General features: G+C 69.6%; 55 protein-coding genes (2 of these 55 cut by a window edge). 20 read left to right on the forward strand and 35 right to left on the reverse strand.

All coding sequences use genetic code 11. The features are described from left to right. On the forward strand, window positions 1–353 hold the end of the coding sequence (locus tag I6N91_RS04080) for a 1,4-dihydroxy-2-naphthoate polyprenyltransferase (RefSeq protein ID WP_198810910.1). It extends 532 nt beyond the left edge of the window; 353 of the gene's 885 nt are visible here — the last part of the coding sequence; the start codon falls outside the window, past its left edge; its stop codon occupies window positions 351–353. An 18-nt stretch (window positions 354–371) separates the two neighbouring features. Here I6N91_RS04080 and I6N91_RS04085 read toward each other — a convergent pair whose 3' ends face one another. After that, a complete protein-coding gene (locus tag I6N91_RS04085; protein WP_198810912.1) occupies window positions 372–671 on the reverse strand; it encodes a DUF4229 domain-containing protein in 300 nt (99 codons plus the stop codon). 30 nt (window positions 672–701) lie between these two features. On the opposite strand from I6N91_RS04085, the gene I6N91_RS04090 reads away from it, so the two are divergent. Next, window positions 702–1,235 carry a PLD nuclease N-terminal domain-containing protein gene (locus I6N91_RS04090; protein ID WP_198810914.1) on the forward strand — a complete coding sequence of 178 codons (534 nt, stop codon included), beginning with the start codon at window positions 702–704 and terminating at the stop codon, window positions 1,233–1,235. A gap of 138 nt (window positions 1,236–1,373) precedes the next feature. On the opposite strand, the gene ccsB is transcribed toward I6N91_RS04090, so the two are convergent. The 5 genes from ccsB to I6N91_RS04115 are packed head-to-tail and all read right to left on the reverse strand — an operon-like array spanning window position 1,374 to window position 6,298. After that, complete coding sequence (ccsB, locus tag I6N91_RS04095) at window positions 1,374–2,402, reverse strand: c-type cytochrome biogenesis protein CcsB (RefSeq protein ID WP_198810916.1); 1,029 nt, start codon at window positions 2,400–2,402, stop codon at window positions 1,374–1,376. After that, window positions 2,399–4,114, reverse strand: coding sequence for a cytochrome c biogenesis protein ResB (locus tag I6N91_RS04100; RefSeq protein ID WP_198810918.1), 1,716 nt, complete (start codon window positions 4,112–4,114; stop codon window positions 2,399–2,401). The genes ccsB and I6N91_RS04100 overlap by 4 nt, the downstream gene beginning before the upstream one ends. 48 nt (window positions 4,115–4,162) lie before the next feature. Beyond that, window positions 4,163–4,960: a cytochrome c biogenesis protein CcdA gene (locus I6N91_RS04105; protein WP_233091461.1), complete on the reverse strand. Its 798-nt coding sequence runs from the start codon at window positions 4,958–4,960 to the stop codon at window positions 4,163–4,165. A gap of 6 nt (window positions 4,961–4,966) precedes the next feature. After that, complete coding sequence (locus I6N91_RS04110; protein ID WP_374058913.1) at window positions 4,967–5,578, reverse strand: TlpA family protein disulfide reductase; 612 nt, start codon at window positions 5,576–5,578, stop codon at window positions 4,967–4,969. A gap of 48 nt (window positions 5,579–5,626) precedes the next feature. Beyond that, complete coding sequence (locus tag I6N91_RS04115; RefSeq protein ID WP_198810920.1) at window positions 5,627–6,298, reverse strand: histidine phosphatase family protein; 672 nt, start codon at window positions 6,296–6,298, stop codon at window positions 5,627–5,629. A 177-nt stretch (window positions 6,299–6,475) separates the two neighbouring features. Between I6N91_RS04115 and I6N91_RS04120 the strand changes: the two genes are divergently transcribed. Both I6N91_RS04120 and I6N91_RS04125 read left to right on the forward strand, forming a co-directional pair. Beyond that, window positions 6,476–7,027 carry a YceI family protein gene (locus I6N91_RS04120; RefSeq protein WP_198810922.1) on the forward strand — a complete coding sequence of 184 codons (552 nt, stop codon included), beginning with the start codon at window positions 6,476–6,478 and terminating at the stop codon, window positions 7,025–7,027. A 250-nt stretch (window positions 7,028–7,277) separates the two neighbouring features. Next, a complete protein-coding gene (locus tag I6N91_RS04125; protein ID WP_198810923.1) occupies window positions 7,278–8,024 on the forward strand; it encodes a hypothetical protein in 747 nt (248 codons plus the stop codon). A gap of 10 nt (window positions 8,025–8,034) precedes the next feature. On the opposite strand, the gene I6N91_RS04130 is transcribed toward I6N91_RS04125, so the two are convergent. The 3 genes from I6N91_RS04130 to I6N91_RS04140 all read right to left on the reverse strand — a co-directional run bounded on the left by I6N91_RS04130 (window position 8,035) and on the right by I6N91_RS04140 (window position 10,157). Continuing rightward, the gene (locus tag I6N91_RS04130) at window positions 8,035–8,715 is read right to left on the reverse strand and encodes a redox-sensing transcriptional repressor Rex (protein WP_307843229.1); all 681 of its coding nucleotides are present in this window, start codon (window positions 8,713–8,715) and stop codon (window positions 8,035–8,037) included. A gap of 185 nt (window positions 8,716–8,900) precedes the next feature. Next, complete coding sequence (locus I6N91_RS04135; protein ID WP_198810925.1) at window positions 8,901–9,680, reverse strand: maleylpyruvate isomerase family mycothiol-dependent enzyme; 780 nt, start codon at window positions 9,678–9,680, stop codon at window positions 8,901–8,903. 216 nt (window positions 9,681–9,896) lie between these two features. Continuing rightward, window positions 9,897–10,157 (reverse strand): glutaredoxin family protein, encoded by a 261-nt coding sequence (locus I6N91_RS04140; protein WP_198810927.1) that lies wholly within the window; start codon window positions 10,155–10,157, stop codon window positions 9,897–9,899. A 61-nt stretch (window positions 10,158–10,218) separates the two neighbouring features. Between I6N91_RS04140 and I6N91_RS04145 the strand changes: the two genes are divergently transcribed. Beyond that, entirely contained in the window at window positions 10,219–11,031 is an 813-nt protein-coding gene (locus tag I6N91_RS04145) for an HAD-IB family hydrolase (protein ID WP_198810929.1), read from the forward strand. 154 nt (window positions 11,032–11,185) lie between these two features. Here the strand turns inward: I6N91_RS04145 and I6N91_RS04150 are convergent, their stop codons facing one another. The 4 genes from I6N91_RS04150 to I6N91_RS04165 all read right to left on the reverse strand — a co-directional run bounded on the left by I6N91_RS04150 (window position 11,186) and on the right by I6N91_RS04165 (window position 13,723). Beyond that, window positions 11,186–11,284 carry a 30S ribosomal protein bS22 gene (locus I6N91_RS04150; RefSeq protein WP_003792170.1) on the reverse strand — a complete coding sequence of 33 codons (99 nt, stop codon included), beginning with the start codon at window positions 11,282–11,284 and terminating at the stop codon, window positions 11,186–11,188. Window positions 11,285–11,478: 194 nt separating this feature from the next. After that, entirely contained in the window at window positions 11,479–11,688 is a 210-nt protein-coding gene (locus I6N91_RS04155; protein ID WP_120167764.1) for a helix-turn-helix domain-containing protein, read from the reverse strand. Window positions 11,689–11,926: 238 nt separating this feature from the next. Further along, a complete protein-coding gene (locus I6N91_RS04160) occupies window positions 11,927–12,466 on the reverse strand; it encodes a helix-turn-helix transcriptional regulator (protein ID WP_198810931.1) in 540 nt (179 codons plus the stop codon). A 54-nt stretch (window positions 12,467–12,520) separates the two neighbouring features. Beyond that, on the reverse strand, window positions 12,521–13,723 hold the full coding sequence (locus I6N91_RS04165) for an acetoin utilization protein AcuC (protein WP_233091462.1): 1,203 nt from the start codon (window positions 13,721–13,723) through the stop codon (window positions 12,521–12,523). Window positions 13,724–13,847: 124 nt separating this feature from the next. Here I6N91_RS04165 and I6N91_RS04170 point away from each other — a divergent pair, with 124 nt between their 5' ends. Next, the gene (locus tag I6N91_RS04170; RefSeq protein ID WP_198810933.1) at window positions 13,848–15,260 is read left to right on the forward strand and encodes a TrkH family potassium uptake protein; all 1,413 of its coding nucleotides are present in this window, start codon (window positions 13,848–13,850) and stop codon (window positions 15,258–15,260) included. Further along, a complete protein-coding gene (locus I6N91_RS04175) occupies window positions 15,253–15,921 on the forward strand; it encodes a TrkA family potassium uptake protein (RefSeq protein ID WP_198810935.1) in 669 nt (222 codons plus the stop codon). Before I6N91_RS04170 ends, I6N91_RS04175 begins: the two co-directional genes overlap by 8 nt. Window positions 15,922–15,972: 51 nt before the next feature. Here I6N91_RS04175 and proC read toward each other — a convergent pair whose 3' ends face one another. The 5 genes from proC to I6N91_RS04200 form a co-directional block, all read right to left on the reverse strand. Continuing rightward, entirely contained in the window at window positions 15,973–16,818 is an 846-nt protein-coding gene (gene proC / locus I6N91_RS04180; protein ID WP_198810937.1) for a pyrroline-5-carboxylate reductase, read from the reverse strand. Window positions 16,819–17,097: 279 nt separating this feature from the next. Continuing rightward, window positions 17,098–17,898 carry a sugar phosphate isomerase/epimerase gene (locus tag I6N91_RS04185; protein WP_198810939.1) on the reverse strand — a complete coding sequence of 267 codons (801 nt, stop codon included), beginning with the start codon at window positions 17,896–17,898 and terminating at the stop codon, window positions 17,098–17,100. A 129-nt stretch (window positions 17,899–18,027) separates the two neighbouring features. Beyond that, entirely contained in the window at window positions 18,028–20,775 is a 2,748-nt protein-coding gene (gene topA / locus I6N91_RS04190; RefSeq protein WP_198810941.1) for a type I DNA topoisomerase, read from the reverse strand. Between the two features lie 121 nt (window positions 20,776–20,896). Beyond that, window positions 20,897–22,597 carry a methyltransferase gene (locus I6N91_RS04195; protein ID WP_307843230.1) on the reverse strand — a complete coding sequence of 567 codons (1,701 nt, stop codon included), beginning with the start codon at window positions 22,595–22,597 and terminating at the stop codon, window positions 20,897–20,899. Beyond that, entirely contained in the window at window positions 22,597–23,523 is a 927-nt protein-coding gene (locus I6N91_RS04200; protein WP_198810943.1) for a rhodanese-related sulfurtransferase, read from the reverse strand. Before I6N91_RS04200 ends, I6N91_RS04195 begins: the two co-directional genes overlap by 1 nt. Window positions 23,524–23,608: 85 nt before the next feature. Between I6N91_RS04200 and I6N91_RS17050 the strand changes: the two genes are divergently transcribed. Genes I6N91_RS17050 through I6N91_RS04210 form a run of 3 tightly spaced genes read left to right on the forward strand, consistent with a single transcriptional unit; the run spans window position 23,609 to window position 26,663 of the window. Next, window positions 23,609–24,130 (forward strand): hypothetical protein, encoded by a 522-nt coding sequence (locus I6N91_RS17050; RefSeq protein WP_233091463.1) that lies wholly within the window; start codon window positions 23,609–23,611, stop codon window positions 24,128–24,130. Then, window positions 24,118–24,252, forward strand: a complete 135-nt coding sequence (locus I6N91_RS17055; protein ID WP_233091464.1) for a hypothetical protein — start codon at window positions 24,118–24,120, stop codon at window positions 24,250–24,252. The genes I6N91_RS17050 and I6N91_RS17055 overlap by 13 nt, the downstream gene beginning before the upstream one ends. Before the next feature lie 47 nt (window positions 24,253–24,299). Further along, complete coding sequence (locus I6N91_RS04210; RefSeq protein ID WP_198810947.1) at window positions 24,300–26,663, forward strand: DEAD/DEAH box helicase; 2,364 nt, start codon at window positions 24,300–24,302, stop codon at window positions 26,661–26,663. Window positions 26,664–26,748: 85 nt separating this feature from the next. On the opposite strand, the gene I6N91_RS04215 is transcribed toward I6N91_RS04210, so the two are convergent. From I6N91_RS04215 to ssd, 7 genes are all read right to left on the reverse strand, one after another. After that, the gene (locus tag I6N91_RS04215) at window positions 26,749–27,162 is read right to left on the reverse strand and encodes an Rv3654c family TadE-like protein (protein ID WP_198810949.1); all 414 of its coding nucleotides are present in this window, start codon (window positions 27,160–27,162) and stop codon (window positions 26,749–26,751) included. Next, window positions 27,152–27,520, reverse strand: coding sequence for a TadE family type IV pilus minor pilin (locus I6N91_RS04220; RefSeq protein WP_307843231.1), 369 nt, complete (start codon window positions 27,518–27,520; stop codon window positions 27,152–27,154). Before I6N91_RS04220 ends, I6N91_RS04215 begins: the two co-directional genes overlap by 11 nt. Window positions 27,521–27,524: 4 nt before the next feature. After that, complete coding sequence (locus tag I6N91_RS17060) at window positions 27,525–27,869, reverse strand: DUF4244 domain-containing protein (protein WP_233091465.1); 345 nt, start codon at window positions 27,867–27,869, stop codon at window positions 27,525–27,527. Window positions 27,870–28,014: 145 nt separating this feature from the next. After that, window positions 28,015–28,578: a type II secretion system F family protein gene (locus tag I6N91_RS04230; RefSeq protein ID WP_198810951.1), complete on the reverse strand. Its 564-nt coding sequence runs from the start codon at window positions 28,576–28,578 to the stop codon at window positions 28,015–28,017. Then, complete coding sequence (locus I6N91_RS04235) at window positions 28,578–29,357, reverse strand: hypothetical protein (RefSeq protein WP_307843232.1); 780 nt, start codon at window positions 29,355–29,357, stop codon at window positions 28,578–28,580. Before I6N91_RS04235 ends, I6N91_RS04230 begins: the two co-directional genes overlap by 1 nt. Further along, entirely contained in the window at window positions 29,354–30,571 is a 1,218-nt protein-coding gene (locus I6N91_RS04240) for a TadA family conjugal transfer-associated ATPase (RefSeq protein WP_374058911.1), read from the reverse strand. Before I6N91_RS04240 ends, I6N91_RS04235 begins: the two co-directional genes overlap by 4 nt. Further along, a complete protein-coding gene (gene ssd / locus I6N91_RS04245; RefSeq protein WP_198810953.1) occupies window positions 30,568–31,587 on the reverse strand; it encodes a septum site-determining protein Ssd in 1,020 nt (339 codons plus the stop codon). The genes I6N91_RS04240 and ssd overlap by 4 nt, the downstream gene beginning before the upstream one ends. 179 nt (window positions 31,588–31,766) lie before the next feature. Between ssd and I6N91_RS04250 the strand changes: the two genes are divergently transcribed. Then, entirely contained in the window at window positions 31,767–33,458 is a 1,692-nt protein-coding gene (locus tag I6N91_RS04250) for a bifunctional 3'-5' exonuclease/DNA polymerase (RefSeq protein WP_198811280.1), read from the forward strand. Window positions 33,459–33,589: 131 nt separating this feature from the next. Here I6N91_RS04250 and I6N91_RS04255 read toward each other — a convergent pair whose 3' ends face one another. Genes I6N91_RS04255 through I6N91_RS04265 form a run of 3 tightly spaced genes read right to left on the reverse strand, consistent with a single transcriptional unit; the run spans window position 33,590 to window position 36,513 of the window. Next, entirely contained in the window at window positions 33,590–34,267 is a 678-nt protein-coding gene (locus I6N91_RS04255) for a CoA pyrophosphatase (RefSeq protein ID WP_307843233.1), read from the reverse strand. Further along, window positions 34,264–35,061: an endonuclease III gene (gene nth / locus I6N91_RS04260; RefSeq protein ID WP_198810955.1), complete on the reverse strand. Its 798-nt coding sequence runs from the start codon at window positions 35,059–35,061 to the stop codon at window positions 34,264–34,266. The genes I6N91_RS04255 and nth overlap by 4 nt, the downstream gene beginning before the upstream one ends. A 45-nt stretch (window positions 35,062–35,106) precedes the next feature. After that, complete coding sequence (locus I6N91_RS04265; protein WP_198810957.1) at window positions 35,107–36,513, reverse strand: hypothetical protein; 1,407 nt, start codon at window positions 36,511–36,513, stop codon at window positions 35,107–35,109. 304 nt (window positions 36,514–36,817) lie between these two features. Here I6N91_RS04265 and acs point away from each other — a divergent pair, with 304 nt between their 5' ends. The 5 genes from acs to I6N91_RS04290 all read left to right on the forward strand — a co-directional run bounded on the left by acs (window position 36,818) and on the right by I6N91_RS04290 (window position 44,101). Continuing rightward, on the forward strand, window positions 36,818–38,782 hold the full coding sequence (gene acs / locus I6N91_RS04270) for an acetate--CoA ligase (protein ID WP_198810959.1): 1,965 nt from the start codon (window positions 36,818–36,820) through the stop codon (window positions 38,780–38,782). A gap of 124 nt (window positions 38,783–38,906) precedes the next feature. Next, a complete protein-coding gene (locus I6N91_RS04275) occupies window positions 38,907–40,226 on the forward strand; it encodes an MFS transporter (RefSeq protein ID WP_307843234.1) in 1,320 nt (439 codons plus the stop codon). A gap of 26 nt (window positions 40,227–40,252) precedes the next feature. Next, window positions 40,253–40,729, forward strand: coding sequence for a type II 3-dehydroquinate dehydratase (aroQ, locus tag I6N91_RS04280; RefSeq protein ID WP_198810961.1), 477 nt, complete (start codon window positions 40,253–40,255; stop codon window positions 40,727–40,729). A 57-nt stretch (window positions 40,730–40,786) separates the two neighbouring features. Next, complete coding sequence (locus I6N91_RS04285; RefSeq protein WP_198810963.1) at window positions 40,787–42,511, forward strand: ABC transporter ATP-binding protein; 1,725 nt, start codon at window positions 40,787–40,789, stop codon at window positions 42,509–42,511. Between the two features lie 126 nt (window positions 42,512–42,637). Beyond that, window positions 42,638–44,101 carry a protein adenylyltransferase SelO gene (locus tag I6N91_RS04290; RefSeq protein WP_198810965.1) on the forward strand — a complete coding sequence of 488 codons (1,464 nt, stop codon included), beginning with the start codon at window positions 42,638–42,640 and terminating at the stop codon, window positions 44,099–44,101. A 99-nt stretch (window positions 44,102–44,200) separates the two neighbouring features. Here I6N91_RS04290 and I6N91_RS04295 read toward each other — a convergent pair whose 3' ends face one another. The 4 genes from I6N91_RS04295 to I6N91_RS04310 form a co-directional block, all read right to left on the reverse strand. Next, window positions 44,201–45,142 (reverse strand): ABC transporter permease, encoded by a 942-nt coding sequence (locus I6N91_RS04295; protein ID WP_198810967.1) that lies wholly within the window; start codon window positions 45,140–45,142, stop codon window positions 44,201–44,203. Then, the gene (locus I6N91_RS04300) at window positions 45,139–46,143 is read right to left on the reverse strand and encodes an ABC transporter permease (protein WP_198810969.1); all 1,005 of its coding nucleotides are present in this window, start codon (window positions 46,141–46,143) and stop codon (window positions 45,139–45,141) included. Before I6N91_RS04300 ends, I6N91_RS04295 begins: the two co-directional genes overlap by 4 nt. Window positions 46,144–46,233: 90 nt before the next feature. Continuing rightward, complete coding sequence (locus tag I6N91_RS04305; protein ID WP_198810971.1) at window positions 46,234–47,931, reverse strand: ABC transporter substrate-binding protein; 1,698 nt, start codon at window positions 47,929–47,931, stop codon at window positions 46,234–46,236. Between the two features lie 231 nt (window positions 47,932–48,162). Continuing rightward, window positions 48,163–49,347 (reverse strand): MarP family serine protease, encoded by a 1,185-nt coding sequence (locus tag I6N91_RS04310; protein ID WP_198810978.1) that lies wholly within the window; start codon window positions 49,345–49,347, stop codon window positions 48,163–48,165. 223 nt (window positions 49,348–49,570) lie between these two features. Between I6N91_RS04310 and I6N91_RS04315 the strand changes: the two genes are divergently transcribed. Then, window positions 49,571–50,248: a Crp/Fnr family transcriptional regulator gene (locus I6N91_RS04315; RefSeq protein ID WP_120167713.1), complete on the forward strand. Its 678-nt coding sequence runs from the start codon at window positions 49,571–49,573 to the stop codon at window positions 50,246–50,248. Between the two features lie 39 nt (window positions 50,249–50,287). Here the strand turns inward: I6N91_RS04315 and I6N91_RS04320 are convergent, their stop codons facing one another. Genes I6N91_RS04320 through I6N91_RS04330 form a run of 3 tightly spaced genes read right to left on the reverse strand, consistent with a single transcriptional unit; the run spans window position 50,288 to window position 51,847 of the window. Further along, window positions 50,288–51,202 carry an NUDIX hydrolase gene (locus tag I6N91_RS04320; protein ID WP_198810980.1) on the reverse strand — a complete coding sequence of 305 codons (915 nt, stop codon included), beginning with the start codon at window positions 51,200–51,202 and terminating at the stop codon, window positions 50,288–50,290. Window positions 51,203–51,206: 4 nt separating this feature from the next. Further along, window positions 51,207–51,689, reverse strand: a complete 483-nt coding sequence (locus I6N91_RS04325; RefSeq protein WP_198810982.1) for a RidA family protein — start codon at window positions 51,687–51,689, stop codon at window positions 51,207–51,209. Then, a complete protein-coding gene (locus I6N91_RS04330) occupies window positions 51,686–51,847 on the reverse strand; it encodes a DUF4177 domain-containing protein (RefSeq protein WP_120167707.1) in 162 nt (53 codons plus the stop codon). Before I6N91_RS04330 ends, I6N91_RS04325 begins: the two co-directional genes overlap by 4 nt. A 37-nt stretch (window positions 51,848–51,884) precedes the next feature. Here I6N91_RS04330 and I6N91_RS04335 point away from each other — a divergent pair, with 37 nt between their 5' ends. From I6N91_RS04335 to I6N91_RS04345, 3 genes are all read left to right on the forward strand, one after another. Next, on the forward strand, window positions 51,885–54,215 hold the full coding sequence (locus I6N91_RS04335) for a transglycosylase domain-containing protein (RefSeq protein ID WP_198810984.1): 2,331 nt from the start codon (window positions 51,885–51,887) through the stop codon (window positions 54,213–54,215). After that, window positions 54,212–55,162: a metallophosphoesterase gene (locus I6N91_RS04340; protein WP_374058914.1), complete on the forward strand. Its 951-nt coding sequence runs from the start codon at window positions 54,212–54,214 to the stop codon at window positions 55,160–55,162. The genes I6N91_RS04335 and I6N91_RS04340 overlap by 4 nt, the downstream gene beginning before the upstream one ends. A 111-nt stretch (window positions 55,163–55,273) precedes the next feature. After that, a protein-coding gene (locus I6N91_RS04345; protein ID WP_198810988.1) for an ABC transporter ATP-binding protein crosses the window boundary here: on the forward strand, window positions 55,274–55,827 show its 5' end (the start). Its footprint extends 1,258 nt past the window's final position; the window shows 554 of its 1,812 coding nt (coding positions 1–554); its start codon is at window positions 55,274–55,276; its stop codon lies off the right edge, out of view.

The following is a 55,827-nucleotide window of genomic DNA, read 5'->3' on the forward strand; positions in this document are numbered from 1 at the left end:
CCGGCCTGATCGCCATGGCGCTGCTGATGGCGAACAATGTCCGCGACATCCCGACCGACCGTGAGGCCGGCAAGCTCACCCTGGCGGTGCGCCTGGGCGACAGCACGGCCCGGGTCAGCTACGTGATGATGCTGGCCGCGGCCGTCCTGCTGCCGCTGTTCCTCATCGACAACCACCCGTGGGTGCTGCTGGTGCTCCTGCTGGTTCCGGCCGGCCTGATGCCCAGCTGGCTGATGCTCAAGGGCAAGAAACGGCGCAGCCTCATCCCGGTGCTCAAGCAGACAAGCCTGATCAACCTCGGCTTCAGCCTGCTGTTCGGCCTCGGCATCGTGCTCACCGAGGTCCTCGCCTAGGAGCGCGGAGACCCCCGGTCAGAGGTCGCGCGGCCTGCGGTCGGCGTTCACCGGGGCGTTGGGGTCGATGGAGTCCTCCGCGGCGGCGTCGTCCTTCTCCATGAAGTTGCTCGCCCGCGGGGCGCCGTCCTTGAACCGCCGCTGCAGGGAGGCACCAGCGGCGTCGCGCAGCGGGCGGAAGAACAGGTAGGTTACGCACCAGGCGAGGATGGCGGCAACGACGGCGGAGAGCACCGCACCGAGCCCGAGAACCACGCAGATCACGAAGAAGACGACGACGAGGAGCAGGCGCAGAGCGGTGAATTTGAGGAAGGGCACCCTCCAAGTTTACTCGCCTACAATTGGGGTATGCCCCGCCTGTTGCTGTTCCTGGTGCTCCTTGGAGTCGCCGTCATCGTCTACGCGCTGATCGAATGCGCCATGACCCGGTCAAACGAGGTACGCAGTATCTCGAAACCCGCCTGGCTGATCACGATCCTGGTGGTGCCCCTCATCGGAGCCGGCCTGTGGTTCCTGTTCGGCAGGCCGCGGCGGACGCGCGGCACCCGTCCTCCCCGCCCGGCCCCGCGCCAGCCGACCGCACCCGATGACGATCCCCAGTTCCTGCAGAATCTTGAGACTCGACGCCGGCAGCAGGCCCGCGAGCAGGAACTGAAGCGCAAGGAGGAGGAGCTCAAGGCCCGCGAAGCCCAATCGAAGGGCGGCGCGAAGGGGGGCGTGAAGGGCGGCGGAACCACCGCTCCCGCAGCGGGAACCCCTGCGGGTGGTGCCCCCGCCGGCGGCACCCCCGCCAACGGTACGGGTCCCGCTCCGGCCACCGATCCCGACGACGACGCCGACGAGGCGGGCAGCACGGGCGCGCACCGGCCCAACAACCCGTAGCCCACCTCCCTCCCGGCCCGCACCTCCGGCCACCAGCCCTCCGCCCGCCGCAGAGAAAAAGCCGCACCCGCCCCCTCGTGGTCAACGAGCGGGCGGGTGCGGCTTTCTGCTGCGCTACCGCCTGGGCCTTTCCGCGGCCTAGACGCCGGAGTAGCTGTGAAGCCCCGAGAAATAGATGTTCACGATGGTGAAGTTGAAGACGATGCACAGGTACCCGACGATCGAGAGCCAGGCCGCCCGGGTTCCGGTCCATCCCTTGGTGGCGCGGGCGTGCAGGTAGCCGGCGTACACGGTCCAGATCACGAAGGTCCAGACCTCCTTGGTGTCCCAGCCCCAGTACCGGCCCCACGCCTCCTCGGCCCAGATGGCCCCGGCAATCAGGGTGAAGGTCCAGCCGACGAAGGCGATGGCGTTGAGGCGGTAGGAGAGGTTCTCCAGGCTGAGGGCCGGCGGCACGAGCCGCATGAAACCGGCCTTGTCGGGCCCGCCGGCCGCGATGCGGGCTTCGCGGGAGGACTGGATCAGCTGCAGCACCGACATGGCGAAGGTGAGGGTGAACAGGGCCGAGGAGGCCACGGCGATGGAGACGTGCACGATGAGCCAGTAGCTCTGCAGCGCGGGGATCAGGTTGGCGACCGGGGTGGCGAAGCCGACCGTCGCCGCGCACAGCATGATCACGACGAGCCCGATGACGAAGGAGCCGACGAACCGCAGGTCCTTGCGGGTCAGGGTGATCAGGAAGATCAGGGAGACGACGAGCGCACCGGTGGTGCAGAACTCGTACATGTTGCCCCAGGGCACCCGGTCCGCGGCGATGCCGCGGGTGAGGACCGCGGCACCGTGGATGACGGTGGCGACCACGGTCAGGGCCACCGCGATCCGGGCCGAGGACCGGCGGGGGCCGGCGCTGTAATCCATCGAGGTGTCGGCCATGGCCGGGCCGGCAGGAACGGGCGCGGAGGCGCCGCCGCGGGCACCGGCGAGGACCTTTGCCTGTGCCGGGGCCTGCGCCTGGCCGGCGGCCAGGCGGGCCTCGACGGCACCGATGGTGCGGCTCGACTTCACCAGGTCGAGCACGAAGAAGATCAGCGCCACCACGTAGGCGATGGAGGCCAGGAGCATGAAGAGCTCGCTGGTGGCGCCCAGTTCGGTATTAACGCTTTTCATTCGATGTCCTTACCGTTGTCGCCGTCGGTCCCGGCGCCCGTTCCGGCGGCGGGAGCCCCGGCGGGCTGCAATTGATTTTCCCCTGCTTTGTCCGGGTGCGCCAGCCAGTGGCTGGTCAGCAGCTTCTCCACCGCGGCACCCTCGGCAGGGAGCCTCGGATCCTCGCCGCGGGCCAGCAGCCCGTACTCAACGAGGACCCGCCCGTCCGGGTGCTCCCCAGTCCGCACCCAGGCCCGCCGCCGGCCGATGAACAGCGAGGCGCTCAGGCCCGCGAGGGCGAGGACCGAAAAGACCAGCGCCCCGAGCTGAGCCGGGTCGTGGTGGATGTCCACGGCGATGTAGCGCTTCAGCCCGTCGAAGGTGATGGACCCTTTCCCTTCCGGCAGGTCGTAGGTCTCGCCGAGGCCCAGCACGATGCCCCCGTTGTCGCTGTTGCGGCTGTTCAGTTCCGTCAGGTTGTCGGTGTCGAGGACGTAGACGTTCTTCGGTTCCCCGCCGTCGAGGCCGAGGTCCCCGGCGTAGGAGTTGAGGTTGAGCTGGGGGTTGAACGGGTCGGGGTCGCGGGAGAAGGAAACACCCTTTTCATCGACGAAGGCGGTCGGGAGGAAGAATCCGACGAAACCGAGCTGTTCAGGCCGGGCATCCGGGGCCTTGATCACTGCCAGTGAGGTGTAGAGCCCGTCGGAGGGGATGGTGACCACCGGTCCCTGCACGGCAATATTCCCCTCGCCGTCGCGGACGGTGATCACGGGGGCATAGCCGTTGCCGACCAGGTACACGCTCGTGCCGCCGATGTCCACGGGGGCATTGACCTTGAGGGTCTGCTTCTTGGGCTCGGCGTCGGGCCCGGCCTGGGTGGTCAGGCTCGCGGTGAAGTCAAGGGGCTGGCCGTAGTGGCTCTCCAGGGCCCGGTCGAACTGCACGTCGAAGGCATCGAGGCGGATGGAGTAGGGCTCGAGCTGGTCGTCGGAGAAATTCGTGCCGGGGGTGAAGGCGTCGTAGCCGACCAGGGTGTTCACGAAGGTATCACCCTCGACGATCACCTTCTGGCCGTTGTAGCCGAACAGGCCTCCCACGGCGACGCTGACCAGCACCCCGATCAGGGAGCTGTGGAAGACGAGGTTGCCGAGTTCCTTGCTGAAGCCGCGCTCGGCCGCCACCGACGGTCGATCGCCGTCCGCGTCGCGCACGTCGACGCGGTAGCCGCGCTTCTTCAGCAGCGCGGCGGCATCGGCCACTGCGGAGGCCGGGGTGATGGCGGCGCCGGACGCCTGCGCGGCAGGGATCTCCAGGGTGCCGTAGACCGGCATGCGCGAGAGCCGGCGCGGGGTGGCCGGCGGCTTGGCCCGGACGGCCTTGGCGTGGGCGATCGCGCGCGGGGTCACGCAGCCGATCAGGGAGATGAACAGCAGCAGGTAGATGGAGGAGAACCACACCGAGGAGTACACGTCGAACAGCTGGAACCAGTCGAGGATCGGGCCGCTGTCCGGGTGGTCCTGGAGGTAGGTGGTGACGACGGCCGGATTCGCAGACCGCTGGGGGAAGAGCGATCCGGGAACGGCGGCCACGGCAAGGAGCAGCAGCAGGAACAACGCGATGCGCATACTCGTGAGCTGCTTCCATGCCCACCGCAGGGTTCCGGTGAATCCGAGCGCGGGCAGGGCGGCGTCGGGCTGGGTGCCCTCGGTTCGTGCCGTGTCCTTGTTCAACATGACCTGCTTCTCGTGGGGATCGCTTTTCTGCGTCGTGCTGCGGACGGATTAGATGGGAAGGACCACATTGCTGACCAGCAGGTCCTGGATGCTGGTAATCCAGCTGTTCCAGATACCGGTGACCATCAACCCTCCCACAAGGATGAGCAGGCCCCCGCCGGAGCGCTGCAGGATCAGCCGGTTGCGCCGGAAGAACCGCAGCGCGCCCATTCCCCGCCGGATGCCCAGGGCGATGAAGAGGAAGGGCAGGCCGAGGCCCAGGCAGTACACGAAGGTGAGGACGGCGCCCCGGAGCGCGCTCGCATCGTCACCGGAGATGGCGAGGAGCTGGACCGCGCCGAGGGTTGGGCCGATGCATGGGGCCCAACCCAGTCCGAAGGTCATCCCCAGCAGGGGCGCACCCCACAGGCCTGCGGGTACGCGGGCATGGAGCCGGCTTTCCCGCTGGAACAAGGCGAAGCCGCCGAGGAAGACGATCCCGAGCAGGATCACCACAATGCCCAGCAGCTGGATCAGCCAGTCCTGGGAGACCCGCAGCCAGGCCCCGAGCTGGCCGAACAGCGTGCCGTAGGCCATGAAGACCGCGGAGAAGCCGAGGACGAACAGGGCGATGCCGGCGAACATGCGGCCGCGTTTCTGCTGCTCGAGGTCCACTCCGGTCAGGCCGGTGACGTAGCCAAGGTAGCCCGGCACGAGGGGCAGCACGCAGGGCGAGGCGAAGGAGACGAGCCCTGCCAGCAGGGCGACCGGGAGGGCGAGGAGCATCGACCCGCTCAGCACGGCGTCGGCAAAGGCGTTGCCGGCGGCCAGGGCGGGCCCCGCGGTTGCGGCCAGTGCCGGGGTCATGATGCCTTACTCCCCGAGCGCATCGCGGACGAGGGCCTTGAGCGTGCTCTTTTCGGCCAGTCCCAGGATCCGCGCCGACACCCGGCCCTCCTTGTCCAGGACGAGGGTGGTGGGCACCGCCTGCGGGGGGACGTAGCTCGTCATCGCCAGCAGGACGCCGCCGTCCTTGTCGTTGAAGCTCGGATAGGGAATCTCGAAGTTCCGCTCGAAGGCCTCCGCGGTCGCCCGCTCGTCGCGGATGTTGACTCCATAGAACTGCGCTCCCTGCGGCCCGAATTCGTCCGAGAGGGCCACAAGGTCAGGGGCCTCCTTGCGGCACGGGGCGCAGGCGGCGTACCAGAAGTTGAGCACGGTCACCTTCCCCGCCCAATCGGAGCTTGCCACCTGAGTGCCGTCGAAAAGCGTCCCGGAGAGGTTCACGGGCTTCCCCCGGTCGGAGGCTGCGTACTCGGTGACCGAGCCGTCCCCGGCGATGTAGTTCTTGTTGTCCCCGGCGGCGGCCTGCTGGGCCAGCGGATCATCCGCCGCGCAGCCGGCGAGGCCAAGCGAAATGGAGACGCCGAGGACCGCGGCGGCGCGGAACGCGGACCACGGGCGGCGGGCCAGGGCGGGGATCAGAGGCTTCACGGCTTCTTTCAGATATTTCTACAGCGTGTAGTAATTCTACTATGCTCCCGGAATGTTCGCCGCTCCGGGCAGCAGATCGGCGCAGGGCTCTTCGTACCGGACGCGGGTGATGTCGCTGCCGGAGAAGTCGAGCGAGGTGACCGAGGTCAGGGTGCATTCGCGCTGCCGGGGGTCATGCCAGAGGCGGCGGTGCTCGGCCGCCAGCCGCGTCACCCAGATGGGCAGCTGATGGCTGACCAGAACCGCCTCCACTGGACCATCCGCCCCGTCACCCAGTTCCAGGGCGCGGGTACGGGCGAACTGCACGGCGGCCATGACGCGCTCGACCTGGCGGGAGTACGGCTCCCCCCAGGAGGGGCGGAAGGGGTTGGCCAGCAGGGGCCAGTACCGGGGATTCCGCAGCCTGCTCTTCACCCGCGACATCCCCTCGAACCGGTTTTCGGCCTCGAGGATGCGCTCCTCGGTGTGCACGGGCAGGCCCAGGGCCGTCCCAAGCGGCTGTGCCGTCTCCTGGGCCCGGACCAGCGGGGAGGCCGCAAGGTAGACGATGTTCGCTCCATCGCTGCGCCGCTTCTCGAAGTGGGCGGCCATCTGGTCCGCCATCCGGCGTCCCAGTTCGGACAGGTGGAACTCGGGGAGGCGTCCGTAGAGGACGCCCTCGGGGTTGTGGACCTCACCGTGGCGCACCAGGTGGACGGTTGCAAGGGGCATCTGCCTAGTTTCTCAGAGTTCCGCCACCGGACTAAATCCTGAAAGCCCGTCCCGGCACCACAGCGTCCGAAATCTCGGAGGGATCTCAGGGGCCGAACCGGGACCCCGAGGAATAAAACATGCAAAAACATGTTTACATAGTGACAAGCCTTCCGCTTCCATAAAGGAGAAACATCCATGAGCATTCCCACAGGCCTCACCACCGGCACCTGGTCCTTCGACCCCTCCCACAGCGAGATCGGCTTCACCGTCCGCCACGCGGGCATCAGCAAGGTCCGCGGCAGCTTCGCAGACGTCGACGCCACCATGGTCGTCGGTTCCTCGCTCGAGGACTCAAAGGTCACCGCCACCATCAAGACCGTCTCCTTCCAGTCCGGTGACGAAAACCGCGACGCCCACGTGCGCAGCGCCGACTTCTTCGACGCCGAGGTTTTCCCGGAGATGACCTTCACCTCCACCTCCGTCGAGACCAAGGGTGAAACCTACAAGATCGCCGGGGATCTCACGATCCGCGGCATCACCCAGCCTGTGGTCCTTGACGCCGAGTTCAACGGCGTCGCTGTCGATCCCTTCGGCGCCACACGCGCCGGCATCTCGGGCCAGACCACGATCTCCCGCAAGGACTTCGGCCTGACCTGGAACGCCGCCCTCGAAGCCGGCGGCGTGCTTGTCGGCGACAAGGTCACCATCTCGGTTGACGCCGCCTTCGTGGCACCTTCGGCCAACTGATCCACTCCGACCGGGGCCATCCACCCGGTTGACACTGCGCCGCCGGCGGGCCTTCGGGAACGCCGGCGGCGCACTGCGTTCGGCCCCGCCGGCGCCGCGGCCGGAACGGCGGTACCGAAGCGCCGGGCGCGCCGGATCAAACCCTCGACTCCGCCGGCCGGCGCGGTAGGGTGAACCCAAGATCCGGCGGGCCGCGAAACGGCAGGTGCCGGCTCGTCCTACCCTGCACGCCTGACGAACGGATGCGGCAATGAGCACACCTGACGAGAACCCCAACTCCAACCCGCAGAACCCGGACGCGCCACGGTACGGCCAGAACGAGGGCCAGCCGCGGTACGGGCAGAACCCGACGCCGTCCCCGGGGCAGAACCCCTCGCCTGCATACGGGCAGAACCCCCCGCCCGCTTACGGGCAGAACGCTCCGCAGTCCTACGGTCAGAATTCCCCGGCCTCCCCCGGGCAGCAGGGTTATGGGCAGCAGCCGTACGGCTACCAGTCGGCCCAGCCCTCCGGCTACGCGTATCCGGGCTCGGCCTCGATGCCCGCCACCGCCAAGGGGCCCGCACCCCAGCGGGTCGTCCTGGCTTTCTGGCTCATCATCGCGGCGGCCGCCCTCGGGCTCATCAGCACGATCATCAGCTCGCTCGATCCCCTGGCCAGCCTGACCCCGGAACAGCTTGAGCAGTTCGAAGGCTCGGGGGTCTCCCCCGAGTCCGTCAGCGGGATCGCCACGACCGTCGGAGTCGTCGTCGGGCTCCTGTTCGCCGCCCTCTATGTCCTGCTCGCGTTCATGATCCGCAAGGGAAAGAACTGGGCGCGAATCACGCTGACCGTCCTGGCCGCCCTGTCCGTCCTCGGGTTCCTCTTCGGCCTCACAGGCGGCGCCCCGGTCGGTCTCCTGTCGACCCTCGTGGTGATCCTCGTCGTCGCCGGAGTCGTCCTGTGCTACCTGAAGCCCGCGGGCGAGTACTTCAAGCCCGCCGCTCCGCGCTACTGAAAGCCGCTGCCTACTGCGCCGAGCGGGCGTCGGTGATCGACTCGATGACCGCGTCCTGCGCCCGCTGGGCGTGGTAGGCCAGAATCTGCAGCTCCGTTGACATGTCGACCTTCCGCAGCTGGACGTGCGGAGGGACCTGGAGCACCACGGGGGCGAAGCTGAGGATGCTGGTGATCCCGCTGGCCACCAGGCGGTCACACAGCTGTTGGGCGACCGGCGCCGGCACCGCGAGGACCGCCATGTTCGCCCGGGTCCGCTCCAGGACCGTCTCAAGGTCGTCGACGGCGCTCACCCGCAGCCAGCCGACCTCCGATCCGACAACCATCCTGTCCGCGTCGACCAGCGCGACGATCTCGAACCCGCGGGAAGCAAACCCGGAATAGCCCGCCAGCGCCCGGCCCAGGTTGCCGACTCCGATGATGGCCACCCGCCAGTCGAGGGTGAGACCCAGTGCGGTGGAGATCTGGCGGTTCAGGTACTGCACGTCGTAGCCGACGCCCCGGGTGCCGTAGGAACCGAGGTAGGAAAGATCCTTGCGCAGGATCGGCGAATTGACTCCGGCGGCGTCCGCGAGGACCTCCGAGGAGACCCGTTCGATCCCCTCGGCCAGGAGCGAGTTCAGGGCCCTCAGGTAGATGGTGAGGCGGGTCAGGGAGGCCGGCGGAATGCGGCGCCCGCCATCGGCGCTCACCGAATGAAGCTCTGGCGTCTCTGGCGTCGTCACTGTAATCCGCTCCGTTGCATCAGGTGGCCCACCGAAGCGGCGCCCGTTCCGGCCGCTGCCCCCAAAGCCCCGACTCGAAATCCCTTCAACTCTATGCCGCAGCAGTCGGGCCCACCAAGTGCGGGCTTCGCCGGGGTGGAGGAGCACGGACCTCAGAGCGGAAGCGGGTGCTCGAGCACTCCCCCGGGCGTCCCCCGGCCGGAGAGGATCCGGCAGCAGTCAATGGCATCGATCTCCAGGGGTGCGCTCCCGTCGTCGTCCCGGATGAAGGTACCGCCGGCCGGACCGGTGAGTCGAAGGTGGAACGGATCGGCGTGGAGGGTCGCCCATTCCGCGATGATGTCTTCGACAATGCGCCCGTCGTGTTCCCGGGTCGGGTTGAGCGGCCGGTCGATGGCCCGGGCGATGTCAATGCGGTGCATCCAGACGTCGCGGGTGAACCCGATGTCGAAGAGATAGCTCAGCGGCTGCCAGCCGAAGTCGACGCCGGCCATGCTGCCCAGGGGCAGCAGCCGAAGCCTTCCGATGGCCCCGGGCAGCCGACTGCGGGACCTCAGCGCGGCCCGGGCCGCACTCGCCCACCGCGCCGGGATGTCCTGGGCACCAAGATCACGACGAGCCTGAAGCTGGGCCTCATTGAGTCCATCCACCCAATGCTGGCCGCCGATCTGCGCGGTGAGCCTGCGCCCCCGCACCGCCTGGCGCAGGAACTCAAGGGGTGAGGCCTGCCCCTCGGCGGAGGCAACGACATGCACGGCCACATCCCGCACCGTCCAACGGGCGCAGTCGGTCCCCCGATCCCAGTCCCCGGCGCTGAGCTGCTGCAGGAGAGTGGAGAACCGCTGATTTTCCTCTGCGGCCAGCCGCATGGCCTCGTGGTGCCCGATCCGGGCAATTTCAGCCACCCGGAGGGGAGGACGATCCTCGGTCATGGCGCATCCCTGCTTTCGCTTCCGTCGGGTCCGGTGGGCTCCGGGGCTCGGTTGCGCCGAAGCCCGAACGCTGGACCTTAAGCGTAGGACCGCCGGTCCCGGTGCGACAGGCTCTCCCCCGCCATACGCCGGAGGTTTCCGCCACCACGGAAGGCCGGCGGGAGGCCCTCCACCGCATTGAGTTTCGGAGCGCCGGTGCTGGCCGACCGGATCAGTTCAGGGCCGCAGCAGGCGGCGCAGCCGCTCTTCGTCGATCGTCCAGAAGTCGCGCTGGATGCCGTCGATCATCAGCACGGGCAGTTCCTCGGCGAACCTCTCCAGCAGTTCGGGCGCGTCCGTGACCGATTGTTCCCGCCAGCGCAGGCCCAGCGAGGCGGTGACCCTTTCCACCACGGCGCGCGCATCCTCGCACAGGTGGCACTGCGGTTTCGTCACGAGCACGACGTCGGGCGGCGGGCCTTCGGGCTGGGTGTTCATCCTTTCAACCTACCCGCCGCGGCACACGGACGCGGGCACCGCTTGTGGCTAGACTTTCACCATGCGTGGTGCCGCCGGGAAGGACCTTCCCTTCCCCCCGGATACGCCCGGCGCGCCCGGGTCGGCGGCCTTCTTCGATGTGGACAACACGCTCATGCGCGGCGCCAGCCTGTTCCACGTGGCGCGGAAGATGTATCAACGCCGTGCATTCACCCTCCGCTTCGCCGCGGGCCTGGCGTGGAAGCAGATCCGGTTCGTTCTGCGTGGCGAAACAATGACCGACGTCAACTCGGTGCGCGACGCGGCGCTCGCCTTCGCCATCGGGATTGCCCATGCGGACATCCTTGCCCTCGGCGAGGAGGTCTACGACGAGATGATCGCCTCCAAGATCTGGCCCGGGGCCCGGGCACTGACGGACCAGCACCTGGCCGCCGGACGGAAGGTGTGGCTGGTGACCGGCACGCCGGTCGAGGTGGCCAGCGTCATCGCCAAACGGCTCGGCCTCACCGGCGCCCTCGGCACGGTCGGGGAGGTGGCCGACGGCCTGTATACGGGACGGCTGGTCGGGGAGTTCCTCCACGGCGCGGCCAAGGCCGTGGCGGTGAAGGAACTGGCGGCGCGGGACAACCTCGACCTTGACCGCTGCTGGGCTTACAGCGACTCCTTCAACGACGTCCCGCTGCTGAGCAGCGTGGGCCACCCGGTCGCGATCAACCCGGACTCCCGGCTGCGCCGGCACGCGCGGGCGAACAACTGGCCGGTGTTCGACTTCCGCAGCGGCCGCCGCGCCGCGACCCTGGGGCTGAAGGCGGCGACCGGAGTGGGAGCCGTCTATGGAATGTGGCGGGGGTTCGTGAAACTGCGGGACCGCTGACACCGCAGCTCACCGGATTGCGCCGTCAACCACGCCGCTGTTAACCACGTCCGGCCCACCGCTCCAACCTGACGGTTGGGGCTGCGGACCGGGAAAACTGGAAGGGGAGCCGCCGGACGGCGGCCCTCCAGCTGTGGAGCAGAAGAGCGGTGCCCTACTTCTTGTTGCGGCGCTGGTGGCGGGTCTTGCGAAGCAGTTTGCGGTGCTTCTTCTTGGCCATACGCTTGCGGCGCTTCTTGATTACTGAACCCACAGAGTCCTCACAAACTTAATAGGAATCCAGGCGGCTGCCTCCGCTGCGAAAACAGCGCAGGACCGCCCGGAGCTGACATGGGCACGCACTGACTGGCGCGGGCCCGGTAAAACCGGTAGTTGCGCGGCAGTTACTGACCGCGCAAAACGTTCCTTAACAGGGTACAGGCAATTGGTGCCGCCCCCGACCGGCGGCTACGCGGTGGCCGACTGCCCGTCGACCTGCGCGTGGCGGAGGTAATCGGCCACGGCCGACTCAGGAACCCGGTAGGAGCGTCCGAACTGGACGGCCGGCAGTTCGCCTGAATGAACGAGTCGGTAGACGGTCATTTTCGACACCCGCATGACCTCGGCGACTTCAGCCACCGTCAAGAACTGCACATCCGAGAAGTTCCCGTCTGCCATCTCACCACTATTCCTTTACTTGAAGGCTTCCCACCCTGAGACCGGCATTCGAACTGATGCAGGATGCGCGCGATGGATACGCCGCCTCGAAGCATGAGGATTTTCTGCCTAGGACGGTACTCTAGTGGCACCTGTGACAAAAGTGAAAGCCCCTGTGGTAGGGAGGCTCCCCTAGCCGCCGGCGAAGGCCTGCTGGGGTGCCGAACGGCGGCCCATCGGCGGGCGCATCGGCCGCACGCTACCGCTCGTGGTCCTTCCGGCGCCGCAGCTGGGAGATCAGGTCGGCCGCGCGTTCGGCCGCCCGCCCCATGGTCCTGCCGATCTGCTGCTGCCGGGTTGCCTCCGCCGTGGCCCGGGGTGATCCGGCGGGCGCGAGCGCAGCCGCCGCCAGCACTCCTGCGGCCGGGGCCCCGGCGCTGGCCGGCACCTCCTCTGCGGAGACCGGTGCCTCCGCTTCCTCGGGTGCGGGCCCGGGGACGGTGGTGGGAACCGGCGCCTCGGGGGCGGCCTCGGCCGGCGCCGCGGTAAAGCCGGCGATCCAGTCCTGCACGGAAAGCAGGGGTGAGGATTCAAGCGAATAGAAGCGTTTTTGGCCCTGCGCCCTCATGGTGACCAGGCCCGCCTCGCGCAGTACCTTGAGGTGCTTTGACACCGTCGGCTGGCTCACGCCGAGCTCTCCGACGAGCTGCCCCACCGATTTACCCTCGGTGCGCAGCAGCTCGAGGATGTCCCGCCGCGTGCGCTCGGCGATGACTGCAAACACGTCGTCGATACCCATTACTTCACCCTAGCGATATATGCCGCCGGCGGCATCCCGACCCGCTGCGGTCCCTCAGTCGAACCACGGGTCGAGCCCGTGCAGCGGGAACACGGCCCGGCGGGTGGCCATGACCGTGCGGTCGAGGTCGTCGCCGGGGTCGTAGCCCACTTCCCAGGACCGCCACCACGTGTCAGCACCGTCGCCCATCAGGGCCGGCGGGGTGGAGCCGTAGCGTTCGCGCACGTGGTCCCGCCACGCCGGCGGCACCGGGGTGGACGGCCCGATCGCGGCTCCCGCCGCCACCGCAATGAGCAGGCTCCAGGAGCGGGGCACCACGTTCGCGAGGTTGTATCCGCCGCCGCCGGTGGAGATCCACCGCCCGCCGCACATGCGGTCCGCAAGGTCCCGGGCGCCAAGCATCATCGCGTGCTGGGCGTCGACGCTGAGCCGCAGGTTCGTCAGCGGATCGGCAAGGTGGGAATCGCACCCGTGCTGGCTGACGATCACCTCGGGCGCGAACACCTCGGCCAGCTGGGGCACCACGGCGTGGAACGCGCGCAGGACGGCCGCGTCGCCGGCCGAGGTCGGAAGGGCAACGTTGACCGCGGTGCCCTCCGCGCCGGGGCCGCCGGTCTCGTTCGCGAAGCCGGTTCCGGGAAACAGGCTCATCCCCGTCTCGTGAAGAGAGATGGTCATGACCCGCGGCTCGTTCCAGAAGATGCTCTGGGTGCCGTCCCCGTGGTGGGCGTCCACGTCGAGGTAGAGCACCCGCGCGACCCCTGAGTCGAGGAGCCGCTGGACGCTCGCAGCGGCGTCGTTGTAGATGCAGAAGCCGCTGGCCGCCGAGCGCGCCGCGTGGTGCATGCCGCCGCCGAAGTTCACGGCATGGAGCGCGGTGCCTGCGACGATGGCGTCCGCCGCCGCCAGCGAGCCGCCGACCAGCCGTGCACTGGCCTCGTGCATCCCGGCGAAGCCCGGGGTGTCGGCGGTGCCCAGGCCGAACTCGGGACGCGCGGTGTCGGGGTCGGCGCTCACCGCGCGCACCCCGGCGATGTACGCGGGGCTGTGCACCGTTGCCAGTTCGGCGTCGGCGGCCACGAACGGGCGCACCACCGACACGGTGGGAAGGTCGAGCAGCCCGATCTCGCGCGCCAGCCGGGCCGTCAGCGCGAGCCGGGCCGGGTTCATTGGGTGATGCGGGCCGAAGTTGTAGGCGAGCATCTCATCGTCCCAGACAACGTGTGTCGGGGGCGCAGGCGCGGAGGAATTAGACATCGCCCTCAGGCTACGCGATGCCCCGAACTTCGGCCACGAAGCGGGGGCGAAAGTGATTTACTACTCCAAGGACAACTTTCGGGCCGCTGCGGCGGCATCAACAGCAACGGGGCAATCGGCGTCAATGATTACTCAGCAGCCTCCGTGGCTGAGGGAAGATCGGAGCGGGCTCGCGCGCGCCCTGGCGCGCCTGCGGGACTTCCTTGACGGGTTCGCCAACAGCTCGCCGGCCCGCCTGGCCCTGACCATCTTCGTCGCCGTCATCCTCCTGTTCACGGGGCTGTTGAGCCTGCCGGCGGCCTCCTCGGACGGGACCGTCACCCCGCTTCATGACGCGATGTTCACGGCAGTCTCGGCGGTGTGCGTGACGGGGCTGACGGTCGTCTCGACGGCCACCCACTGGTCCTTCCTGGGGCAGCTGATCATCCTGCTCGGCATCTTCATCGGCGGACTGGGGACCCTGACCCTGGCCTCCCTGCTGGCCCTGGTGGTGAGCAGGCGCCTGGGCGTGCGCGGGAAGCTGATCGCCCAGGAGGCGCTCAACAACGCCGGCCGGCTCGGGGAGATCGGCACCCTGCTGCGCATCGTCATCACCACCTCCGTGGTGATCGAGGTCGTCCTCGCCCTCGCCATGATCCCCCGCTTCGTCATCCTCGGGGAGCCGCTGGGCCAGGCGGTGTGGCACGGGATCTTTTACTCCATCTCGGCCTTCAACAACGCCGGGTTCACCCCGCACTCCGACGGGCTGGTCCCCTACCAAACCGACCTGTGGATCATCGTGCCGCTCATGGTGGGGGTGTTCCTGGGCAGCCTCGGCTTCCCCGTCATGATGGTCCTGCTCCAGACCCGCTGGCGGTACCGGAAATGGAACCTCCACACCAAGCTGACCATCGTGGTGTCGTTGATCCTGCTGGCGGTGGGCACGCTGGCCTGGGGCGCCCTCGAGTGGTCCAACGCCGACACGATCGGCGGCCTCAGCGCCAGCGACAAGCTGATCCACGCCGTGTTCGCCTCCGTCATGACCCGCTCGGGCGGATTCAACCTCGTTGACCAGGCGGCGATGGACTCCACCACCATGCTCCTCACCGACGCGCTCATGTTCGCCGGCGGCGGCTCGGCCTCCACCGCCGGCGGCATCCGGGTGACGACCATCGCCGTGATGTTCCTGGCCATTGTGGCCGAGGCCCGCGGCGACGCGGACGTGCGGGCCTGGGGTCGCACCATCCCGCAGGGCACCCTGCGGGTGGCCATCTCCGTGATCTTCATGGGCGCCACGGTGGTGCTGCTCGGCACCGGCGCCATCCTCGCCATCTCCGGGGAGGGCCTGAACCGGGTGCTGTTCGAGGTGATTTCGGCCTTCGCGACCTGCGGGCTGAGCACCAACCTCAGCGCGGAGCTTCCGCCGGCGGGCAAGTACGTGCTCGCGGCTTTGATGTTCGCGGGCCGGATGGGCACAATTACCCTTGCCTCCGCGCTGGCCCTGCGCCAGCGCAGCACCCTGTACCACTACCCCGAAGAAAGGCCGATCATTGGCTGACAGACCAGCACATAACGCCCCGGTCCTGGTGATCGGTCTTGGCCGGTTTGGTGCCGCAACGGCCGAGCAGCTCGTCAAGCAGGGACGCGAGGTCCTGGCCATCGAGCGGGACGGGCAGCTGGTGCAGAAGTTCTCCGGAACCCTCACCCACGTCGTCGAGGCAGACGCCACCAACCTCGATGCGCTGCGCCAGCTGGGCGCGCAGGAGTTCACCGCCGCCGTCGTCGGGGTGGGCACCTCCATCGAGTCAAGCGTGCTGATCACCGCCAACCTTGTGGACCTGGGCATCGACCACCTGTGGGTGAAGGCGATCACCCCGTCGCACGGGAAGATCCTCAAGCGCATCGGCGCCAACCACGTGATCTACCCCGAGGCCGACGCCGGGCAGCGCGCCGCGCACCTGGTGGGCGGCCGGATGCTCGACTTCATCGAATTCGACGACGGCTTCGCGATCGTGAAGATGTACCCGCCCAAGGAGACGCAGGGATTCACCCTCGCCGAGTCCTCGGTGCGCTCCAAGTACGGGGTCACCATCGTCGGGGTGAAGTCCCCGGGCGAGGACTTCACCTACGCGCAGGCCAACACGAAGGTCTCCGGGCGGGACATGCTGATCGTCTCGGGCCACGTGGACCTGCTCGAACGCTTCGCCGCCCGCCCCTGATCCCGGCCGGGCCCGCTCAGGCGCGCCGGGGCTCCCGCCTCAGCTGCCGCGTCAGCTGCCGCCGAGTTCCCGAGTGATTTGGGCGGCGCGCTCGGTGGCGGCACGGGCGCCGCGCGCCACGATCTCGGCCAGGCCCTCCCGGTCGAAGGTCTCGACGGCGCTCTGCGTGGTTCCGTTCGGGCTGGTCACGGCGCGGCGCAGCGCTCCAGCGTCGGCGCCGTCCTCGGCGAGCATGAAGCCCGCCCCGGCGACGGTCTCATTGGCGATCAGCCGTGCCAGGTCCGGTTCGAGGCCCAGCCGCTCCCCCGCCGCGGCCATCGCCTCGGCCAGATAGAAGGCATACGCCGGCCCGGAGCCGCTGACCGCCGAGAGCGCGTCCACCTGCTCCTCGGGGATCTCCACCACGGTCCCGGCCGCGGACAGGAGGTCCCGGGCCGTCCGCAGGTGTTCCGGGCCCGCGGACGCGCCGGCGGAGATTGACAGGACGCCCCGGCCCAGCCGGGAGGGGGTGTTGGGCATGGTGCGGATGACGGGCTGCCCGGCCGGCAGCGCCGATTCGAGCATCGCCGTGGTCACGGCCGCGGCCACGCTGAGGACCAGGGTGTCCGGCCGCAGGGACGGACCGATCTCCCGGGCCAGGGGCAGCACGCCGGCGGGCTTCACCCCGACGACGACGACGTCCGCCGCGGCGGCCGCCTCCCGGTTGGCCTCGGGGTTGTCCCCGGTGGCAAGGACCTCGATGCCGAACCTGTCCCGGAGCTCCTGGGCCCGGTCGGGACGCTGCACGGTTGCGGTGACGCTTGAGGGGTCACGGCCCGCGGAGAGCAGCCCGCCGAGAATCGCCTCGTTCATCGATCCGGTACCGAGGAAGGAAAGGTGAAGGGAAGTTTCGCTCATGGACCAATCCTGCCACGGGCGACTCCCAGCGTTCTCCCAGCATTTTCGCCGGGGAGTCACAAGATGGGCCGGTAACGTTCTACGTACCTCATGAAGGTGCGAGTGATGAGGGCCGGATTCTCCTGATCCGGTCCGGCGCCGCTGGTAGGCCACGTGTTCCCCCAGTACCTGGCCACACCGGCGGCGTCACTGCGTTAACCGTCTTATTTGTGGCCGGTTTGCCTCGGCACAGGTCGGGTGCGCCCGCCGGGACCGGCCGATGATCAGGTGCTTCCGCGGTCAGTGGCCCAGGTGATTCCGCGCGAAGGAGAGCGTCTCGGCGAGCCACTCCTCGCGCTCGCCCGCCCCGCGGGCCCTGCGCGTGCTGACCTCGACCGCCACGACGCCGTCCCAGTCCGAGTCCCTCAGGTGCCGCAGCGCCTCGGCGCAGCGCTGCTCCCCCTGGCCGGGCACGAGGTGCTCGTCCTTGCCGTTGGCCGTGCCGTCGGTGAGGTGTACATGGGAGAGCCGCTCCCCCAGGCCCCGGATCTCCTCGAAGGAATCCATCCCCGCGATCGCCGCGTGGGAGAAATCCCAGGTGACCGCGTCGTAGGGCTCCGGGATCGGGTTCCAGTGCGGGAGGTACGCCTTCGCCTCCCTCCCCCGGACCTTCCACGGGTACATGTTCTCCACGGCGATCTTGATGCCGTATTCGTCAGTGACCCGGCGGATCCCCTCCGCGAAGTTTTCGGCGTAGCCGCTCTGCCAGCGGAACGGCGGGTGCACGACGACGGTCTTCGCGCCCACTTCCGCGGCCATGGCCGCGGACATCTCGACCTTCGTCCAGGCCCGTCCCCATACCTGCTGGGTGAGCAGGAGTGTCGGGGCGTGGATGGCCAGGATCGGCTGGTCGTAGCGGGCGCTCAGGCCGCGCAGCAGATCGGGGTTCTGGCTGGTGGAGTTGTTGGTCACCATGACCTCCACGCCGTCGTACCCGAGATCCTGCGCCATGGCGAAGGCGTCGTGCACCGACAGCGGGTACACCGAGGCACTGGAGAGCGCCACGGGGATCGGGGACCGGGATTCCTCGGGGAGCGTCATCTAGACCGCCCTGCCCGACGGGTGCACCGCGCCAGTGTCCAGCCCGCCTATCCGCATTCTTCCGCCATCCGTCGAGCCACTCATCCTGTTCATCGAGGCACCGCGCAGCACACCCCGTGCCGCGACGGGCTACTTCCCCGCCGCTACCTTGCGCTTGGCCGGGGCGCGCCGGGTTGTCTTCTTGGGAGCCGGCCCCTTGGCCCGCTTCTCCGCCAGCATGTCGATCGCCTGTTCCCGGCTGAGCTCCTCCAGAGCCATTGACCCCGGGACGGTGATGTTCGTTATGCCGTCGGTGATGTACGGACCGAAGCGGCCGTCCTTCACCACGATCGCCTTGCCGCTCTCCGGGTCGTCGCCGAACTCGGCCAGCGGCGGGGTCGCGGTGCGTCCGCCGCGCTGCTTGGGCTGGGCGTAGATCTCAAGGGCCTGCTCGAGGGTGATCGTGAAGATCTCCTCTTCGGACCCGATGGAGCGCGAGTCGCTGCCCTTCTTCAGGTACGGCCCGAAGCGTCCGTTCTGGACGGTGATCTCCTTGCCTTCGGCATCCTCGCCCAGGACCCGGGGCAGGTTCATCAGCTTCAGCGCCTCGTCGAGCGTCACGGTTTCCACCGACATCGACTTGAACAGCGAGCCCGTGCGCGGCTTGACCTTGGCGGGCTTCTTCGGCGGCTTCGGCTTGCCGTTCTTGTAGTACTCCACCGGCTGGGCGGCGAGCTCGGCCTCGGTCGGCTCGGGGATCAGTTCGATGACGTAGGGCCCGTAGCGTCCGTCGCGGGCCACGATGGTCCGGCCCGTTTCGGGGTCGACACCGAGCACCCGCTCCTGGGAGACCGGGGACTCCATCAGCTCAATCGCCTTTTCGGCGGTCAGCTCGTCGGGGGCGAGGTCCTCTGGCACGTTGGCGCGCTGCGGCTCGGCGCCCTCGGGTGCGTCGGCCGGCAGCGGCTTCTCAAGGTAGGGCCCGAACTTGCCCACACGCAGGGTGATGCCGTCGGCGATCTCCACCGAATTGATGCGGCGGGCGTCGATTTCGCCGAGGTCGTTCACGATGGTGTGAAGCCCGGTGTCCTTGCGGTCGCCGTAGTAGAACCGGTCGAGCCATTCCACCCGGCCGGCCTCGCCGCGGGCGATCCGGTCGAGGTCTTCCTCGAGTTCGGCGGTGAAGTCGTAGTCAACGTAGTTGTTGAAGTGCTCCTCGAGCAGTCGCACCACGGAGAACGCGATCCAGCTGGGTACCAGGGCCTGGCCGCGGACCCGCACGTAGCCGCGGTCGACGATCGTCGACATGGTGGCGGCATAGGTCGATGGACGGCCGATGCCGCGCTCTTCGAGGACCTTCACCAGGGACGCCTCGGTGTAGCGCGGCGGCGGCGAGGTCTCGTGGCCGATCGCCTCAATGGCCTCGGCGCCGAGCGCGTCGCCCTTGGCGACGTTCGGCAGGCGGGTGCCCTGGCCGGCGTCGTCGTCGCCGTCCTGGTTGCGGTCCGCGTCGCGGCCCTCCTCGTAGGCCGCCATGAAGCCGCGGAAGGTGATGACTGTGCCCGAGGCCGAGAACTCGGCGTCGCGCCCGTCGGCGCTGACGGCGCCGAGCCGCAGCGAGGCGGTGGAGCCCTTGGCATCGGCCATCTGGGAGGCGACGGTGCGCTTCCAGATCAGCTCGTACAGCCGGAACTCGTCGCCGCGCAGGGACTTGGCGACCTGTGCGGGGGTGCGGAAGGAATCCCCGGCGGGACGGATGGCCTCGTGGGCCTCCTGCGCGTTCTTGGACTTGCCCTTGTAAATCCGCCGGGCCTCGGGCACGTATTCCGCGCCGTACAGCTCAGAGGCCTGGCGGCGGGCGGCGTTGACGGCCTGGTCCGACAGCGCCGGAGAGTCCGTACGCATATAGGTGATGTAGCCGTTTTCGTAGAGCCGCTGGGCCACCTGCATGGTGGTCTTGGAGGAGAAGCGCAGCTTGCGGGCGGCCTCCTGCTGCAGGGTCGACGTCGTGAACGGCGCGGCAGGGCGGCGGGTGTAGGGCTTGGTGTCCACCGAGCGCACGGTGAACGCGGCGGCCTCGAGGCCCGCTGCCAGGGACCGGGCGGCCTGCTCGTCGAGGCGCACCACCCCGGAGGCCTTCAGTTCGCCGCGGTCGGTGAAGTCCTTGCCGGAGGCGATGCGGCTGCCGTCCACGGAGACAAGCTTCGCGGGGAACGCCCCGCCCTTGGCGGCCTCGGCAGGGGTGAAGGACCCGGTGAGGTCCCAGTAGGAGGCGGCACGGAACGCCATGCGTTCGCGTTCGCGCTCCACGACCAGCCGGGTGGCGACGGACTGCACACGCCCGGCGGACAGGCCGCGGGCCACCTTGCGCCAGAGCACCGGGGAGATTTCGTACCCGTAGAGGCGGTCGAGGATCCTGCGGGTCTCCTGGGCATCGACCATCGGAATGTCGAGGTCGCGCATCTCCAGCAGGGCGCGCTGGACCGCTTCCTTCGTGATTTCGGGGAAGGTGAGCCGGTAGACGGGCACCTTGGGCTTGAGCACCTCGAGCAGGTGCCACGCGATGGCCTCGCCTTCGCGGTCACCGTCGGTTGCGAGATACAGTTCGTCGGCGTCCTTGAGGGCGGCCTTGAGCTCGGCCACCTTCTTCTTCTTGTCCGAGGAGACGACGTAGTACGGCTCGAAGTCCTTCTCGATGTCCACGGCGAACTTGCCCACCGAGCTCTTCTTCATCTCGGCCGGCAGGTCGGAGGGCTGGGGCAGGTCACGGATATGGCCCATTGAGGCCGCGACCTCGAAGCCCTCCCCGAGGTAGCCGGCGATGGTCTTGATCTTGCCGGGTGACTCGACGATGACGAGCTTTTTTCCGTGCTTTTTGTCCGATGCCTTAGTGGGCACTTCTCTCCTCGATACGGGGGTGCTGAGCCAGTCCGTCAATGGCGTGCGGCGGGGGTTCCGCTGCTGGCTCTACCCCTCCCAGTATGCGGTATGCATTCCTGCATTAGGGTAGCGGCAGAATTCAGGGGGCCGGAATCAGGAATCCTTCGAGCACCAGCCGACCCGCCATGGCGAGCAGGTCCGGCACGAAATCCGGACCGTCCTCACCCAGCAGGACGGCGAGCGCTCCGGCGATCTGGCCGGCGGTCAGATCCCCGTCGCAGGCGGAGACGAACCCCGCGAGCTCGGTGCTCAGCAGGGTCGTGCGCCGCAGGCCGGCGCCCTGCCGGAGCAGGATCACGCCGGGGTGCTCGGCACCGGGGCGCTGGTGGCGTTCCTCGGTGACGTCCCCGGCCACCATCAGGTACTCCCAGTTCAAGTCCCGGCCCGGCGCGTGCTGGTTCGTCCGATTCGAGTTTGCGGAGTTTTGGTCCGGCCCGGTCTGGCCCGGTCCGGTCTGGTCCGGCGCGCCCCCGGCGCCGCCGGGGGCGGCCGACGCCAGCCAGTCGCCGCGTTCGATGGCGGCCCCCAGGTGGGGGCCCAGGGGTTGTTCCACCTCATGGGTGATCGCCTCGCACCGCACCCAGGCGGGGGCGCCGCCGGAAGTGCGGCGCAGCCAGATGTAACCGAAGCCGACCGACCCCACGGCGCGGGAGGCAAAGTCGCCGAGGTAGTCCGCGTACCGCTTGACGTAGGCCGCGCGGTCCCGGTTCTCGGCGGCGTCGCGCAGCCAGGTCTCGGCGTACTGCAGCGGGGACTGGACCTCGCGCTGGATGATCCAGGCGTCGGTGCCCTCCGGCAGCCACTCCCGGAGCCGCTCATCCCACTCCCGGCCGGCGGGAATTTCCCAGTTGCCCAGCAGCTGGGCCGTGCCGCCCTCGGCGAGGACCCCGGGCAGGTTCGCCAGCAGCCCCGAGACGATGTCGTCCCCGGGCAGGCCGCCGTCGCGGTAGGTGAACTGGTCCTCGGGGGACTCCTCGGTGGACCGCGGGGTGATGACGAACGGCGGGTTCGACACCACGAGGTCGAATTGCTGCCCGGCCACCGGTTCCATGAGGCTGCCCAGGCGCAGCGAGACGCGCGCGTCGAGGGCGCCGGGGTCGATGCCCAGCGGCCCGGCGTTGAGCAGCAGGTTGAACCGGGTGAAGGCCAGGGCCCGCGGCGAGATGTCGGTGGCGGTGACATGGTCGGCGTGGGAGAGCAGATGGAAGGTCTGGATGCCGCAGCCGGTGCCCAGGTCCAGGGCCGTGCGGACCTTCGGCCGCACGGTGACCTGCGCCAGGGTCAGGGACGCCCCGCCGATGCCGAGCACGTGGTCATGGCGCAGGACGCCGGGGCGCTGCAGTGCGCCCAGGTCGCTGGCTACCCACAGGTCGCCGTCGGCGTCCGAGGAATAGGGGCGGAGTTCGACCGCGGCGCGCCGGAGTGTGTCCGGCGCCGGGGCGTCCACCGGGTCGATCAGCCGCAGGGCCTGAAGCCCGTCCGCGCCGGTGATCGGGAAGGCGAGGTCCAACTGGTCCTGGGTGAGGGTTCCGCCGACGAGCCACAGCAGGATCGGCACCACCAGCGGTGAGGGTGCCGCGGCGCCGAGTTCATCCTCGCAGGCCAGGAGCACCGGCACCAGCTGGTCGCGGTTTAGGGCCGCGTACGCCTCCTGCCCGACGAAGTCCGCCACCCCGCCGACCGTGTAGTTCAGCGCCGCGAGGTCGGCGGCCAGCGACTCGAGCAGGCCCGGGTGCAGCACCGACGGCGCGTCGGCCACGTCTGCGTCGAAGCCGTCCACTATGCGGCTCCGGCGGCTGTCGCCTCGGCTTCGTCCGTCTCGCAGCCCTGCGGGCAGCGGAGCGTCTCGGGACGGGCGGCGCAGTCCGCGCAGTACAGCGTGAGGTTGCGGCAGGCGGAGTTGGAGCAGTTCTCAAACTTGTTCGTCGGGGCCGTGCAGCGGGCGCACTTGCCGATGGTCACGGCGTCGCTGCTGAACTCGAGGTGCATGCGTTTGTCGAACACGTACAGCGATCCCTCCCAGAGCCCCTTGTCGCCGTAGGTCTCTCCGTACCGCACGATGCCGCCCTGGAGCTGGTAGACCTCGCTGAAGCCGCGGTTGACCATCAGGCTGGAGAGCACCTCGCAGCGGATCCCGCCGGTGCAGTAGGTGACGATCGGCTTGTCCTTCAGGTCGTCGTACTTGCCCGAGTCGAGCTCCGCGACGAAGTCATGGGTGGTCGACACGTCGGGCACGATGGCGCCCTTGAACCGGCCGATCTGCGCCTCGAGGGCGTTGCGGCCGTCGAAGAAGACGACGTCCTCGCCCTGGCTGCGTTTGGCGTCGATGAGTTCGTGGAGTTCCTCGGGGCGCAGGTGGGTGCCGCCGCCGATCACGCCGTCCGGTCCGACCTTCAGCTCGCCGGGCGCGCCGAAGGAGACAATTTCTTCGCGGACTTTCACGCTCAGGCGTGGGAAGTCCTCGGCCCCGCCCTCGGACCACTTGATGTCCATCGTCTTGAACGCCGGGTACTCGCGGGTAGCCTTCACATACCGTTTGACGGCGTCCAGGCTCCCGCCGACCGTGCCGTTGATGCCGTCCTTGGAGATCAGGATGCGCCCGCGCAGCCCCAGGCTCTCGCAGAGGGTTCGCTGCCACAGCCGGACCGCTTCCGGATCCGGCAGGGGCGTGAAGGCGTAGTAAAGGACGATCCGGTTCAAAGGCACGGGTTAAAGGGTACGTTGTGTCTCAAAATCGTCACTGTCCGCCGGGACTGTGTTTTTTGGCCCCTCCTCCATCTATCGTCAGTGCATGGGAACACAAGGAACCAACGATCTCCTCTCCACCTGGATCACGGGGTGGGCCACCTGCCGGGGCTACGACCGGCAGGATGACGGGCGCACCACCTCTGTGGTGCTCACGGACAAGGGCGGCCGGGACGAGCATTTTCTCTACGAGCCGTCGGAGGAGCTCCTGCTTCAGGTGGCAGCGGAGACCAAGGCCGACCCCAACCGGGTGCTGACCGTGGCCACCAACCGCATGGAGGACCTGCTCGCCGTCACCCGGCCGCTCGCGCTGCAGGTGGTGGACCGGCAGTCCCTCATGAGCGCCGATATGGCCGACCAGGACGTCGAGGACCCCCGACCCCCGACGGTTTCGTGCTGGAGCGCCACGACGAGCCGGGCTGCCGCCGCGTCGAGGTCACCTTCGGGGGCCAGCCAGCCGCCCGCGGCGCCGTCTCCGTCGTCGGCGACTTCGCGGTGTACGACGGGATTGAGACGGAGCAGGAATTCCGCCGCCGCGGCCTGGCAAGCTTCGTCATGCGCGCCCTGACCGCGGCCGTGCTCGAGGACGACGTCCGCATCGGCCTGCTTATGGCCACCACGGACGGGCGCGAACTGTATTCATTCCTCGGCTGGAAACAGCTGGCCGACGTGTTCATCCTGAGGGGATAACCGCCGTCCGAGTGCCGCCCGCCGCGGGCGGGTGGAAGAATCGTGGGGTGGCACTGCACGATTCCCTCATCCCGCTGCTCGGCGGAGGAGCACATCCGGAGCAGCTGCTGCATGTCCGGGAGATTCCCGCCCGCCGGGCCGAGCACGAGCCATGGCCGGTCTGGGCCCACCCCGACGTCGTTGACGCCTATGCCTCCCTCGGCGTCCGTGAACCGTGGCGCCATCAGGTCCGCGGGGCCGGCCTTGCGCACTCCGGGGCGCACACCATCATCTCCACGGGAACCGCCTCCGGGAAGTCGCTGGCCTACCAGCTGCCGGTGCTCGACGAGATCCACCGCAGCGAACTCGCCGACCAGTCGACCCTCGCGCCGGCCGGATCCGTCGCCTTGTACCTGGCGCCGACCAAGGCTCTCGCGGCCGACCAGCTCTCCGCCCTCGAGGCCCTGAAGCTGCCCACTGTCCGCGCCGCGACGTACGACGGCGACACCGACCCCGGTGCCCGCCGCTGGATCCGCGACCACGCCAACCTCGTGCTGGCCAACCCCGACATGCTCCACTACGGCGTCCTGCCCAACCATCCAGCCTGGGCACGGTTCTTCCGCCGGCTTCGGTACGTCGTCATCGACGAGGCCCACAGCTACCGCGGGGTCTTCGGCTCGCACGTGGCCAACCTGCTGCGCCGCCTGCGTCGGATCTGCGCCAGCTACGGGTCCTCCCCCGTATTCATCGGCGCCTCGGCGACCTCGGCGGAACCCGCGGCGTCATTCAGCAGGCTCATCGGCGCGCCGGCGCAGGCTGTCACCGAGGACTCCTCCCCGCACGGCTCCACCACGGTCGCCTTCTGGGAGCCGCAGCTCACCGAACTCCGCGGCGAGAACGGCGCCCGGTCGCGCCGCACGGTGATCGCGGAAACCTCGGACCTGCTGGCGAACCTCGTCTCGGCCCAGGTGCGCACCATCGCGTTCATCAAGTCCCGCCGGGGCGCCGAAAGCATTGCGGCGACCTCGCGGCGGCTGCTCGAGGAGGTCCACCCCAGCCTGCCGGGCCGGGTCGCCGCCTACCGGTCCGGGTACCTTCCCGAGGAGCGCCGGGCGCTTGAGGCCTCACTGCGCAGCGGTGAACTCCTCGGCGTGGCCAGCACCTCGGCCCTGGAGCTGGGCATCGACATTTCCGGACTGGACGCGGTGCTCGTGGCCGGCTGGCCCGGCACGAGGGCATCGCTGATGCAGCAGATCGGCCGTGCCGGCCGCTCCGGGCAGGACGCCCTGGCGGCGTTCATTGCCAGCGACGACCCGCTCGACACCTACCTTGTGCATCACCCCGAGGCGGTGTTCGACGTCGCCGTCGAGGCCACGGTGTTCGACCCGTCCAATCCCTATGTGCTGGGCCCGCACCTGTGCGCGGCGGCTGCCGAACTGCCGCTCACCGATGCCGACCTCGGGCTGTTCGGCCCCTCCTCCCCCGGACTGCTCGGCCAGCTGACGGACCAGGGGTACCTGCGCCGCCGGCCCGCCGGCTGGTTCTGGACGCACCCGCAGAGCGCCGCGGGAATGGTCAATCTCCGTGCCGACGGCGGCGGGCCGATCAGTATTGTCGAGGCCGGAACGGGGTCCCTGCTGGGCACCATGGATTCCCCGCAGAGCCACTACCAGGCCCACCCGGGCGCGGTGTACGTGCACCAGGGACGCACCTACGTCGTGGAGAGCCTCAACGAACAGGACCACTGCGCGGTGGTGTCCCGGGCCAGCCCCGACTACTACACCCAGGCCAGGGACGTCACCCAGATCGAGGTGATCGACCGCGGCGAGGCCGAGCAGTGGGGCGAGGTGCGGGTGAACTTCGGGGATGTGTTGGTGACGACCCAGGTGGTGTCCTTCCAGCGCAAGGCGTTTGCCTCCAACGAGATCCTGGGCGAGGAACCGCTCGAACTCGGCGCCCGCGACCTCTTCACCAAGAGCGTGTGGTTCGAGATCGACAACGAGCTGCTGCAGAAGGGCGGGATCTCCGCCGAGGAGCTTCCGGGCGCCCTGCACGCCGCCGAACATGCCGCCATCGGGCTGCTGCCCCTCGTTGCCTCAAGCGACCGCTGGGACATCGGCGGGGTGTCAACGGCACTCCACGCTGACACCGGGCTCCCGACGATCTTCGTCTACGACGGCCACCCCGGCGGGGCGGGATTCTCCGAGCGCGGATTCCAGGCCGCCCGGGTCTGGCTGGCCGCCACCCGCGACGCCATTGCCGCCTGCGAATGCTCCGACGGGTGCCCCTCCTGCGTGCAGTCCCCCAAGTGCGGCAACCGCAATAATCCGCTGAGCAAGGCCGGGGCGGTCAGGCTGCTGTCCCTGATCCTGGCCGGGTCGGTGGAGGCGCCGGTGGAAGCAGGGGCGGCGGTCCGTCCCGGGGCCGACTAGGGCGACGGGTGGACCCACGCCACAGGGCAAACCCGCTTCCGCCGCCTTGACACTGCCTCCGCTACCGCTGTCGACAGCGGGTCCGCTACCGCGGCGGACGGAGCGGCGGTGGGCGGGGTGGCGGTGGGTGGGCCCGGTGCGGGGGCGGGCCGGCCCTCGCGGCCCCGGTGGCCTCCGAAAGGATTCCCGGAACCGGCACGGAGGTCCGCACCGTGACGATCACCCCTCCCGGCCCCGAACGGAGACAGCCCACCAGCTCCGCCCGGTGCCGGCGGGCGGTTCCCCGGGCGACGTCGCAGGGATCTCCGTCCCTCAGGCCGCGCGCGGCGTCCGCGCCGGCGAGCGCGGCGAGGTCCGCGGCGGCCGCAGCCCGCGCCCCGCCGACGGCGCCCTGCACCAGTAGGGAGAGCGCTGCGAGCAGCAGGATGAGGACCGCGGCAAGGCCCACCACGAGCACCGTGCCGCTCCCACGCTCCGCCCGAGTGCGATTAGCGGGCATGTTCAGACCACCCGGAGGCCGTGGCCGAGAGCCGTATCTCCAGGAGGTTGAGGAACGGCCCCTGGACCTGCGTGGCCACGGTGACCGAGGTCCAGCCCCCATCGCCGGCAACGTCCAGCCCCGCCCCGGGCCCGGCCAGGCGCCTCACCGTCGCCTCGACCGACGCCCTGGTCTCTCCACGCGCGATCTCGCGGGCCCCGGCCCGGGCCGCCTCCTCCAGGCGAAGCTGGGCGACACCGACGGTTGCGGCTCCCAGGAGCACCCCGAGCAGAAGGACGAGCACCGGCAGGGCCACCGCCATCTCGGCGGTGACGGACCCACGTTCGGGCCCCCCACCGCCCTGCAGGTGCCGGCTCACGCCCTCACCCGAAGCTGAGGGCGTTGGTGATCAGGGACATCAGCATTCCGCGGATCTCACCGCTGGAGAGCACAGCCACCAGCAGCGCGGCAAATCCGACGGCCGCCAGCGTCACGATCGCGTACTCGGCCGTCGCCAGCCCTGCTTCGCGCATCCCACTGGGTACATGGTCTGGCAGCGAAGGCCCCGGCACGGCGGAGGCGGACGCGGCCGGGTCCGCCCCGCCCTGGGAGGGCCCGGGTGAGGTATGCGGGGTGTTGGAGGCCGTGGAACAGCGGCAGAACCGGCCAGTCATCGGGACGGCCCGTCCCGGCAGCCGGACCGCGGGGGACAAAATGGTCTTCGCCATGGGGTACTCCTCAAGTGCTCGTCCCGCCGATGCCCGGCGGGACCTATTGAAAACCGCCGCGGCTGCGGCGTCCTTCGACTCTCCCGCCCGCCGCGGACCCGCAGGCCCCGCGCCGGCCCTAAGTGGATAACCCGGGCGGGCGCACCTATCCGGCAGGCAGGAGCGCCAGGACGACCGGGACGACGCCCAGGCAGGCGAAGGCCGGCAGCGCGCACACACCGAGGGGCACGACGAGGCGGACGCCCAGAGCGGCCGCCCGCCGCTCCAGGGCGCGGTTCTGCCGCCGCCGCAGCTGGGCGGCCCGGGCGTGGACGATCGCGGCGGACGGCGCCCCCGTCACCGCCGCGAACCCCAGAGCCGACCGCAGTTCATCAACCGCCGCCCGGCCGGGCCGTCCTCGGGGAGCGGGCCCGGAGTCCCAGGCGCTGTTCCACGCCGCGCCCAGTTCAAGGGCTCCCCTCACGCCCCGCAGCTTCAGTGCGACGGGTTCCGCACAGGAGTCGGCCAGCACCCCCAGCGCGTGCGTCACCGGCGCACCGGCGGTGAGCATCGCGCCGATCAGGTCGAGCATCAGCGGGACATCGGTGATGCCGTCGGGCGGCGCGGAAGATTCCGGAGACCTGCGGCGCGCCTCAGGCACTCCGCGGGAGGCGCCCAGCACCATAAACGCCGCGAGCAGGAGCAACCCCACGCTGGCTCCGGTGGGCATCACGGACCCCGCACCGCGGCGGCCACCAGTCGCCGGGACCACAGCCGCCCCGCGAGCATCAGCCCAAGGCCGAGCATCAGCGTCAGCAGCCCGATCGGGGAGCCCAGGAGCACCCCCACGGGGTTGACCCCCATGAGGTAGCCGAGCAACACACCGACGACCGGCAGCCAGCCAAGCAGCGTCACGGTGGCCCTCGGTCCCGCCAGCGCCGTCTCCCGGGCGGCCTGCGCATCCACTGCGGCATCCAGCTGCACGGCGTACCGGGTCAGGACCTCCGCCAACGGCGCCCCGCTGCGTTCGGCGACCGAAAAGCACGAGGCCAGGTCCACCCACAGCGTCGGCGCGGGATCCCGCGGCCCCGCACGCGCCCCATCCCCTGCGCCCTCCGCCCTGCCCGGGTCGCGCAGTACCGCCGTGACGCTCAGGCCCAGCGATGCGCTGCGCCCGGCGGCCCTGAGGACCGGGAGTGCCTGCGCCGCGAAGACCGAACCTTCTCCGGCCGCCTCCGCGTAGAGAAGCTCCAGATCCCGCCACAGCACCAGCGGTGACCGTCCGGCCCGGAGCAGGCCCGTGATCTGGTGCACCAAAAGGGCAGGCTCGTGCGCCTCCACTGCGGGCTGCCGCCGGAAGTGCCGCGCGAAGCCGGTCTTGCCGGCCAGGCCTGCCTGGACGCCGGACGGTGGTGCGGGCCCGGCGGAGATCCTCCGGGGCAGCGGAGCATCGGCCCGGAGGATCAGGACCGCGACGGCGAGCAGCAGCCCCACCAGCAGGCCGGTCACCGAGGGCCCTCCCCTGCGAGGCGGGCCGTAAGCGCCGCCCAGGCCTCGCCGCGGGTGCACGCCGTGCCGCTGGAGGTCAGCGCCGGCCGGACGACGAGCCGCCCGCCGGACAGCCCGATCAGGGCGATCCGCTCCACCCGCCGCCCCCCGGCGCCGCGGACCAAATGGATGACAACGTCCAGGGCGCTTGAGGCCTGCACCGCCAGCGCCTGGGGAGTCATGCCCGCCAGGGCTCCCAGCGCCGTCAGCCGGGCCGGGACGCTGGCGGCGGAATTCGCGTGGACCGTGCCTCCGGCGCCGTCGTGCCCGGTGTTCATGGCCGCGAGCAGTTCGCGCACCTCGGCGCCCCGGCACTCTCCAACGATCAGGCGGTCCGGTCGCATCCTCAGGGCCTGCCGCACCAGTTCCGCCAGGTCGACCGCGCCGGCGCCCTCGACGTTCCCGTGGCGGGACTGAAGGCCGACGGTGTGGGGGTGGAGTGGGTTGAGCTCGGCGGCGTCCTCCACCAGGACGAGGCGTTCGGCGGAGCTGCTCAGCCCCAGCAGGGTCGATAGCAGCGTGGTCTTCCCCGTCCCGGTTGCCCCGCTGATGAGGAAGTTCAGCCGACGATGCACGACCTGCGCCAGGATGGCCGCAAGGTCCGCCGGAAAGGCACCCGAGGCGCACAGTTCGGACAGCGTGAAGACCCGCTCCCGGCGGATGCGGATGGACAGCAGGGTTCCCCCCGTCGAGACCGGCGGGAGCACAGCATGGATCCGGAAGTGCCTGAGCCGCACGTCAACGCACGGATTCGCGTCGTCGAGCCTGCGTCCTCCGGCCGCCACCAGCCGTGAGGCCAGGGCACGGACGTCGTCGTCGCCGGCGAAGGCCAGCGGCACGTGCCGCAGCCCGCCGGCACCATCCACCCAGACCTCCGCGGGTCCGTTCACCAGGATGTCGGTGACCGTGTCGTCCTGGGCGAGCTGGTGCAGCGGCCCGAGGCCCTGGAGTTCGGCCCGGATACCGTCGACGGCGGTGAGGGTCCCTTCGGAACCCAGGAGCCTGCCCGTGGACCGGACGGCCTCCGCGAGCCCGGCACCGGTCACCGGCGCCGACCCGGCCACCACCCTGCGGCGGACGAGGTCGACCATGTCCGGGTCGGTTCCACCGGCCCGGGTTCCGGTCGGCACCCGCTCTCCCCGGCGGGACCGGGCACCGGGGATGCCCCCGTTCATGCCGCGTCCCGGCCGTCGAGGGCGGTCTCGAGGAGACCGTGGCAAAGCCTGCGGATGGCGCGATGGCGGCCCCGGTCCAGGAGCCGGCCCTGGGCCTCGGCTGCCGGCACGCCGGGTAGATGCGGCAGGAAGGGCGGTTCGGGCACCTCCAGCACCTCTGCCACCCGGTGCGGCAGGAGTCCTCCCCGGACGGGTCCGCGCAGCACCACGTGCACCGGCATGGGCGAGAACCGAGGGAGCAGGACGGCCGCCGCCGCGACCGCGCGCAGCCGGGCCGGCACCAGCAGCACCACGCTGCCGCAGGAGGCCAGGAGCGCATCGTCAAGGCCCCCCGCGGTCCCGAGGTCGACGACGGTCAGCTGGAACGCCTGCCGCGCGGCGTCCAGAACCGGACCGGAAGCGGAGGAAACCTCGACGGTCGACGGCGGGAAGGGACCATGGGAGAGCACGGAGAAACCGGCGGGCCGCGGCAGGGCGGCCGCGAACTGCGCGGGGTTCAGCGCCCCGCGCACACCGTCGAGATCCCGCCACCGCAGCCCGGCGGCGGCGTCGCCCAGGGCCTGTTCGATGCCCCCGCCCAGCGGGTCCCCGTCGATCAGGAGGGTCGCGGCACCGGCCGATGCGGCGCCGTCGGCGAGCCAGCAGCTGAGCGTACTCGACCCGGCTCCTCCAGCCGCCCCGAGGACGCCGAGCACCGGCCCCGCGGCGGCCGACCGCGCCCGGCCCAGGTGTTCGGCGAGCCAGCCGGCGGCCTGCGGCAGGATCGCCACCCTGCCGGCACCCCGCGCGGCCGCCGCGGACCAGACGGCGTCCTCCTCCTCCCGCAGGCCGACCAGGATCACCGGACACCCGTGCGGGAGGCTACCCCCGCCCGCATCCGGGGCAAGCAGGAGCACCGAAGGAGAATGCCGAAGCGCTTCGGGCACCGAGGACGCCACGATCAGTGCCACCCCGGCCGCCGCCGCAACCCTCGCAGCCTCATCCCGGAGGGCCTGCGCCGCGCCCACGAGGACCACCCGCTAGTCCTCCGTGCCCGCGGGAGTCCAGGAACGCCGTTCCGTCATCCTTCAAGGGTGTGCGGCCGCGGTTCTCCCCGGCGGCGGCGGCCGCGTATGTGGACAACGCTGCCGATCCGCGGGCCGTCCCGGCGGCCCTGCTACCCACACTCCCGCCCGGGGACGGGCAGAATGAGGACATGTATGTCGTCGTGGCGCACCCGCCCAGCACCGACCGGGACACCGCCGCCGTCTTCCAACCCCTCGACGCCGCCGGCACGCCGTCGGGACCTGCGGTAAATGCCGCCGCCGAGGACCTGCACGGCACCTTCGCCCGCTTCGAGGCCGGCTCGCCCCGCTGGGTCTGGGAGAGCACGCGCCCCTGGTATCCGGGGCTGCTCGCGGCGGGCATCAGCCTGGAACGCTGCCACGACCTTGCGCTCGCCCGCGCCGTCCTGGCCCTCTCCCCCTACTGCTCGTCCTCGGCCTACGCGGAGGAACTGCGCTCGCGCCTGGTGGACGGAGAAGAGCCGTCCCTGCCCCGGCAGATCCTGCCTCCCCCGCCCGCTCCCAACCAGAGCAGCCTGTTCGATGACGTGCCCACGGCATCCGGACCCGAGGCGGGGGCCGTCGCCGCAGAGTTCCGCTCCCAGCTGCAGGCGGTGGCCGACTCCACCCACCCCCGCCGGCTTTCCCTGCTCCTGGCGGCCGAGTCGGCCGGCGCGCTGCTGGCCGCCGAGATGGAATCGACGGGCCTTCCCTGGCGGCGTGACATCCACGAGGAGCTGCTCGAGCGGCTGCTGGGTTCCCGCCCGCCCGAAGGCCAGCGCCCACCGGCCCTCGAACGTCTGGCCGCCGAGCTCCGGGAGGCCCTTGGCAGTCCGACGCTGAACCCGGATTCGCCCCAGGAGCTCATCCGGGCACTGCACCGGGCGGGCATCGAGGTGGCAACCACCCGCTCCTGGGAGCTTGAGCAGCAGAAGCACCGGGCGATCGAGCCCCTGCTCGCCTATAAGAAGCTCTCCCGGCTGCTCACGGCGAACGGCTGGACCTGGCTCGACACCTGGGTGGACAACGGCCGATTCCGCCCCGAGTACGTCGTCGGCGGGGTGGTCTCCGGGCGGTGGGCCTCCCGCGGCGGCGGGGCGCTCCAAATTCCGAAGATGGTGCGGGACGCCGTCCGCCCCGACCAGGGCCACGTGCTGATCGTCGCCGACGCGGCCCAGCTCGAACCGCGCGTCCTGGCCGCGCTGGCGCAGGACTCGGCCCTGGCCACCGCCGCCCGGGGCAAGGACCTGTACCAGGGCATCGCCGAACAGGGCTTCGGCGGGGACCGCGCCAAGGCCAAGCTGGCGATGCTCGGTGCCATGTACGGAGCGACGACCGGCGAGTCCGGGCGCCTGATGCCCCAGCTCGCCCGCACCTACCCCCGGGCGATCGGCGTCGTCGAAGCGGCCGCGCGGGTCGGCGAATCCGGTGGCACGGTCGGCAGCTACCTCGGGAGGGGGTGCCCGCCGGCCTCGGAGCGGTGGCGGGCCGCGCAGCGGACCACCAGTGCGGAGGAGCAGCGCCGCGCCGATGCCGCGGCCCGGTCGCGGGGACGCTTCACCCGGAACTTCGTGGTGCAGTCGACCGCAGCGGAATGGGCACTGTGCTGGCTGGCGGAGGTCCGCCGGAGGCTCCGCGTGCTGGGTGGCCCGGCGGCCGTGGCGGGAATCGTCTTCTTCCTGCACGACGAGGTCATGCTGCACGTGCCCGAGGAGCGCGCCGGCGAGGTCAGCCGGCTGATCGAGGAGTCCGCCGCAGCGGCCACGGAGCTGGTGTTCGGCAGGATACCGATCGAATTCGCGGTCAACGTCGTCGTCGTCCGCTCCTACGCCGACGCCAAGTAGCATCCGCACGCCGTCCGCCGTCCACCCCCAACCGGGCTCCGCCGCCGAAACTGCACATCACCACGCTCTGCCCGCAGCAAAGGGTGGTTACCTGCACACTCGGCGGGACCGCAGCTAGCCGGGCCACGGAATTAGGGCGGCGGGATGACCAGCGACTCGTCCCACGGCTCGGTCCAGCCCAGGGCATCGAACAGGGAACTGAGAAGCATCCCGGTGAAGCCCCACACGGTGGCCTCGGGAAGGACGAAGCCAGGGCTTCGGCCGGTGGAACCGCCGCGCTGGAACACGACCGTCCTGCGGTTGACCGGATTCAACAGGTCCCGGACGGGCGCACGGAAAACCTGGGCCGACTCGCCCTCGTCCACGACGCCGACCGGGGTAGGCAGCAGCCACCAACCGAGCACTGGCGTGACCAGGAAGTTGCTGTAGGGCAGTCCGACCTCGGGCAGTGCGCAGAGCACCTCGACTCCCGAGGGCTCCAGCCCGGTCTCCTCCTGTGCCTCCCGCAGGGCGGCCGCCCGCTCGTCGGCGTCACCGGGATCGATGGCACCACCGGGGAAGGCGACCTGCCCGGGATGGTTGTTGAGGGAATCCGCGCGCTGAACCAGCAGGAGGTCGAGGTCGGCCGGCGCGGTGGCCGGGTGTCCGGGTGCCAGATGGTCGTCGGCCGTCCCAAAGAGAATCAGCACCGCCGCCCGCCGTGCCTTCTTCGGGTTGAGGATCCGCAGGCGCCAGGCGGTCGGCAGGTCAAGCGAGTCGGCGTCCTTCATGGACTCCGCGTAGTGGCGCAGGGACTGGTAGGCGCTCACGTTCCGAGGGTATATCCGGCCGCGCGGAGTTCGGTCCGGGTCTGCCCGCTGCGCATCAGCCCGAGCAGTTCCTCACGCCCCGGTGCCAGTTCGTACTTCAGCAGCTTTGTCGCCTTCACCGGGTCCACCTCCCCCTCGCCATAGGAGGGGCACAGCGCCGCGACCGGGCAGGCACCGCAGGCGGGTTTCTTGGCGTGGCAGATCCGGCGCCCGTGGAAGACGAGGCGGTGCGAAAGATCCGTCCAGTCCCGCGGCTCGAACAGCGCACCGACCTCCATCTCGACCTTGACCGGATCCTCCGACCCGGTCCAGCCGAAGCGCCGCGCCAGCCTGCCGAAGTGGGTGTCGACGGTGATCCCCGGAATCCCGAAGGCGTTGCCCAGCACCACATTGGCCGTCTTCCGGCCCACCCCGGGGAGCGTGACAAGATCCTCGAGCCGGCCCGGCACCTCCCCGTCGTACTCGTCGACAAGGCGGTTCGCCAGGGCCATCAGGCTGTTAGCCTTGGCCCGGAAGAACCCGGTCGGCCGGATCAGCTCCTGCAGTTCCAGGGGATCGGCCTCGGCGAGCGCCCGGGCGTCCGGGTACCGCTCGAAGAGGACGGGCGTGGTGAGGTTGACCCTCACATCGGTCGTCTGGGCCGAGAGCACCGTGGCCACGAGGAGCTCGAAGGCGTTCCGGAAGTCCAGCTCGGCGTGGGCGTACGGGTACACCTCCCCAAGCACGCGGTTGATCCGGCGGGCGCGCCGCTTCAGGGCCGTGGCCGAGACGGCCTCATTGGTGTGCCCCTTCATGAATCGGCCTCCCGTGCCTGGTGTGCTGTCGGAGGGCAGCGGGGATTACTCCCGCGGTGCCCGTTCGATGTTGGTGAGGTTGCGCATGACGCCGATCTGCCCGGTCCTCTTGTCCTGCACGAGGAACTCGGTGCCGCGGTCCTCGATGCCCACTTCCCAGTCGCCGGGCTGCACGATGAAGAGCTGGCGGCCGGACTGTTCGTCGACGACGGGCCGGGGCGTGCCGACGGCGAACCAGAACGCCTCGACCACCTGCTCCTCGTCGGCGCTCCTGGTTGCCGAGATCGTTTCCTGCTGGCGGGGGCTGGCCTCGGTCACCGGGTGGACGCGGGTCTGCGCGTCCGACGACGCACCGGCACCCGCGGTGGCGGAATCCGGGGTTCCCGAGTCCGGAGTCTGCGCCTGCCGGGGACCGGCCGCCGGATCTCCGGCGCCATCGGCCGAGGTTCGGCCCGAGGGCTGGCCCGCTGCCCCGGCGGAGGGCGAAGCGGCGGCTGCGGCCGTTGCACCCCCGGCGGCGCCGGCCGCGGCCTGGAGCCCGCCGTGCGCCTGCGGCGCGGGCGTCGAGCCCGCCGCGCCGGAGGCAGTTGCCTGCTGAGCCGCACCCGAAACGGGAACCTCAACCGAGTGCTGCGTGACCTTCTCCTCCTTGGCCTTCTCCTCCTTGGCCGGCTTCGGCGCCTTGGGGGCCTTGGGCGCCTTCGGCTGCGTGGGCAGGACGGCGCGGGCCACGGCATGGGCCGGCGTCTCGGTGCGTTCCTTGAAGTCCTTGGCGAAGAACGGCAGGTGCGGGGCCAGGACCGTTGCCGCGAGCATGCCCACGGCGCCGATCAGCGACACCAGCGGGCCGATGTGGAAGGCGGTCATGGTCTGGAGGAAGAAGAACGCCGCGGCCAGGGCCGCCGCAATTGAGGCGAACTGGTCGACCGAGAACGAACCGACCCGCAGGCCCGAGGCCCCCTGCCGCCGCCCGATGACCAGGGCGGCGGCGGCGACGGGGAGCAGGATGCCGATGCCCACGAAAAACAGCGGAAGGGTGTTCCAGAAGTTCGCGTAGCGCACCTCTCCGCGGAAGAAGGGAAGCAGCGTCCCCAGGAAGATCACCGCGACGGAGGCCAGCAGGACAACCTCCCGGAGCGTGAACCGCCCGAGCACCGCCTTGCTGGAGCTGTACGGGCCTTCGGCGACGGGACTTGGACGTACGGCCGTGGTGGCGGCGCCGGCAGCCGGGTCCGCCACCGTGGAGGTCCCGGTGGACTTCCCGGCGGACGTCGCGGCGGACGTCGCGGCGGACTTCCCGGTCGACTTCCCCGTGGACTTCCCTGCGGCCTGCTTCACGACGGCGGTGTCAGCAGTGGAGGCACCGCCGCTGGCATCGGCAGAGGATAGGGCGGTTGCGGCGTCCGGCTGCGCGCCCACGCCTGCCGTCCGGTTCTTAGAGTCTTCGGTCATTGTTGCTCTCCCGTTCGTGGCGGCGGCCCGCGGCCGCACGGAAGCACCCGGTGCGGCACCGGCTGCCCATGTCCTTCCTCCACAGTAGCCACCCCCGATCCCCTTTCACTAGCACGCGGGGCACCGGGGCCGGGAGGGTGGAACCGCTCAACGCACAAAGTCGGCCTTTCACATCTGGAGTGTGATCGCTGACACAAGTCCGGCGAACTGGCCGATAATGTTCGGGAAGTGCATCTGCGCAGCGGAACCGCTGCGCCGGCCTGGATTTCAGCCAGGAATGGATCGAGCCGCAGAGGGGTAAGACATGTCCGAAAGCGCCCAGAGGCAAGGCGACGCGTTTGAAAACCTGCTCCACGAGGAACGCCGCTTCCCTCCCAGCGAGGAATTTGCCGCGCAGGCTCTCGCCCAGCCCTCCCTTTATGAGGAGGCACGCAGCAGGGGGACGGAGTTCTGGGCGGACCAGGCCCGCGCCTGCCTTTCCTGGGAGACCGACTTCACCCAGACCCTCGACTGGTCCGAGGCCCCCTTCGCCAAGTGGTTCGTCGGAGGCAAGCTCAACGCCGCCTACAACGCCCTCGACCGGCACGTCGAGGAGGGGCGCGGGGACCGCGTGGCCATCCATTTCGAAGGCGAGCCCGGAGACACCCGCAGCTACACCTATGCGGAGCTCACCGAATCGGTGAAGAAGGCGGCCAACGCCTTCGAATCCCTTGGAGTGCAGAAGGGCGACCGCGTCGCGGTGTACCTGCCGATGATCCCCGAGGCGGTGATTACCATGCTGGCATGCGCCCGCATCGGGGCGGTGCACTCGGTGGTGTTCGGCGGTTTCTCCGCCGATGCTCTGCGCAGCCGGATCGACGACGCCGAGGCCAAGCTGGTCGTCACCGCCGACGGCACCTACCGCCGCGGCAAGCCCAGCGCCCTCAAGCCCGCCGTCGACGCCGCGCTCGAGAAGGAAGGATCGACCATCACCCACGTGGTGGTGGTCCGGCGCAACAACGAACCGGTGGAATGGACCGAGGGACGGGACGTCTGGTGGGACGACGTCGTCGACACCGCCTCCAACGAGCACACCGCCGTGGCGCACGACTCCGAACACCCGCTGTTCATCCTCTACACCTCCGGAACCACCGGCAAGCCCAAGGGCATCCTCCACACCACCGGCGGCTTCCTCACCCAGACGGCGTTCACCCACAAGTACACGTTTGACCTGCGCCCTGAGACAGATGTCTTCTGGTGCACCGCCGACATCGGGTGGGTGACCGGGCACAGCTACGTCACCTACGCCCCGCTGATCAACGGCGCCACGCAGCTGATGTACGAGGGGACCCCCGACACCCCGCACCAGGGCCGGTGGTGGGAGCTGATCGAGAAGTACAAGGTCTCGATCCTCTACACCGCCCCCACCGCCATCCGCACCTTCATGAAGTGGGGCCGGGACATCCCGAAGAAGTACGACCTCTCCTCGATCAGGGTCCTGGGTTCGGTCGGTGAACCCATCAACCCCGAGGCCTGGATGTGGTACCGGGAGATCATCGGCGGCGGGAAGGCGCCGATCGTTGACACCTGGTGGCAGACCGAGACCGGTGCCCACATGATCTCGCCCATGCCCGGGGTGACCAGCACCAAGCCCGGCTCGGCGCAGGTCGCCGTCCCGGGCATCGCCGTCGACGTCGTGGACGAGATGGGCCAGTCGGTGCCCAACGGCTCCGGCGGCTACCTCGTGGTCCGCGAGCCGTGGCCGTCGATGCTGCGCGGCATCTGGGGCGACCCGGAGCGGTTCAAGCAGACCTACTGGTCGCGCTTCGACGAGATGTACTTCGCCGGCGATGGAGCCAAAAAGGATGAGGACGGCGACATCTGGCTGCTGGGCCGGGTCGACGACGTCATGAACATCTCGGGGCACCGGCTCTCCACGACCGAGATCGAGTCGGCCCTGGTCAGCCACCCGTCGGTCGCCGAGGCCGCTGTCGTGGGCGCCAAGGACGAGACCACCGGCGAGGCCGTGGTGGCCTTCGTCATCCTGCGCGGCTCGGCCAAGGACGACGACGACATCGTCACCACGCTGCGCAACCACGTGGGCAAGGAGATCGGTCCGATCGCCAAGCCGCGGAACATCCTCGTGGTCCCGGAGCTGCCCAAGACCCGCAGCGGCAAGATCATGCGGCGCCTGCTCAAGGACGTCGCCGAGGGCCGCGAGGTCGGGGACGCGACGACGCTGGCCGACAACACGGTGATGCAGCAGATCGCCGCCTCGCTGCGGAAGTAGCCCGACCGCGGACCGCCCGCCGGGCCCGTCCTGCCGTTCCGGCGGCGGGCCCGGAGGGGCGGCCGGTGTGAGATTGGACTCAAACGTTGGCACCCGTGCCGGAGCCGGGTGGACAATCGTCAGCGTGTCAAGTTCACTCGCCGCCGCGCCCGCTCCCGTCGCCCGTCCCCGGATGGCCCGCCGGGCCGCCGGCGCCTCCTTCGTCGGAACCGCCCTGGAGTCCTACGACTTCTACGTTTTCGGCACCGCGGCCGCGCTGGTCTTCAATGAGGTGTTCTTCACCACGCAGGACCCCCTGGCGGGGACCCTGTCCGCGTTCCTTATCTTCGCGATGGGCTTCGTCGCCCGCCCACTGGGTGCCATCCTCTTCGGGCACCTCGGCGACCGCATCGGACGCAAGAAGACCCTGATCTGGACCATCACCCTGATGGGCCTGGCCACGGGCACGGTCGGCCTGCTGCCCGACTACAACACCATCGGGGTGTGGGCGCCGATCATCCTCACGGTGCTCCGCCTGCTGCAGGGGCTCTCGCTGGGCGGGGAGTGGGGTGGATCCATCCTCATCGCCACCGAGCATGCCGAACCGCGCCGGCGTGCGCTCTACGCGTCGATCCCCCAATTGGGCTCGCCGGTGGGGACCATGCTCATCTCCCTGATCTTCCTGATCCTGACCGTCACCGTGCCCGACGTGATGACCACCTGGGGCTGGCGGATCCCGTTCCTGCTCGCGTTCCCCTTCCTCGCCGTGGCGATCTACCTGCGCCTGGCCATCGACGAGACCCCGGTCTTCAAGGACGCCGCCAGCAGCAACAGGCTCGCCCGCGTCCCGTTCCTCGAGGTCATCCGCTCGCAGCCGACGGCCGTCGTGGTGGCCGCGGCCTCGGCCGTCCTGGGCATCGGCTCCTACTTCCTCCTCGTCTCCTACACCCAGGCCTACGGCACCGAACGCCTCGGCCTGAGCGAGGCGACGGTCCTCAACGCCGCCCTGATCGGGTCGCTCCTTCAGCTGGTGACCATCCCCGCGTTCGGCTACCTCGCCATGCGGATCGGATCGGCAAAGGTCGTCGCCGGCGGCGCCCTGGGCACCGCCCTGATCGCCTTCCCGCTCTACTGGGTCATCAGCATCGCCACCGAGCCCGTCTACATCGCGGCGATCCTCCTGGGCGGCATCCTGCCGACGGCCACGTGGGCCGCACTGGGCGGGTTGATGGCCGACATCTTCGACCCCCGCACCGGCTTCACCGCGCTGTCCTTCGCCTACAGCATCGCCGCGATCATCGCCGGCTTCGTCCCCTCGATCACCACGGTCTTCGGGACGGCAACCGACGGCGCCTGGTGGCACCCGGGCATCGTGCTGGTGGTGCTCAGCCTCGTGACCCTGGTCGGGGCGCTCCTCGCCGTCCGGCTCCGCGCACGCCAGCAGGCCACCGCCTCCGCGGCGTAGGCTGCGGGCTGGGGCATAGTTAAGCCATGACCGCGGCCCCCTCACCCAGCATCCTCCTGCTCAACGGCCCCAACCTGAACCTGTTGGGGACGCGGGAACCGGAGATCTACGGCACCTCCACCCTCGCCGACGTCGAGGAGACGGCCCGTGCCGCCGCGGCCTCCCGGGGATGCACGCTGCGGGCCTTCCAGTCCAACTCCGAAGGCACCCTGATCGACGCCATCCACGGCGCGGCGGGCACCGCCGGCGGGATCGTCATCAACGCCGGCGCCTACACCCACACCTCGATCGCCATCGCCGACGCGCTGGCCGGCGTGGGCCTGCCCGTGGTGGAGGTCCACCTGAGCAACGTGCACCGGCGCGAGGCCTTCCGGCACACCTCCTACATCTCCGCGGTCGCCGACGCCGTGATCGTGGGGGCGGGAGTCGAGGGATACCGGTTCGCCGTGGAGCACCTCGCGGCGCGGCTGGGCGCCCCGGCCGCGGCGAGACCAAAAAGTTAGCGCCGGTCCGGAACGTCGCCTTACGCGAAAAGCGCACCGGTAGGGCACCATAGTTTCATGACGGATATCACTCCCGCCGGTACGGCGGCCAGCGACGCGCCCCTGCTAGAAGTCCGGGACCTCGCGATCAGCTTCCGCACCACCCACGGGGAGGTGCGCGCCGTCGAAAACGCGAGCTTCACGCTTCGACGCGGAAGCACGCTGGCCATCGTTGGCGAGTCCGGCTCCGGCAAGTCCACGACGGCCATGGCCTGCATCGGCCTGCTGCCGGGCAACGGCAAGGTCACCGCCGGCAGCATCCTCTTCGAAGGCCAGGAGCTCGTTGGCCTGGCCGAGTCCAAGATGCGATCCATCCGCGGCCGGGCGATCGGCCTGGTGCCGCAGGACCCGATGTCGAACCTCAACCCCGTCACCAAGATCGGCACCCAGGTCGCCGAGACGCTGCTGGTCCACGGCATGGCCACCAAGGCCAACGTCAAGCAGAAGGTGATCGAGGTCCTCTCCGCCGCAGGCCTGCCCGACGCCGGCGAGCGCGCCAAACAGTACCCGCACGAGTTCTCCGGCGGCATGCGCCAGCGCGCCCTAATCGCGATCGGCCTCGCGTGCCAGCCGCGGCTGCTCATCGCCGACGAGCCCACCAGCGCCCTCGACGTCACTGTCCAGCGCACCATCCTCGACCAGATCGACACCATGACCGACCAGCTGGGCACCTCGGTGCTGCTGATCACGCACGACCTCGGGCTGGCCGCCGAGCGCGCCTCCGACCTCGTGGTGATGCACCGCGGCCGGGTCGTCGAGACCGGCCCCGCCCAGCAGCTGCTCAACGACCCCCAGCACCCCTACACCCAGTCGCTGGTGCGCGCCGCCCCGTCCGTCGCCGCCGTCCGCCTGCGCCCGGGTGCCTACAACGACGACCCCGCCAAGCGGGCGAAGCTCGCCGAGGCGGTCTTCGCCGAGCACGAGAACGGCAAGGCGGCTCCCCCGGCGAACATTGTGGAGATCCGGGACCTCACCAAGGTCTATAAGCGCCGCGGCAGTTCCGAGGACTTCTATGCGGCCAAGAACGTCACCCTCGACGTGCCGCGGGGCCAAACGGTCGCCATCGTCGGCGAGTCCGGTTCCGGCAAGACCACGACGGCCCGGATGCTCCTGAAGCTCATCGAGCCCACCTCCGGCACCATGACCTTCGACGGCATGGACGTCGCCACCCTCGACAAGGCGCAGCTCAACGACTTCCGCCAGCGGGTCCAGCCGATCTTCCAGGACCCCTACTCCTCGCTGAACCCGATGTTCACCATCGAGCGCATCGTCGAGGAGCCCCTCAACGCCTACAAGCGCGGCTCCAAGAAGGAGCGGGCCGCCCGGGTGCGGGAACTGATGGACCAGGTGGCCCTGCCCCAGAACGCGCTGCGCCGCTACCCTTCGGAGCTGTCCGGCGGGCAGCGCCAGCGCGTGGCCATCGCCCGCGCGCTGGCCCTGAAGCCCGAACTGCTGGTCTGCGACGAGCCCGTGTCGGCACTCGACGTGCTCGTCCAGGCGCAGATCCTCAAACTCCTGGGCGACCTGCAGGCCGAACTGGGCCTGAGCTACCTGTTCATCTCCCACGACCTCGCCGTGGTGCGCCTGATCTCCGACTACGTGTGCGTCATGAAGGACGGCGAACTCGTCGAGGCAGCGACCTCCGAAGAGGTCTTCCAGAACGCCCGCCACCCCTACACGCGCCGGCTGCTGGCCTCCATTCCGGGCAACGAGCTGCAGATCGAGGGCGGCATCGCCTCCTGAGGCCGGAGCGGCAGCGCTCCCGGCGTCCCCGTGCGGCACGGAGGCCGGGATGTCCACCCCGAAAGGTGTGCCCGCGGATAGGAAGTTGAAGCGGTCCGGCGGTGCCGGCGTCGGTATTCTGGGGGCATGACCGCCGTAACCGGATTCACTGCCACACTTGACGGCCGCTTCGCCCGGGAGCTGGCGGAGCTGGCCATCCCCTGGCGGGCCGAGGAGGCACCGGAGCCGAGGCTGCTGGTGCTCAACGAACCGCTCGCCCTCACCCTGGGCCTCGACCCGGAGGCGCTGCGGACACCCGAGGGGATCTCGTTCCTGACCGGCACCTCGCTGCCCGCCGGAGCCACCCCCGTCGCCCAGGCCTATGCCGGCCACCAGTTCGGCGGTTACAGCCCCCGCCTCGGGGACGGGCGGGCACTGCTGCTGGGCGAGATCACCGGCAGCGACGGCCGCCTGCGCGATCTCCACCTCAAGGGGTCCGGGCGCACACCGTTCGCCCGCGGCGGGGACGGCCTGGCGGCGGTGGGCCCCATGCTGCGCGAGTACATCGTCAGCGAGGCCATGGACGCACTAGGCATCCCGACGACCCGCTCGCTGGCCGTGGTGGCCACCGGCCGGCCGGTGCGCCGCGAAACCGTGCTGCCCGGAGCGGTGCTCGCCCGGGTCGCTGACAGCCACCTGCGGGTGGGCAGCTTCCAGTACGCCGCGGCCGGCGGGGACCTTGCCCTGCTGCGCCGCCTCGCCGACCACGCCATCGCCCGGCACCACCCGCAGGCCGCTCAGGCAGAATCGCCCTACCTCGCGCTGTTCGAGTCGGTGGTCTCCGCCCAGGCCTCACTGGTGGCCCGGTGGATGCTCGCAGGCTTCATCCACGGGGTGATGAACACCGACAATATGACCATCTCGGGCGAGACCATCGACTACGGGCCCTGCGCCTTCCTCGACGCCTTTGACCCGGCCACCGTATACAGCTCGATCGACTCCGGCGGGCGCTACGCCTACGGCAACCAGCCGCTGGTCGCCGAGTGGAACCTCGCCCGGCTGGCGGAGGCCCTGCTGCCCCTGATCCATGAGGACCAGGAGCGGGCCGTCGAGGCCGCGGTCGCCTCCCTCGAGGCCTTCCGCGGCCAGTACAGCGCCGCCTGGCTGGCCGGGATGAAGGCCAAGCTGGGCCTGGCCGGCCCGGTGCCCGACGGCGAGGCCGCCCAGCTCGCGGACGACCTCCTGGCCCTGCTGCATGCCGGCCGGGCCGACTACACCTCGTTCTTCCGGGACCTGGGCTCCGCCGCCCGGGGGCACGCCGGGCCGGCCCGGAACCGGACCGCAGATCCTGCGGCGTTCGACGCCTGGGCGCAGCGCTGGCTCGCCCTGCGCCCGGACGCGGTCGCAATGGACCGGGCCAACCCGGCCTACATTCCCCGCAACCACCTCGTCGAGGAGGCCCTGGCTGCGGCCACAAACGACGACCTGGGCCCGCTGGCGGGTCTCCTCGAAGCCGTGACGGCGCCCTACGACGAGCGGCCCGGCCTTGAACGCTATGCCGTCGGCGCCCCGGAGGACTTCGGCCCGTACCGGACCTTCTGCGGCACTTAACGCCGACGCCCCGCCGCTGGGTCAGCAGCGGGGCGGATTCGACGAGGTGGATTTGACGAGGTGGATTTGACGAGGCGGCGGGAGCGGGCTCCCGCCGGGCTACTTCTGCCGCGTCTTGGGATCCAGCGCCTCCCGGAGGGACTCCCCCAGCAGGGTAAAGCCCAGGGCGGTGATAGCGATGCAGGCACCGGGCAGGAACGCCAGCTGCGGAGCGATACTCAGCTCCACCTGCGCATAGGTGAGCATCCGGCCCCACTCGGCGGCCTGCGGCAGCCCGCCGCCGAGGCCGAGGAAGGACAGCGCCGCGGCGTCGATCACCGCGGTGGCCAGGGTGAGCGTTGCCTGCACGATCACCGGCCCCATGCTGTTGGGCAGCAGGTGGCTCATGGTGATCGTGCCCCGGCTCAGCCCGAGGGTTTGCGCGGCCAGGATGTAGTCCGATCCGCGCTGCGAGAGCATCGAGGAACGGAGCAGCCTCGCGAAGATCGGGATCTGAGAGACGCCGATGGCGATCATGATCGCGTACGGGCTCTGGCCGAGAATGGCCGCGATGCTCACGGCGAGCAGCAGGTTCGGCACCGACAGCAGGATGTCCACGAAGCGCATGATGACACTGTCGACCCAGCCGCCGAAGCCGCCGGCAAGGACGCCGAGGAGCATACCGCCGGCGAGGCCCAGTGCGGTGGACACGACGCCGATCAGCAGGGAGGCCTGTGCGCCCCAGATGAGCTTGCTCAGCAGGTCTCCGCCGAAGCGGTCGAGCCCGAGCGGGTAGCCGCCGATCTCACCCGGCCCGGGGATGGTGGTGGGGGTGATTTCGGTGCGGCCGGGCAGTTCATTGCCACCGAAGGGGGCCAGGACCGGTGCGAGGATCGCCACGAGCAGGAACAGTCCGATGATGATTGCGCCGACGATGGCCTGCGGGTTGCGCCGCAGGCGCAGGAACGCGTCCTTCCAGAGGCCGGTTCCGCCCCCGGTATCGATTGCGGGGTCTGTGGGGGCTGCTGATCCGCCGGTGGCGGGGGGCAAGATTGCACTCACTGCACACGCACTCTCGGGTCGATGATGCTGTAGGAAATGTCAACGAGGAGGTTGATGATCGCGTAGAGGATGGCGATGAAGATGATGAACCCCTGGAGGACCGGGTAGTCGAGGCCGAAGATGGCATCGCGCAGGAACCGCCCGATGCCGTTGAACGCGAAGACCGTCTCGGTGAGCACGGCACCCGAGATGAGCAGGCCGAGCTGCAGGCCGATCGTCGTCACCACCGGGAGCATGGCGTTGCGCAGGATGAAGCGGCTGCGGATGGTGCGCTCCATCAGGCCCTTGGCCCGGGCGGTTCGCACGTAGTCGGCGTTCTGGGTCTCAAGCACCGAGGCCCGGGTGATGCGCACGATGATGGCCAGCGGGATGGTGCCCAGGGCCAGCCCGGGCAGGATCAGGTGAAGGAAGGCGTCCCAGGCGGCGTCCCACTCCCCCGTGAGGAGCCCGTCCAGGACGTAGAAGTCGGTGAAGTGGGTTGCGTTGATGCGCGGGTTCTGCCGGCCGTCGGGCGGCAGGAGGGACCACTGAATGGCAAAGAGGTATTTGAAGATGAACGCGAGGAAGAACACCGGAACTGTGATGCCGATCAGGCTCAGCACTACTGAGCTGTGGTCCACGAAGCGGCCGTAGTGGCGGGCCGCCGCGTATCCCAGCGGCACGCCGACGCCGATGGCGAAGATCAGGGCCACGATGGTGAGTTCGATGGTCGCCGGGAAGCGGGTTGCGAATTCCTCGAGGACCGGCCGTCCGGTGTTGATCGAGACGCCGAAGTCGCCCTGCAGCAGCTTGCCCATGTAGGTGAAGTACTGGGTCAGGAGGGGCCGGTCGAACCCGTACAGCTCGTTGACCCGGGCGACAGCCTCGGGGGTTGCCTTCTCGCCGAGCAGCGCGGTCGCCGGACCTCCCGGGAGGCTGCGCACCCAGAGGAAGAGCAGGACGGAAAGCCCAAACAACGTGGGGATGAGCAGGGCAATTCGCTTGCCTATGACGCGTAACACAGTGTCCTCTCGGGGTGAACCAGAATGTGCTCTCCAACACAGTGGAGCCGGACCTATCGTACGGGTCCGGCTCCACTGGACGTGCTGGTATTACTTGCTGAGCTCGATTTCGCTGAAGACCTCATCGTTGACCGGGCTGGCCGGGTAGGAGGTCACGCGCTCGTTGAACGCCAGCGAAGGTGCCGGGTGGGCCAGCGGGATGGCCGGGATGAATTCGGCGATCTGCTCGTTGATCTCCTCGTACGCCTTCGTCTGCTCGTCGCGGTCGGTCATGCCACGGGCCTCGTCCAGTGCGGCGAACAGCTCCGGGTTGTCGAAGCCGAACTCAGGCTTCTGCTGGCCGAAGAAGACGCCGATGAAGTTGTCGGTGTCGTTGTAGTCGCCGGTCCAGCCGAGCAGGTGCAGGCCGTGGTCCTCGGTGCCCTGGACCTGGTCGAGGTAGTCAGGGGACCAGGCGGCAGGCGCCGGGGTGACGGTGATTCCGACGTCGGCCAGCTGCGCCTGGAGGTTGGTGAAGACCTGCTCCGGGGTGGGCATGTACGGACGGGAGACGTTCGTCGGGTAGTTGAACTGGACCTCGAAGCCGTCCGGGTAGCCGGCCTCGGCGAGGAGCTCCTTCGCCTTCTCCGGATCGAAGTCATACGTGGTGACGTCCTCGTTGTACCCGTCGACGACGTCGGGAATGAACTGGGTTGCCACCTTGGTACCCTCGGGAAGGGTCTGGCTCACCAGCGCCTCCTTGTCGATGGCGTGGGCGATGGCTTCGCGGACCAGCGGGTCGGCGAGCTGCTCGACCTTGTGGTTGAAGCCCAGGTACAGGATGGTGAACGGGTCGCGGGCCACCACGTTGTATCCGCCGTCCTTCAGGGACTGGACGTCGGCGGGGGCGACAAGGTCGTACCCGTCGATGGTTCCGGCTTCGAGGGCCTGGCGGCGGGCCTGCGGGTCGTCGATGATGCGGAAGATCGTTTCGGTGATCTGACCCTTCTCGCCCCAGTAATCCTCGAAGCTCGACAGCTCAAGCTGCTGTCCGACGTCCCAGGACTCGAACTTGAAGGGACCGGTGCCCACCGGGTTGCCGAGGGCGTACTCGCTGAGCTTCGGTGATTCCTCGGAACCGCCGATCTCGTCGGCCTTGAACTCCTCGAGGGCGGTGGGGCTCTGCATGGCGAAGGCCGGCAGTGAGAGCGCCGGGACGAAGCCGGCGAACGGCTTGGCCAGGTTGACGGTGACCTCGTTGTCGCCGTTGGCCTCGCAGGATTCGTAGACGGCTTCGTCAGGCTGGTCCTTGAACCCGCGGAAGAGCGAGTTGTAGTAGTAGGACACGGTTTCGGCCTGCTGAAGGCCGGTCCAGTTGTACCAGCGCTCGAAGTTGAAGCAGACGGCCTCGGCGTTGAAGTCGGTCCCGTCGTGGAACTTCACACCCTCCTTCAGCTTGAACGTCGTCGCCAGTCCGTCCTCGGAGGTCTCCCAGGACTCGGCGAGCAGCGGCGCCGGGTCCGCGGTGCCCTTCTCCACGCCGACGAGGCCCTCGAAGATCTGGCGGCTGACGCGGAAGGACTCGCCGTCGCTGGCGAAGGCCGGGTCGAGGGACTTCGGGTCGGAGGACGCAGCGAAGACGAAGGTCGAATTGACGGCCTCGCCCGAACCCTCGGCGCCGGCCCCCTCCTCGCGCTCGCTCTGGACGCAGCCGGTCATGAGCAGCGCGCCGATGGATATTCCCGCAGTCAACGCAGCACGTTTCCTGGTGAGATGGAACCTGCGCACAGAAGTGTCGCGTGTAGACATTTTGAGCTCCTGTTGAACGAGTGTTTCTGGCCGGACAACCCTGTATCCGCCGGACCGGAACGCGCCTGTGCGCACTGGCCGTGTGACGAGCCTAACTTCTAAAGCGGCCGGTTTTCGTATTTCCCGTATCCATCCGGTCACGATTTGGTCTCGCGGGACCTCCGCGGGGCGCGCCGCGGAACCCGCCGGCGGGCCCGCGCGGTTGCCGCCGGAGCCGGCGGAGGGCAGGCCCTAGCGCGGGGTGCACTGCCCGGAGGGGACGGCGTCGGCGTAGCCCGGCGCGCGCTCGGCGATCGGCCGCAGCTCGGCCAGCGACAGCGCATACCCGACGGGCGCCTCGGCCGTTGACTTGGCGAAGACCACCCCGGCCACCCGGCCCTGCAGGTCGAGCAGCGGCCCGCCGGAATTACCCTGCTGCACGTTCGCGGCCAGGCTGTACACCTGGAGCAGCCGCGGGCTGGCACCGTAGATGTTCTGGACCATCACCGGGGACAGGTTCTGCACGCTGGCGGGCTGGATCCGATAGGGCCCGCCGGCCGGGTAGCCGGCGAAGGCCGCCGTCGTCCCGCGGGGCAGCTCATCCCCCAGCGGCAGCGCATTCCGGTCCAGGCCGTCGACGGCGAGCACGGCGATGTCCCGGGCTGGATCGAAGTGCACGACCCGCCCCGGCAGCGCCCCTCCGCCCAAGACCTCGACGACGGGTTCGCCCACCCCCGCTACGACGTGCGCGTTGGTGATGACCCGCCCGGGTGCCACAACGAACCCGGTGCCGGTCTGGTTCTGCCCGCATTTGAAGGCCGTGCCGGCGATCCGCACCACCGACGCAGCGGCTGCCGCGAGCTCGGGGGTGTCGACGGATTCGTCAGGGACTTCCGCGGCCAGCGGCGGCGCAACGGTGTCCAGGATGGTGGGGATGCCGTCGTCCACGGCGATGGTGCGCAGCTGCGCCAGCCAGGTCCGCACCGGCGCCGGGGTTGCGCTGTCGATGCCGCGGATGACCTGCGAGGCGGCCAGGTGCTGGGACAGGAAGGGGACGCCGAGGCTGCCCACGCTGAAGGCGAGCATCGACATCACCAGCGCCGCCACCACGGTGTTGACCGCCCCGCCGAGCAGCCGGTCGACGGTCCGCAGGGGCCGGACCTTCAGCCAGCGCCGGATCGAGGAGCCCAGGCCGGCGCCGAGGGCCTGGCCCACGACGACGAGAACGAGGGCTGTGGCGATGACGGCGGGAAGACGCCAGCCGTTGTCGGGGACCGCCGCGCTGACCAGCGGGATCGCGAAGAAGGCTGCCACGGCCCCGGCGATGAACCCGACGATGCCGCCAAGGGTCACGAAGAGGCCGTTGCGCAGCCCCACGGCGAGGTACCCGAGCAGCACAAGGCCCAGTACGACGTCGAGAATCGTGAAGTCGGGCATGTCCGTTCTCCCAGTGTGCTTCGTCCGGAAGCCGCGCACCTCCATCACTGAGTCCCGATTCTATCGGCCGGGAGCCGTCCCGCGGCAGCGCGCCGGTTGCGCGGACCGCTTAACGCGGGCGGAATGGCGTGTACCGGCTGTCCCATCATGCCCGGGTACGGCAAGATGGGACGGTAGAGGCCACGCGGGACAGCCGCACCACCCCAAGTCAACAGGAGAATTCATGGATATCGAGGTACTGCGCCGGGCGCCGCTCTTCGCTTCGCTGGGAGACGACGTCTTCGCCGCCCTCACTGATGAGTTGACCGAAGTTGACCTCTCGCGTGGATCGTCGGTATTCCGTGAGGGAGACCAGGGCGACCAGCTGTACTTCATCGTCTCCGGCAAGATCAAGCTCGGACGCACCGCCCAGGACGGCAGGGAGAACCTGCTGGCGATCCTCGGCCCGGGTGAACTCTTCGGCGAGATGGCCCTGTTCGACCCCAGCCCGCGCACTGCCACGGCGACGGCGGTGTCGGAGACCCGGCTGGCGGGGCTGAAGAACGAGAACCTGCGGGTGCTGCTCGAGACCCGCCCCGAGGTGTCGGCCCAGCTGCTCCAGGCGCTCGCCCGCCGGCTGCGCCGCACCAACGAGTCCCTCGCGGACCTCGTGTTTTCCGATGTCCCCGGCCGCGTCGCGAAGGCGCTGCTGGATCTGGCCGACCGTTTCGGCAGGCCCGCCACCGACGGCGTCCTGGTAGCCCACGAACTGACCCAGGAGGAACTGGCCCAACTGGTCGGCGCTTCACGTGAAACGGTCAACAAGGCTCTCGCCGAATTCGTCCAGCGCGGCTGGCTCCGCCTCGAGGCCCGCGCCGTCGTCATTCTCGACATCCAGCGTCTGCGCCAGCGCAGCCGCTGACCCGGCCCGGCCGGGCCCCGGGGTGGTCCGGCCGCGCTTCTATCGGCCGCGCTGGGCCGAGCCGCCCTCGGTCAGCACCGGGCAGGCGACCTCGAGCATCAGGTCGCCGTCGTGCTCTGCCAGGTGCGGGTAATAGAGCTTGATCTTCCGTTTGTGGGAAAGATAGGCGATACAGCCGCGCGATGAGCCGAGCTTTTCGAGGATCAGCTCCACCGCGGGCACCGTGATCTCGCTCAGGGTACGTCCCACGGTGTTGGGCTGGCCCACCTCGTCACCCAGGTCGGTGGTGTTCCGGCGCTCGATCTCCTGCGCCGCGCACTTCCACTCACCCCAGATGCCCTTGCTCTCTAGGAGCGTGGGCGACTGGTTCACGGGCTGGGCCACGGCGAAGTAGTGGGTGTCGAAGCGGCGGTGCGCGAAGTCGGGGGTCAGCCAGTGCGCCAGCGGCTTGATCAGGTCGGACCGGACGGCCAGTCCGCGCCGGCTAAGGACCTCCGCGAAGGATGAGTCCTGATGGGCGACGGACTCACGCGCCTTCATCCATTCCCGCCCGCGGGTGCTCTCCACCATGCTGGTGGGGTCGGGCCCGGCCAGCAGCACGCCGGTTTCCTCGAAGAGTTCGCGCACGGCGGCCAGCACGTGGCGGCGGGCCAGGTTGTGGTCGTCGGTCCCCAGTGCCTTCGCCCAGGCGGAGGGGCTGGGTCCGCACCAGTCGACCGGGTCGTCGTCGAACTCCTCGATCAGGCCGCCCGGAAACCCGACGATTCCCAGCGGCGATTCGCTGCGGCGGCAGGTGAGGTAGGTCTCCGCGCCCGTCGGGCTGTCGCGGACCAGGACGACCGAGGAGGCCGGGCGGGCCTTCAGGGGGGTGCGGGCACCATACTCCACCCAGCCCCGGGCGGCGCTGCGCTCCTCAGGATGGAGGGGGAACCTGCGGTTGCTTAGTCGGTCCACGGGACTAGACGAACTCCACGATCATTTCGACCTCGACCGGCGCATCAAGGGGCAGCACGGCGACGCCGACGGCGGAACGGGCATGGACTCCGGCATCTCCGAAGACCTCGCCCAGCAGGTTCGAGGCCCCGTTGATGACGCCCGGCTGGCCGGTGAAGGACGGGTCGGAGGCGACGAAGCCGACGACCTTGACGATCCTTGTCACCCGGTCCAGGTCGCCGATCCGCTCCTTGACCGCGGCCAGGGCGTTCACGGCGCAGGTGGCCGCGAGCGAGTGGGCGGTGTCGGCGTCAACGGCGGCCCCGACCTTGCCGGTGGCCGGGAGCTTCCCGTCAACGAAGGGGAGCTGCCCGGAGGTGTAGACGAAGGTGCCCGAGATGACAGCAGGCACGTAACTGGCGACCGGCGCGGCGACGGCCGGCAGGGTGATGCCCAGCTCGGCAAGGCGCGCCTCGACCGCGGAGGGGGCGGTTTCAGTGCCGGTCACGACTGGCCCTTTTCGCGCTTCAGGTAGGCCACGAGGCCGTTCCCGTCGGGTCCGGGAACCACCTGGACGAGCTCCCAGCCGTCCTCACCCCACTGATCAAGGATCTGCTTGGTGGCGTGGATGATCAGCGGAATCGTGGAGTACTCCCATTTGGTCATGCGTCAAAGCCTAGCGCGTGCTTGTAAACTGCAGTACATGGCTCCTCGGACCTCCCCTCTCTTTGACACGGCAACCACCCTTGGGAAAATCGTTGCATTCCTCGGAATCAGCGGACTCAGTGGTGTGCTCGCCGCCGGACTGCTCGTGCCCGTCGCCGCCGCGGCGGGCGCCGGGGCGTCGGCCTCCATCCAGTTCTTCGAGGAGCTCCCGGCGGAGCTTGAGCGCGACGCGCTCGCCCAGCCGACCAAGATCCTCGCGACCGACGGCTCGCTGATCGCGACCCTGTACGAGGAGAACCGGCAGCCGATTACGCTCGACCAGGTCTCCCCCAATATGACCAATGCCCTGCTGGCGATCGAGGACAACCGCTTCTACGAGCACGGCGGCGTCGACCTGCAGGGCATCCTCGGCGCGGTCGCCAACAACATCAGCAGCGACACCACCCGCGGCGCCTCAACCCTCACCCAGCAGTTCGTCACCAACGTGCTGATCGACACCGCCCGCCAGAACGGCGGGGAAGCGGTCTTCAGCGGCAGCAAGACGATCGGGGACAAGCTGCGCGAGGCGAAGCTCGCCATCGCCGTCGAGAAGGAACTCACCAAGGACGAGATCCTTGAGGGGTACCTCAACATCGTGCCGTTTACCGGTACCACCTACGGCGTGCAGGCGGCCTCCAAGTACTTCTTCAACGTCGACGCGAAAGACCTCAACATCGAGCAGAGCGCCCTGCTTGCCGGCGTCGTCAACGGCACCACCTACTACAGCCCCGAGCTGAACCCGGAGCGGTCGCTGGAGCGGCGCAACCTCGTGATCGGCGCCATGCTCAAGACCGGCAAGATCACGCAGGAGGAGCACGACGCCGCCGTCGCGAAGGACCTCAGCCTGAAGATCACCCCGACGCTCAACGGCTGCGCCGGCGCCGCGCAGGCAGCCTACTTCTGCGACTACGTCACCCACCTGATCCTCAACGATCCCGCCTACGGCGAAACCCCTGAGGACCGCAAGAAGGTCCTCTACCGCTCCGGGCTGACCATAAAGACCACGCTTGATCCGCGGGTGCAGAAAGCCGCGCAGACCGCCGTCAATGAGACGGCGAACCCCGAAACCACCGACGGGGCCGTGGGGCACTCCCTCGTGAGCGTCGACCCGAAGACCGGCAACATCATCTCGATGGCGCAGAACACGCGGTACCGGCCGGGCGAGGCGGCCGGCGATTCGGTCCTGAACTTCAACGTCGATCAGTACGCCGACGGGAATCCCGAGAAGAGCCTCGGCGGTATCGGCGGGTTCCAGCCGGGCTCGACCTACAAGCCCTTCACCGTTGCCGCATGGGTCGACGCTGGAAAGTCCCTGAACACGGTCCTGGACGGCAACAAGAAGCGCTACCCGGAGAACGACCGGTGGACGGCGAGCTGCCTCCAAGGCGGCGCCTACCGGGTGCAGAGCGAGGATGGCCTCAGCGGGTACTTCCCGCAGAACTACGGCGACACCAACTACGGTCCCGCCACCGTGCTCCGCGGTCTGGCCCAGTCGCTGAACACCATCACCATGGCCTCGGCCAAGCAGCTCGACCTCTGCCGCATCCAGGACATCGCCTACGACATGGGAGTCCACAACGGCAAGAGTAAGGACGGTGAACCCGGGCGCCTCACCGTCGCGCCCTCGGCGCTCATCGGCGGCGTCGAGGATGTCTCTCCCCTGTCGATGGTCACCGCCTTCGCCGGTTTCGGCGCCGAGGGCAGCGTCTGCGACCCCCGCGCCCTGACCGAGGTCACGGCCGCGGACGGCACCAGCTACCCGGTTCCGGCCTCCTCCTGCAAGCAGGTCATCCCGAAGGAGACCGCACGCGGGGTGAACTACGCGACGCAGGAGGTCATGAAGACCGGCTCCGGTTCACTGCTTGAGTACGGCGGTATCCCGATGGCCGGCAAGACCGGCACCAACGACCAGCGCTCGCAGACCTGGTTCATGGGCTACAACTCCGGCCTGGCCACGGCAAGCTGGATCGGCAACTGGAAGGAAGGGAACACCTCCCTCAGCGGCCTGCAGATCGGCGGCCGCGTGTACCCGGAGATCGACGGCTCCCTGATCGCCGCTCCCTCCTGGGCCCGCTTCATGCAGCAGATTCCGGGCCTGTACGTCGGTGAGCCGTTCCAGAACCCGCCGCCCAACATCATCAACGGCCGCCCGAGCGTACCGTTCTTCGGTAACGGACAGAACGGCAACGGCCAGAACGGCCCCGGTGGGCTTCCCGGCGTCCCCGGTGGCATACTCGGTGGACCGGCCGGACCGGGTGACGACAACGGCGGCAACAACGGCGGCGGCAACGGAAACGGCAACGACGACGGCGGCGAAGGGGACGACTGAACGTGGAGTCATCGAGGACGAACGGGGTAGGGACAGCGCTCGCATGGAGCACCGGGCTCACGGCACTCGCCGGGGCCGCGACCCTGGGCTACGCCTCGGTGATCGAAAGGACCCTCTTCTCGCTCCGTGAGGAGACGGTACGGATCCTCCCGCCCGGAGCCCGGCCCCTGCGGGTGCTCCAGCTCTCCGACATCCACATGGCGCCCCATCAGAAGTCAAAGCGCGACTGGCTGCAGGGCCTGGCCCGGCTCGAACCGGACCTGGTCGTCAACACCGGGGACAACCTCAGCCACCGCAAGGCCGTGGGCCCCCTGCTCGAGGCCCTCGGCCCGCTGCTCCGCTTTCCCGGCGTCTTCGTCCCCGGTTCGAACGACTACTACGAGCCGGTGATGAAGAACCCCCTCCGGTATTTCTCCGGCCCCTCCTCCGCCGGCACGCGCGAGCCCCGCGAACTGCCCTGGGCCCGGATGTTCAGCGCCTTCGGCACCGCCGGCTGGATCGACCTCACCAACCGGAGCCAGTCCATCGGCATGCGCGGCCTCCGCCTCGACTTCACCGGCGTCGACGATCCGCACCTCGACCGCGACAGGTACGCCGGCTACCCCGCCGGGAGCAGCACCTCCGCCGAGGCCCCGCACGTGCGCATCGCCGTCACCCACGCCCCCTACCAGCGGGTGCTCGACTACTTCACCGACGGCGGCGCCGAGCTGATCCTCGCCGGCCACACCCACGGGGGCCAGGTCTGCGTTCCCGGCTACGGGGCGCTGGTGACGAACTGCGACCTTCCGACCTGGCGTGCCCGCGGGCTCACCGAGTGGGAGCACCGCGGGCACCGGGTGCCGCTGAACGTCTCGGCGGGCATTGGCACCTCCCGGTTCGCCCCGGTGCGCCTGGCCTGCCGGCCCGAGGCCGTCCTGCTCACCCTGACCGCCCGGGATGCCGCGTAGGAGAAGTTTTCCGCCGCTGTTCGTTCAACGGGGAGCCAGGCCCGCCGGCCTCCGGGGGCCGCCCCGGCCCGCGCGGGATCCAGGACCGACATCGAGCACCGAAGAGGTGGAATGAAACCGGCACCCACGCTGCGCGAGTCGATGAAGCGCCTGTACCCGCACGTGCGTCCCATCGCCCCGCGGCTGCTGCTGGGCCTGCTGTGCGCCCTGGCCGCAAGCGTCATGGCGCTGTCGATTCCGCAGGTGCTCCGCGTCCTCGTCAACGACTCGCTCACGCGCGGCGGCTCCGCCTCGGGGGTCTGGCTGGCCGCTGGGCTGGTGCTCCTCCTCGGCGTCCTTGAAGCGGCGCTGATCGCCCTGCGGCGGCAGTTCGTCATCGGCCCGGCCACCTCCGTGGAGACCGACATGCGGACCTCCTTCTACCGGCACCTCCAGGAACTCCCGGTGGAGTTCCACGACCGCTGGGGAAGCGGCCAGCTGCTCTCCCGCGCCATGTCGGACCTGAACCTGATGCGCCGCTGGATGGCGTTCGGCCTCATCATGCTGGTGGTGACCTCACTGACCGTGGGGATCGGCGTCGTGGTGATGTTCCTGACCAACTGGATCCTCGCCCTGATCTTCCTCGCCGCCGCGGTGCCGATCATGATCTATGGGTTCCGCTTCCG

Origin of the sequence: Arthrobacter sp. MSA 4-2 (assembly GCF_016405885.1) — a bacterium.
Lineage (GTDB): Bacteria > Actinomycetota > Actinomycetes > Actinomycetales > Micrococcaceae > Arthrobacter_D.

What these genes read in the sequence shown, in the direction of transcription:
- ccsB (WP_198810916.1), bottom strand. Translation starts at nt 2,402, where the DNA reads ATGAAAAGCGTTAATACCGAACTGGGCGCCACCAGCGAGCTCTTCATG.
- I6N91_RS04090 (WP_198810914.1), top strand. Translation starts at nt 702, where the DNA reads ATGCCCCGCCTGTTGCTGTTCCTGGTGCTCCTTGGAGTCGCCGTCATC.
- I6N91_RS04160 (WP_198810931.1), bottom strand. Translation starts at nt 12,466, where the DNA reads ATGGGTATCGACGACGTGTTTGCAGTCATCGCCGAGCGCACGCGGCGG.
- I6N91_RS04115 (WP_198810920.1), bottom strand. Translation starts at nt 6,298, where the DNA reads ATGCCCCTTGCAACCGTCCACCTGGTGCGCCACGGTGAGGTCCACAAC.
- I6N91_RS04185 (WP_198810939.1), bottom strand. Translation starts at nt 17,898, where the DNA reads ATGACGCTCCCCGAGGAATCCCGGTCCCCGATCCCCGTGGCGCTCTCC.
- I6N91_RS04330 (WP_120167707.1), bottom strand. Translation starts at nt 51,847, where the DNA reads ATGACCAAATGGGAGTACTCCACGATTCCGCTGATCATCCACGCCACC.
- proC (WP_198810937.1), bottom strand. Translation starts at nt 16,818, where the DNA reads ATGAGCGAAACTTCCCTTCACCTTTCCTTCCTCGGTACCGGATCGATG.
- I6N91_RS04285 (WP_198810963.1), top strand. Translation starts at nt 40,787, where the DNA reads ATGACGGATATCACTCCCGCCGGTACGGCGGCCAGCGACGCGCCCCTG.
- aroQ (WP_198810961.1), top strand. Translation starts at nt 40,253, where the DNA reads ATGACCGCGGCCCCCTCACCCAGCATCCTCCTGCTCAACGGCCCCAAC.
- I6N91_RS04135 (WP_198810925.1), bottom strand. Translation starts at nt 9,680, where the DNA reads ATGACCGAGGATCGTCCTCCCCTCCGGGTGGCTGAAATTGCCCGGATC.
- I6N91_RS04315 (WP_120167713.1), top strand. Translation starts at nt 49,571, where the DNA reads ATGGATATCGAGGTACTGCGCCGGGCGCCGCTCTTCGCTTCGCTGGGA.
- I6N91_RS04265 (WP_198810957.1), bottom strand. Translation starts at nt 36,513, where the DNA reads ATGACCGAAGACTCTAAGAACCGGACGGCAGGCGTGGGCGCGCAGCCG.
- I6N91_RS04145 (WP_198810929.1), top strand. Translation starts at nt 10,219, where the DNA reads ATGCGTGGTGCCGCCGGGAAGGACCTTCCCTTCCCCCCGGATACGCCC.
- I6N91_RS04125 (WP_198810923.1), top strand. Translation starts at nt 7,278, where the DNA reads ATGAGCACACCTGACGAGAACCCCAACTCCAACCCGCAGAACCCGGAC.
- I6N91_RS17060 (WP_233091465.1), bottom strand. Translation starts at nt 27,869, where the DNA reads ATGGCGAAGACCATTTTGTCCCCCGCGGTCCGGCTGCCGGGACGGGCC.
- I6N91_RS04310 (WP_198810978.1), bottom strand. Translation starts at nt 49,347, where the DNA reads ATGCCCGACTTCACGATTCTCGACGTCGTACTGGGCCTTGTGCTGCTC.
- I6N91_RS04170 (WP_198810933.1), top strand. Translation starts at nt 13,848, where the DNA reads ATGATTACTCAGCAGCCTCCGTGGCTGAGGGAAGATCGGAGCGGGCTC.
- I6N91_RS04305 (WP_198810971.1), bottom strand. Translation starts at nt 47,931, where the DNA reads ATGTCTACACGCGACACTTCTGTGCGCAGGTTCCATCTCACCAGGAAA.
- I6N91_RS04230 (WP_198810951.1), bottom strand. Translation starts at nt 28,578, where the DNA reads ATGCCCACCGGAGCCAGCGTGGGGTTGCTCCTGCTCGCGGCGTTTATG.
- I6N91_RS04120 (WP_198810922.1), top strand. Translation starts at nt 6,476, where the DNA reads ATGAGCATTCCCACAGGCCTCACCACCGGCACCTGGTCCTTCGACCCC.
- I6N91_RS04335 (WP_198810984.1), top strand. Translation starts at nt 51,885, where the DNA reads ATGGCTCCTCGGACCTCCCCTCTCTTTGACACGGCAACCACCCTTGGG.
- I6N91_RS04290 (WP_198810965.1), top strand. Translation starts at nt 42,638, where the DNA reads ATGACCGCCGTAACCGGATTCACTGCCACACTTGACGGCCGCTTCGCC.
- I6N91_RS04240 (WP_374058911.1), bottom strand. Translation starts at nt 30,571, where the DNA reads ATGAACGGGGGCATCCCCGGTGCCCGGTCCCGCCGGGGAGAGCGGGTG.
- I6N91_RS04215 (WP_198810949.1), bottom strand. Translation starts at nt 27,162, where the DNA reads ATGCCCGCTAATCGCACTCGGGCGGAGCGTGGGAGCGGCACGGTGCTC.
- I6N91_RS04105 (WP_233091461.1), bottom strand. Translation starts at nt 4,960, where the DNA reads ATGACCCCGGCACTGGCCGCAACCGCGGGGCCCGCCCTGGCCGCCGGC.
- nth (WP_198810955.1), bottom strand. Translation starts at nt 35,061, where the DNA reads ATGAAGGGGCACACCAATGAGGCCGTCTCGGCCACGGCCCTGAAGCGG.
- I6N91_RS04165 (WP_233091462.1), bottom strand. Translation starts at nt 13,723, where the DNA reads ATGTCTAATTCCTCCGCGCCTGCGCCCCCGACACACGTTGTCTGGGAC.
- acs (WP_198810959.1), top strand. Translation starts at nt 36,818, where the DNA reads ATGTCCGAAAGCGCCCAGAGGCAAGGCGACGCGTTTGAAAACCTGCTC.
- I6N91_RS17055 (WP_233091464.1), top strand. Translation starts at nt 24,118, where the DNA reads ATGCGCGCCCTGACCGCGGCCGTGCTCGAGGACGACGTCCGCATCGGC.
- I6N91_RS04155 (WP_120167764.1), bottom strand. Translation starts at nt 11,688, where the DNA reads ATGGCAGACGGGAACTTCTCGGATGTGCAGTTCTTGACGGTGGCTGAA.
- I6N91_RS04140 (WP_198810927.1), bottom strand. Translation starts at nt 10,157, where the DNA reads ATGAACACCCAGCCCGAAGGCCCGCCGCCCGACGTCGTGCTCGTGACG.
- I6N91_RS17050 (WP_233091463.1), top strand. Translation starts at nt 23,609, where the DNA reads ATGGGAACACAAGGAACCAACGATCTCCTCTCCACCTGGATCACGGGG.
- I6N91_RS04250 (WP_198811280.1), top strand. Translation starts at nt 31,767, where the DNA reads ATGTATGTCGTCGTGGCGCACCCGCCCAGCACCGACCGGGACACCGCC.
- I6N91_RS04100 (WP_198810918.1), bottom strand. Translation starts at nt 4,114, where the DNA reads ATGTTGAACAAGGACACGGCACGAACCGAGGGCACCCAGCCCGACGCC.